Raw genomic sequence first — 56,558 nt, forward strand, 5'->3', positions numbered from 1 at the left:
TTTGCTTTACAAGACGAACATTTCGTTCGTTATAGTGAACGTTGGATGCTTTATGACACAACCTATTAGCGTCATTGCCAGAAGTCTGGTACGCGAACGCCAGCGAACCGGACTGTCGCTGGCGGAGATTGCGCGGCGCGCAGGCATCGCTAAATCTACGCTTTCACAACTGGAAGCAGGGAACGGCAACCCCAGCCTGGAGACGTTATGGTCGCTATGCGTCGCGCTCGACATTCCCTTTGCCAGGCTGCTGGAGCCGCAGGTACAAAAAACGCAGGTGATTCGCCGCGGAGAGGGCACCAAAGTCGTGGCGGAGCAGGCGCATTATCAGGCGATATTACTGGCGGCGTGTCCGCCCGGCGCGCGGCGTGATATCTATCTGCTGTTGACGCAGCCGGGGGCCGACCGGATCTCTCACCCGCATCCGCCGGGGTCGGTGGAACATATTATTGTTACGCAGGGAAAAGCCCTCGTCGGCTTAACCGAGGCGCCGGAAGAGCTGGCGGAGGGCGATTACATTTGTTATCCCGGCGACCAGGCGCATATCTTTAAAGCGCTGGAACCGGATACTCAGGCTATCCTGGTAGCGGAGCAGAATTGAAATTGCCGGATGGCGGCGTAACCGCCTTATCCGGCCTACAAAAAATAAAACCGTAGGCCCGGTAAGCTTGCGCCACCGGGCACACGACTTACTGCAGATAGAACACCTCTTTTAGCTCTGCGCTGACCGGGCTGTTATCCGGATTCGCGGGCATCACGTCACGCATATGTTTCCACCAACGCTGGCAAACGTCGGTGCTGGCAACGGCGTTCCAGCGCTCCTCGGATTCAATCTCAACGGTGGCGAACAGCAGATTGCGCTCCTGATCGAGATAAATCGCGTAGTGATGCGCGCCGTGAGATTTTAATACGGCTTCCAGCTCCGGCCAGATTGGGTTATGACGACGCTGATACTCCTCGTGCGCGTCGGCATTTACCTGCATCACAAAGGCTTTGCGGATCATAACGCCTCCAGGTACAGCTCGCGAACTTCATCGCGGCTGGCGGTGCGCGGGTTACACGGCGCGCACGGGTCGGCGAGGGCTTTATCCAGCCAGCCTTCGATATCTTCTTTTGTGACGCCCAGCTTGCTGAAACCTTCTGGAATGCCGACGCGTTTGCTCAGCGTACGGATAGCGTTAATCGCTTCCTGACTTGCGGCTTCGTCAGACATACCGCGCGTCTCCACGCCCATCGCCTGTGCGATGCGGGCAAAACGCGCGACGGCGTTCGGACGGTTAAAATTCTCGACAATTGGCAGCAGGATAGCGTTGCAGACGCCGTGCGGCAGATTGTGGGTTGCGCCCGGCTGGTGCGCCAGCGCGTGAACCAGCCCCAAACCGGCGCTGTTGAACGCCATACCCGCCAGGTACTGGCCGAATGCCATTTGCTCACGGGCTTCGAGGTTATGGCCATCGTCAACCGCTTTCGGTAGCCACAAATTGATTAAGCGAATCGCTTCCAGCGCGTTAGCGTCGGTGAGCGGATGCGCGCCAACGGAGACATAGGCTTCCACCGCATGGGTCAGGGCATCCATGCCGGTTGCGGCGGTCACAGAAGCGGGGATTTCCAGCATAACGCTGGCGTCATCCACGGCAATATCCGGGATGATATTCGGGTCGATGATCACCTCTTTGACCTTACGGGCAGAGTCGATAATCACCGCGTTGCTGGTCATCTCTGCCGCGGTACCTGCCGTAGTATTAATCGCTACCAGCGGTACGCCGGCGTTTTTCACTTTGCCGACGCCGGAGTAGGCGGTGGAAGGGCCAGGGTTGGCGGTGAGGATTTTCACCGCTTTTGCGGTATCGATCGGGCTGCCGCCGCCGAAGGCGATAATGTAGTCACATTCTGCGCTCTGATACGCCGCAAAACCTTTCTGCACCAGCTCTTCTGTCGGGTTTGGGAACACCTCATCAAACAGGTGGTAAGACATTTGATGTTCATCCAGTGCGCTAAACAGGCTATCCAGCAGGCCCAGCTTTACCAGTTGACCATCGGTAACGATCAGCGCTTTGCCCCATTGCTTATTCGCCACGAGGTTCACCATATCGGCAATCGCTCCAGCGCCATGCAGGCTAATTTTTGGCAGTGCCAACATAAAGCTCATCACTATTCTCCTTAAAAAAATTCCCTGTTGCCCGATGGCGCTACGCTTATCGGGCCTACGGTAAAATGCGCACCGGCCTGTAGGCCGGATAAGGCAAAGCCGCATCCGGCGTTGAGTTGGGAGGTATCAGTACAGCGCTACGGCGCTGGCCAGCGGTGTCACGCCAAAACGTTTGCCGAGTGCGACCAGTTCTTCGCGCGTGATGGTCTGCTTCATACCGCCCATCGAATAGATTTTGACTAATACCTCAGCGGATTTCTCTGCGGTATCTATCAAACCGAAGGTTTCATCCAGCGTAGGTCCGCTTCCGAACACGCCGTGGAACGGCCACAGCACCAGCGAATGTTTCTGCATTTCTTGCGCGGTGGCCTGGCCGATTTCATCGGTGCCTGGCACCATCCACGGCAGAATGCCGACACCGTCCGGGAATACCACCAGACATTCGGTGCTGCCTTCCCACAGTTTGCGGGTGATCAGCGCAGTGTTGTTTTCCAGTACGTAGGTGAGGGCGATCAGGTTAGTCGCATGGCAATGCATAATGACGCGGTCTTTGCCGTGGGTGGCTTTGATGCGTTCGCAGTGGGAGAGGAAATGCGCCGGGAGTTCAGAGGTGGGTACCGCGTCGTGGGTTAAGCCCCACAGAATGTGGTAGCCTGCGCCGTCGCTGTCGATTTTGACCACGCCTAAATTGGCTGCCGGATCGAGCTGCACGTTGCGAAAGAATTTGCCGGAACCGGTAACGATAAACGGCGTATTCGCCAGCAGCGGCATGGGTTGACTTAGCGCGATATAGCGTGGTTTTTCGTGGAAATTAGTCGCAAAAGGCGCGATATCGGCTTCATCCAGACGCAGCGTCAGGTTACCGCCATTACGTTCGTCCCACCCTTTCAGCCACGCATCAGACGTGGCTTTAATCATGCCCTGGACAAACCAGGAATCGGTAATATTTTGCATGTTCGTGTTCCCATTTATTGCCCGAAGGTTATTCGGGTCTTACGTAGGCCGGATAAGCGCAGCGCCATCCGGCAATCGTGTTTCATTTATTGCCGGATGGCGACGCGGGCGTCTTATCCGGCCTACAGATCAGGTGTCGCTGTCAGCTACGTTTGCTCAGGATCTCTTTTTCGTAGGTGCGAACGCTGTCCAGCCACTGGCTGCCAGTCGGCGTGTCGTGACGCTGGCAATACATTTCCCAGACGGCCTGCCACGGCAGAGATTTCTGCTCTTCCAGCAGCGCCAGACGCGCGGTGTAATCGCCGCTGGCCTCAAGCTGACGCAGTTGATCTGTGGGTTCCAGCAGAGCGCGCAGTAACGCTTTTTTCATGTTGCGGGTACCGATAACCCACGCGGCGACACGGTTGATAGAGGCGTCGAAGAAATCCAGACCGATATGCACACGGTCGAACAGGTTATGACGGACGATCTCGCTGGCAATTGCCTGGGTTTCATCGTCCAGGAGCACCACGTGGTCGCTATCCCAGCGTACCGGGCGGCTGACGTGCAGCAGCAGCCGTGGCACGTAGAGCATGGCGGCGGAAATTTTGTCGGAAATCACTTCAGTGGGATGGAAGTGGCCCGCATCCAGGCACAGCGCGGTCTGACGGCTGGTGGCGTAGCCCATGTAGAACTCATTGGAGCCGACGGTGTAGCTTTCCGCGCCGATGCCAAACAGTTTGCTCTCAACGGCGTCGATGTGGTGCGCCGGGTCGAATTTCTCGCTAATGACCTCATCCAGCGCTTCCAGCAGGCGCTGGCGCGGGGTTAAACGGTCGACGGTGATGTCTTTCATGCCGTCCGGGATCCAGATGTTCATCACCGACGGCGTACCGAGCTGCTCACCAAAGTATGCCGAGACGCGGCGGCTGGCTTTGCAGTGATCGATCCAGAACTGGCGAATTTTCGCGTCTGGATGAGAGAGGGTAAAACCGTCAGCGCTCAGTGGATGAGAAAAACAGGTGGGGTTGAAATCCAGCCCCAGCCGGTTCGCTTTCGCCCACTCCACCCAGTTTTTAAAATGCTCCGGTTTGATCTGGTCGCGAGCAACCGGCGTATCCGACTCAAGGTAAATGGCGTGTAGGTTCAGCCGTTTTGGGCCTGGGATCAGACGCAGCGCCTGTTCCAGATCGGCGCGCAGTTCGGTGGCGTTACGCGCTTTGCCCGGATAGTTGCCGGTTGACTGAATTCCGCCCGTCAACGAACCTTCCGGGTTCTCGAATCCGGCAACATCGTCGCCCTGCCAGCAGTGCATGGAAACCGGCAGGCGATCGAGCTGGCGCAGCGCCTCCTCGACATCAATACCTACTGCGGCGAAACGTTGTTTTGCCAGTTCCCAGGCTTGTTCCAGTTGAGTGGTCATGCGCAAAGCTCCTTTGTCTGTCGTTTGGGTTGAAACTGCGCAACGTGGCGGGCAATTTCACTATCAGGATTAGGGATATAGGTTGTCAGGTCGTAGTTAGCGCTGACGACCTGACGGAAGTCATCGACGTTGTTTAATTCGTCGAGGGTCATAAGCTGAATACCAATATTGCCAAGGGTGGAGGCTTCAACCGGCCCGGCCATCACGCGAATGCCACATGCATCGGCGCACAACTGGTTGAGTAGCGCGTTTTGGCATCCGCCGCCGACAATATGCAGTTGGGTAAATTTTTCGCCGCGCAGATTTGCCAGTTCGTGCAGAATGTCGGCATACAACAGCGCCAGACTGTCGAAAATGCAGCGCGCCAGTTCGGCATCGCTGACGGGAACGGGCTGGTCGGTCTCGCGACAGGCGGCCTGGATTTCAGCGCGCATATCGTCAGGATTGATAAAGCGATCGTCATTCGGGTTAATCAGGAAACGGCAGGCCGGCAGCGCTTCTGTTTGGGCGATAAGCGCAGGCAGATCGGTAATGCGCCGTTCTTTCAGCACACGCTGGAGCAGCCACAAACCCATAATGTTTTTCAGTACCCGATAACGCCCTTCCGCGCCGCCTTCGTTGGTGATATTGGCAGCCAGCGCCTCGTCAGTGGTGTAGGGCATTTTGCTTTCAAAACCCATCAACGACCAGGTGCCTGAAGACAGGTAAGCGCTATGTTTATTTGCCAGCGGAGAGGCAATAACGGCGCTGGCGGTATCGTGGCTGGCGACGGCTACCACCGGAATACGGTTGCCCTGCGGGCAAATCCAGTCGCCGATAACATTGCCAGGGTGCGAGGGGCGACCGAACCAGCTCTTTTTCGCGCCGGTCCACGCCAGCAGGGTATCGTCCCAGTCATCGGTATTGATATTGACCAACTGGGTGGTCGTGGCGTTGGTGTATTCCCAGTTCATTTCACCGGTCAGGCGGTAGCTGAAATAATCGGGCATCAGCAGCGCATGAGCGACCTGCGCCGTTAACTCAGGCTGTTGTTTCGTCAGCGCGCGTAGCTGATAGATGGTGTTAAACGGCAGAAACTGAATCCCGCTGCGGCGATAGATTTCGCTTTTGCCGATCTGGACCAGCGCTTGCGGCATGATGCCCGTGGTACGGTTATCGCGGTAGGAGACCGGCAGGCCGACACGCTGACCTTGTTTATCCAGCAGGACATAATCGACGCCCCAGGTGTCGATGCCGATGCTGTCGATAAGAATGCCTTCATTGCAGACTTTCTTCAGACCAAGACGGATATCCTTTTCCAGACTGTCGATGTCCCAGGTGTCAAACCCGTCTGTTTTTTGTAGGCAGTTCACAAAACGGTGAATTTCACGTAGCGTCAGGGTACGGTGTTTGCTGTCGTAACGCGCCAGCATCACGCGCCCGCTGGATGCGCCGAGATCAACCGCGACACAATGGCGAAAAGTCATAATCAGGTCCTTCTTAGAGTCATTGCGCACAGTCTAAAAAAGCCCTCAAAGACCTACCTTCTCGTTACTGACAGGAAAATGAGCCGCTGGCAACAAGGCAAAGATGAACGTGATAGCGTTCACAGTTTCTACTAATAGGCCGGTGTGATGTCGTCCGCATTTCCCGCTTTTTCCCGCCTTTTCTTGAAAAAAAGACCATGTTTGCGCGCTTTAGCGTCAAAAATTTAAGGTGAGGCCGATAACCCTTAATTACTATTCGGACATGTTGAATTCAGGAGGAAGCAACCATGACCGTACTGCATAGCGTGGATTTTTTTCCATCAGGTAAAGCGCCCGTGGCGATTGAACCTCGTCTGCCGCAAGCCGCTTTCCCTGAACATCATCATGATTTTCATGAAATCGTGATTGTGGAACACGGTACGGGCATTCATGTATTCAACGGGCAGCCGTATACCATCAGCGGCGGTACCGTGTGTTTTGTTCGCGATCACGACCGGCATTTATATGAACATACCGACAACCTATGCCTGACGAATGTACTGTGGCGTTCACCGGACGCCTTCCAGTTCCTGGCGGGGTTGGATCAATTGCTGCCGCAGGAGCAGGATGGTTACTATCCTTCTCACTGGCGGGTGAATCAGAGTGTGTTGCAGCAGGTGCGCCAGTTGGTCGGTCTGATGGAGCACGCCGGAGACGGTATGGATGCGCCTGCCGTGGCGAATCGCGAAATTTTGTTTATGCAACTACTGGTGTTGTTACGCCGCAGTAGCCTGATGGAAGGCGCGACCAATAACGACGGCAAACTCAACCAACTGATGGCATGGCTGGAAGACCATTTTGCGGAGGAGGTCTGCTGGGAGGCGGTAGCCGAACAGTTTTCGCTGTCGCTACGCACGCTGCATCGTCAGCTTAAACAGCATACCGGGCTGACGCCGCAACGTTACCTTAATCGCCTGCGTTTGATCAAAGCCCGGCATTTATTACGCCATAGCGATCATAGCGTGACAGAAATCGCGTACCGCTGCGGTTTTGGCGACAGTAACCACTTTTCGACTCTGTTTCGCCGAGAATTTAACTGGTCGCCGCGGGATATCCGTCAGGGACGCGATGCGATAATCCAGTAACGCGAACGCTATCAACGTTTTCGTCGCCAATATGCTGATAATTATACCCTTTAATACCGGATGGCGGCTGCGCCTTACCTGGCCTACGGCGGCGAGCGGTAGACAGAATAAGCGTAGTGCCATCCGGCAAGCATTCAACATGAGGTGCTGCGGTGGCAAATCAGTTAATCCTTTTGAAAAAAGATTTTTTTACTGATGAGCAGCAGGCCGTTACGGTTGCCGATCGCTATCCACAGGATGTTTTTGCGGAACATACGCATGAGTTTTGTGAACTGGTGATGGTCTGGCGGGGCAATGGCCTACACGTTCTTAATGAGCGCCCATACAGAATTACCCGCGGCGATCTGTTTTACATTCGTGCTGAAGACAAACATTCCTATACCTCCGTTAACGATCTGGTGCTGCAAAATATCATTTACTGCCCGGAGCGTTTGAAACTCAATATAAACTGGCAGGCGATGATTCCCGGCTTTCAGGGCGCGCAGTGGCATTCTCACTGGCGGCTGGGCAGTATGGGAATGAATCAGGCGCGGCAGGTCATTAACCAGCTTGAACATGAGAGTAATGGACGCGATCCGCTGGCGAATGAGATGGCGGAATTGCTGTTTGGTCAACTGGTGATGACGTTAAAACGGCATCGCTACGCGACCGACGATCTTCCGGCAACCTCCCGAGAAACCCTGTTGGATAAATTAATTACCGCTTTGGCTAATAGCCTTGAGTGTCCCTTTGCGCTGGATGCGTTTTGCCAGCAGGAACAATGCAGCGAACGGGTGCTGCGGCAGCAGTTTCGCGCCCAAACCGGGATGACGATTAATCAATATTTACGCCAGGTCCGTATTTGCCACGCGCAGTATCTGCTTCAGCATAGCCCGCTGATGATTAGCGAGATTTCGATGCAGTGCGGTTTTGAAGATAGTAATTATTTTTCAGTGGTGTTCACGCGGGAAACCGGGATGACGCCGAGCCAATGGCGTCATCTCAGTAATCAAAGCGATTAACTGGCCATGCCTAAACCGACAATATTCGCCGCGATAATAATTACCACGCAGCCGAGGCTTAATACGGCAACGGGACGGCGGCCAGCATTTTTCCACTCTTTTAGCACCAGACCGACAAGCCCCCCGCACAGCACATAGAAGCTCATGTGCAGCATCCAGCTCATGTAGTCATATTGCGCTGGAATGCGCGCGTGACCCCAGGCATAGAAAAAGAACTGTAAATACCACATCAGACCGCCAAGCGCGGACAGCAGAATATTGCTGATAATCAACGGTCTTGCCAGCGAGAAGTCGGCTTTTATCGACAGATTTTGCACTTTTGCCAGGCGGATAAAACAGAAACCGAGGTTCACCAGCGCGCCGCCGCCCATAATCACCACGTAACTCGGCAGCGCGACATAGAGCGGGTCAACGCCAAGCGCGGCAGCAGCTTCATGCATCGGTTTCGCGGCGTTCATGGCAAAAGACATCCCCGCCGAGAAAATACCGCACATCACTGCCAGCAGAAGCCCTTTCTTCAGATTGAACTCCTCCGCTTTAATGCCCATTTTGCGTTCTTTTAACTGTCCGGCGCGCGTCACAATCCCGACGCCGATCAGCGCGACAAAAACGCCAAGTAGCGTCATGCGTCCCCCTTCGGTATGGATTAACACATCGAAGTTACCGTTGATGATAGGCGTCATCAGCGTGCCGACGATAAGCGTAATGCCGATAGCGATGCCGATACCCATCGACATCCCGAGATAACGCATGGTCAGACCGTAATTAATATTGCCGATGCCCCACATGGCGCCGAACAGAAAAACCGGTAAAAGGGTGGAGAGGTTAAACTGCCCATAATAGGCCCAGAAATCAGGCAGTAACAGAGCGCTAATTGTCCACGGCAGAATAAGCCATGAGACGATGCCGCCCACTGACCACATGGTTTCCCATGACCACTGTTTCACTTGCTTGAACGGGGCATAGAAGCAGGCTGCACTGGCCGCCCCTATCAAATGCCAGAAAATACCCATCGTAATCGCGTTACTCATGACATGTTCCTCATTATTTTTTATGGACGGGATACCCCTTCCGTTTGCATGAGTTTAAAAATTACGCAGCCCGGTAACCTTATAACGATTGCCGCCGTTGGGTGTATTCTGGCAATCAGCACGTTAATGAAGTGATTAACTTCACGTTTTAAAAAAGTCGGAGCGCATCGTGACCGTCTGGATGTTATTTAAATCAGTGGGTAATATTTGTTTTCTAAAATACCTTCATCATAACGACACGAAACGACTTAGCTGGCAACAATGCAAAGAAAACGCTGCGTGAGATCACATAATGGGAATAGTCTGACTTACCGTTTGATAAAAGGGTAGTTATACAGTAATTATTTGGTTGTTTTATTTGTATTTACAATTTAAATATATTGAAATTAACGTTAGGAATCAATGAAATATAAATATAAGGAAATCCCTATATTGGCGTTGTTGATGGTGCTTTGATTTTTATTTTATATGACGAATATGAATTTCATTTATTTTATTTTGCTTTTTGAACATTATCCCAATTTTAAATTAAAGGTCTTTGTCTATATTGTCGCCATTCACATTGCGTATTATGGTTGTAATGGTCTGACATGAAACAATGTTTTAATTTTAAATTAAATGGATTCTGTTATGAGAAAATCTCTTTTCTTACTATTACCTCTTGTTGTAACAAATGCGCATGCAGTATATGTCGATGTTCGTCATGAATATCTTGATGACAGTAAAGCTAACTATGACCGTGCGTATATTTCTCATCGGTTTGCGAATGGTGTTGGTTTTGCGATAGAAGCTATCTCAAAATCAGGCGGGGATGACACCAATAAAGCGTTTAATGACCTGGAAACACAGGGCAACGAATATACGATAAGCTACCAATTTAAAACCGGTGATGTCGCCTGGCAACCGGGTTTCGTGTTGGAAACAGGCAACGGTTACTCTACCTATAAGCCTTACTTCCGCGCGACGTGGACATTAAATGAAAGCTGGTGGGTTGGTACGCGCTATCGTTTTGAATATGTACGCCGTTCTTCTGATATCCGTGATGATGATACCATCAATCGTATGGATGTCTGGGCGGGTTATAAATGGAACAACTTTGACTGGACAATCGAAGGAATTTATAAGAAAGCTGATAAATATGATCTTTACGATGGCGGCAAAGATAACTATGAATATAACTTCAGAACTGCCTATATTATTGATCAATGGTCGCCATTCGTTGAGGTAGGTAATGTTTCCGTCAATAGCAACAGCGATGAAAGACAAACCCGTTTCCGCGTGGGTATAGGCTACACATTCTAATCATTATCCCTGTTTATTATTTATTCCCTTTTCCGGCTACTTTATAGGTAGCCGGTTTTTTTTACCTGGTGATGACCTGCGGATAATTATTATCGTGCGTTGGCCGGATAAGACGCGAATCGCCATCCGGCAACGAGATGTGCAGGAAATTATGCGCTTACATGATGCCCAGTAGACGGGGTAAGAACAGTGTGATTTCCGGAATGTAGGTAATTAATAACAGAACGCCGATAATCGCGCCGTAAAAAGGCAGCAACGGTTTAATCACTTCCTCAACTTTGACCTTACCGACGCTCGCCCCGACATATAAACCACTGCCAACTGGCGGCGTAATGGTGCCAATCGCCAGGTTATAGATCATGATAATGCCGAAATGCACCGGATCGACGCCCAGTTTAGCCATGATCGGCAGCAGAATCGGGGTAAAAATCAGAATGGCCGGACCGATATCCATAAATGCGCCGATAATCAACAAAAAGACGGTAATGACTAACAGGATAACCAGTTTATTGGCGGAAATACCGAGGATCATATCGCTCAGCGCCGCAGGAATATTGGTGATCGACATCGAGAAGGACATCGCCGAAGAGGTTGCCAGCAGGAACATGATGACCCCGGTCATTACCACTGTCTGGAGCAAAATCGAAGGCAAATCCTTAATTTTCAGCGTGCGGTAAAACACCATCGTCAGCAATAACGTATACACCACGGCAATCGCGGAGGCTTCAATGGCGGTGAAAATGCCCTGCACAATGCCGCCGACGATAATCACGATCAGCAGCAGGCTGGGAATGGCCTCAACGGCAACTTTTAGCGCCATGCCTTTTTGGACGGTGAAGAAAACCCGATAATTTCGACGCTTAGCGACCACCAGCGTGACCAGCATACAGCCAACGCCCCACAGCACTCCCGCGACCAGACCGCCGGCGAACAGAGCGGCAATCGATGTTCCCCCGCTTGCCAGCGCATAAAGGATAAAAGCCGTGGTGGGCGGAATTAACATTCCCGTCGGCGCGGAGGCGATATTCACCGCGGCCGCAAAGCCGCGATCGTAACCTTCGCGCGCGCTCATCGGCACCATCACGCCGCCGATAGAGGTTGAGGCGGCAATTGCCGATCCGGAAATTGCACCGAACATCATATTGCCGACGATGTTGGTATAAGAGAGCGAGCCGGGCAGTTTGCCAGTAAACAGTTTGGCAAAATTGACCAGTCGGGCGGCAATTCCCCCGCTATTCATGATCACCCCGGATAAAACGAAGAACGGCACGGCCAGCAAGGCAAAACTGTCCAGGCTGGAGAACATTTTTTGCGCGGTGGCGAACATCGAAATATCGAAAGGCAGTACCAGCATCATGGTGCTAAAAGAGGCGATAACGATGCAGATCCCGATAGGCGCGCCCATGGCCAGTAAAACAACAAAGACGGCAATTAGCGTACAGGACGCAAAAATAGGGTCAATCATGTGATTTCTCCAGAGTGTGCTCAGTGGTATCCGTGGCGGAATGGATAGCTTTCAGGGCGTCAACGATATTCAGCAGCCCATAGAGGATGATCAGTACGCCCGCGCAGGGGAGCGCGTAATAAATTTTTCCCATCGGAATGCCCAGCGCAGGGGAGATTTGCAGCATAGAAATCGCAGAAATCTTTAAGCCGCCGATAATCAATACCCAAATGGAAAACGCGATAAAAATGACCTGCAGAATAATATCCCACCAGCCGCGAATCGTCGGCGACACCTTATCCAGTAAGAGAGTCAGGCTGATATGCTGTTTCTGACCGGCGACAAAAGCCATGCCCAGCATTGATACCCACACCAGGAGAAATCGCAGCATCTCTTCGGTAAGGGTGCTGGGAACGCCCAGAATGTAGCGGCTCACCACCTGCCAGCAGGCGATGCCAACCATTATCGCCAGCACCAGGCAACAGATAGCGCCCAGCAATAAATCAAGTCCTTTTCTGAATGTGTTCATCTTAATTTCCTGATTAGATTAATTTTTTGCTGTCTGGATACGTTGATACAGCCCGTAAAGCCGCGGTTTGTTTTTCAGGCCGTCGTAAATAGGCTGTACTGCCTTCTGGAAGGGTTTTTTGTCGATCTCGTAGAATTCAACGTTGAAATCTTTTACCGCCGCCAGCCTGGTTTTCTCTATTTCCTTGTCCCATGCGGCTTTCTCAAATTCGATCGACGCCTTGATGGCGGCTTCGACGATGCGCTGCTGTTCCGGCGTCAGCTTTTCCAGCGTGAGGGTACTCATTAACAGGATATCGGGAATGCGGGTGTGCATATCGTAGGTGTAATAACGGGCGACTTCGCCGTGGCGGGCGATGGTGAGAGCGAACTCATTGTTTTCCGCGCCGTCGAGAATGCCTTGTTGTAACGAGGTATAGACCTCCGCCTGGCTCATGGCGATGGGCGAAGCGCCCAGCAGTTTGAGAGTTTGGATCGCCGTCTCACTCTGCATGACGCGGATCTTCTTCCCGCGTAAATCCTCAATGCGTTTAACCGGCGCTTTGCTCATATAAAAATTACGCGCGCCGGAATCATACCAGCCTACGCCGACAAACCCCTGTGCGGCGGTGGACTGATAAACAGGCTCCATCACCTGTGGGTTATCCATTACGCGGTAGTATTCCTCGACGGTAGCAAACAGGTAGGGAAGTGAGAACACGCCGTACTCAGGCGAAAAACTCTCCATCAGCCCGGACGACACTTTAGTGATGTCGACGACGCCGACCTGCGTCAACTCCACCAGTTCGCGCTCGCCGCCAAGCTGTCCGTCCGGGAAGTACTGTACTTTGATATCGCCGCCCGTTTTCTCTTCAACTTGCTGCCCCAGGAAGTGCAACGCATCTTTTACCGGCTGGCTATTTTCAGCGTAGGCCAGGCGCAAAATGGTTTCGCCGTGGGAGAAGAAAGAGAGTGTGGAGAGTAAGGCCAACGTAGCCAGACGTATAAAACCAGGTTGCTTCATAATTCCCTCGCAATTGTAATAATTTACCGGGAATGTAATTGCATGGTGAAATTATAACCTTCTTGATTTTGCCACCGCTAACAAAAATTGGCACCAAAAGAAAGATTTTGAAACCCTGTTTCACATTTCATGATTTCCAGGAATTCATCAACAGGCGGTTTCGGTTGGAGGCGTAAAAATCGGTTGTTTTCAGCGGATGCCGTAACGTTTATAACCCTGGAAAAAGTACGGCATTGATAATCATTTTCAATATCATTTAATTAACTATAATGAACCAACTGCTTACGCGGCGTTAACACTGTGCCGCTCGACAATAATGGAGATGATTATGAGTTATACACTGCCATCCCTGCCGTACGCTTATGATGCACTGGAACCGCACTTCGATAAGCAGACGATGGAGATTCACCACACCAAACACCATCAAACCTATGTCAACAACGCTAACGCGGCGCTGGAAAACCTGCCTGAGTTTGCTGACCTGCCGGTTGAAGAACTGATTACTAAACTGGACCAGGTGCCAGCGGACAAAAAAACCGTGCTGCGTAACAACGCCGGCGGCCACGCTAACCACAGCCTGTTCTGGAAAGGGCTGAAAAAAGGCACCACTCTGCAGGGCGATCTGAAAGTGGCTATCGAGCGTGACTTCGGTTCCGTTGACAACTTCAAAGCTGAATTCGAAAAAGCAGCAGCAACCCGTTTCGGCTCCGGCTGGGCGTGGCTGGTGCTGAAAGGTGACAAACTGGCTGTGGTTTCTACCGCAAACCAGGATTCCCCGCTGATGGGTGAAGCCATTTCCGGCGCTTCCGGCTTCCCGATCCTGGGTCTGGACGTGTGGGAACACGCTTACTACCTGAAATTCCAGAACCGCCGCCCGGACTACATCAAAGAGTTCTGGAACGTGGTGAACTGGGACGAAGCAGCAGCGCGTTTCGCCGCTAAAAAATAATTTGCATTGCACGTCTGTAGAAGCGAGTCTGATGACTCGCTTTTTTTGTATCCGCGTAAGGAGCAGCAGATGCATTATCCGGTTGACGTGTTTATTGGCAAAATTCGTGACTATGACGGCAGCCGCCCGAGCGCTATCGCCAAGGTGCAAATCGACGGCGAACTCATGCTGACCGAGCTCGGTCTGGCAGGCGATCAGCAGGCCGAAAAGAAAATCCACGGCGGCCCCGACCGCGCGCTATGCCATTACCCCCGCGAACACTATGCTGATTGGATTCGCCAGTTCCCCGAGCAGGCGACGCTGTTTTGCGCCCCGGCGTTTGGCGAGAATCTGTCGACGGACGGAATGACCGAACACAACGTGTTTATTGGCGACATCTACCGCTGGGGCGAGGCGTTGATCCAGGTCACTCAGCCGCGCTCTCCATGCTTTAAACTTAATTTCCACTTTGCCATCAGCGACATGGCCCTCCTTATGCAGAACAGCGGAAAAACCGGCTGGCTGTATCGGGTCATTGCGCCAGGTAAGGTCTCCAGCGATGCGCCGTTGGAACTGGCGTCGCGTCTGAGCGATGTCTCGGTTCATGAAGCGGGTGTTATCGCCTGGTCTATGCCGTTTGATGACGAACAATATCACCGGCTGCTGAGCGCCGCCGGGCTGTCGGCGAGCTGGAGCCGCACCATGCAGAAGCGTCGTTTGAGCGGCAAAATTGAAGATAGCGCCAGACGACTGTGGGGGGATAAAACTCCGCCAAAATGAAAGGAAGGATTATGACTGAAGCTGAAAATGCGGTGGCGATCGTAAAAGAATTTTTGGTGGCCTCGATGATTCCCGATGCTGAACGCGCCGCAACGTATATGCACCCGGAGGTGAAAATTACCTTCACCGGAGGCCGGGTGATGGCGGGCGCGGCAGATATCGCGCAGTTTAACGGCGCTCGCTACAAGTGGGTGAAGAAGGCGCTGGGCGAGTTTGATGCGGTGCAGCATGATGATTACGTTGTGATTTATTCCAACGGTACGTTGTATGGCGAATGGCCCGACGGTCGCCCGTTTGCCGATAACCGCTTTATCGACCGCTTCGAAGTGCGCGATGGCAAAATTACCCGGATGGACGTGTGGAATGACAGCGCCGAGTGGATTTTAGCGCCGGAAATCTCCCGATAGCGTGGTGCGTAGGCCGGATAAGCGTAGCGCCGTCAGGCTGTCAGTTGTACATTGCCGGATGACGGCGTTTGCCTTATTCCGCTGGTAACCTATTAATTATTCACAAAAGATATGTAAATTATGGACGCACATATTCTCGAGGCTTGTACGGAAGAAGTTAAGCACATCTTATTCGAAGAGTATCACCTCAAATCTATCGAGGAGCTTTGGGAGCGGTCTCTGGATGAGGATTTTTTAGCTGAGTTGTATCAACAGTTTAAGTTCATAACGGAAAAGTATGGCGTGAATGGTGATGAATTGGACAGCATCCTCGATACGCTTTAAATGGTTAAGGCTCGGTAAGAGAAAGTATTACCGAGCCATGAATAACATTAGGTTCGCTTGTACAGCGGTAGCCACAGCGTGAGCCGCAACCCACCCAGCGGGCTATCGTCAGCCTTAACCCAGCCGCGGTGCTGCTGCATGGCGCTTTCGACAATCGCCAGCCCCAGTCCGGTGCCGCCAGACTCGCGGTCGCGCGCCTCGTCGGTGCGATAGAACGGACGGAAGATCTGCTCGCGGTCTTCAGGGCTGACGCCCGGCCCGTCGTCATCGACCGTGATCGTAATACCGTCTTTATCCACCGAGAAGCCGACTTCAATCTTCGTATGTGAATAGCGCAGCGCATTACGAACTATATTTTCCAGCGCGCTTTCCAGCGCGTTTGGGTTGCCATAGAGCGGCCACGGCCCTGGCGGATAATTTACCGTTAACGACTTGCCCATCTGTTCGGCTTCAAAGGCGGCGTTATCCAGCACTTCGCCCCATAGTTGATTGGCTTTCATCGTTTCGCTGACCAGCGCGTTTTTCTGTTGGTTACGCGACATCACCAGCAGGTCATTGATCATGCTGTCCAGACGCTGCGCTTCGGTTTCAATACGCTCCAGCTCTTTGCTTTCGCCGCCACGACGACGCAGCAGCGCGGTACCCAGTTGCAGGCGCGTAAGGGGCGTTCGCAGCTCATGGGAGATGTCTGACAGCAAACGCTGCTGCGAGGTCATCATCCGTTCCAGCGCCGTCACCATCTGGTTAAAACTGGCGCCAGCGGCGAGGAACTCCTGCGGACCCGCCTCCAGCTCCGGATGCTGACGCAGGTTGCCTTGCGCCACTTCATCAGCCGCGTTTTTCAACTTACGCGCCGGTTTCGCCAGACTCCATGCCAGCCATAGCAAGAGCGGCGAACTGACCAGCATCGTGACAATGAGCAACAGAAGCGGGCGGTCAAACAGCAGATTAATAAAATCGGATTGCGAACTGCTGGCCGGCCGAATCAGGTAAAGCTGGTAATTATCCTCTCCGTCGCGAACGGAGAACGGCCCCACCATCTCTACGCGGCCATATTTTTTCTTCTGCGGATGATCGGCGTTATCCGCCTGACCAATGAAGTTACGAATGATCTGCATTTCGCTGCGTTCAGCGCCGATCACGCGTCCTTCAGAGGTCACCAGTAATAACCGCTGTCCAGGCGGCGCCCACTTATCGATCGCGCGGAACAGGCGACGCCACCACATCAGGTCGTTGGGCGGATCGTTCGCAAGTTCAGCTTCTACATGTTGCTCTATCATCAATCCCTGGCGCTGTTCGCTGTCCAGCAGCTCGGTCATCTGGCGTGAATCGAGCTTGGGCAACATCAGTACCAGCATTAGCACCAGCGCCAGCGTCAACCAGAAGATGGCGAAGATGCGCGCGGTTAAACTTCCTATCATGAAGCGGAAACCATCAGATAGCCGCGACCACGCAATGTTTTAAACCACGGGTGACCGTCTTTGCGTTCCGGCAGTTTGCGGCGCAGGTTAGAAATATGCATATCAATGGCGCGATCGAACGGCGTCAGGCGCTTACCCAGCACTTCCTGACTTAAATGTTCACGGGAAACCACCTGGCCGAGGTGTTGCGCCAGCAAATAGAGCAGGGTGAATTCCGTACCGGTCAGCTCCAGCGTTTGGCCATCGAAACTGGCTTCCTGGCGGCCCGGATTAAGGCTTAGCGCATCGACTTCCAGCGTCGGCGAGCCGTTGTCGCTGCTCTGCTGCTGCTCGCTCCAGTGGGAACGGCGCAAAATAGCCCTGATGCGCGCTACCAGCTCGCGGTCGTTAAACGGTTTGGGCAAATAGTCGTCCGCGCCCAGCTCAAGGCCGAGAACGCGATCCAGCTCGCTGCCGCGCGCGGTCAGCATAATGACAGGCGTCTGGTGTGTCTGGCGAAGCGCTTTCAACGTATCGATACCGTTTTTCTTCGGCATCATGACGTCAAGCAAAAGTAAATCGATGCTGTCATCCAAAAGCTCAAGCGCCTGCTCGCCGTCGTGGGCCACCAGGACATTAAAACCTTCCATTTCGAGGAGCTCTTTTAACAGGGAAGTCAGCTCTCGGTCATCATCAACTAACAGGATTTTATTCATTGTTTACGTACCTCCGAGGCAGAAATTACGTCATCAGGCGTCGCTAATCCATGACTTTACGTTGTTTTACACCCCCTGACGCATGTTTGCAGCCCGAATCGTAAACTGTCTCTCGTTGAATCGCGACAGAAAAGATTTTGGGAGCAAGCGATGCGCAAAGTTACCGCTGCTGTTATGGCCTCAACGCTGGCATTCAGTTTTTTAAGCCACGCAGCTGAAGTTGTTACAAGCGATAACTGGCACCCCGGTGACGGGGCCACGCAGCGTAGCGCGCAAAATCATATGTTTGACGGCATAAGTTTAACCGAACATCAGCGTCAGCAGATGCGAGATCTTATGCAACAGGCAAGGCACGAACAGCCTCCTGTTAATGTTAGCGAAATGGAGACAATGCATCGGCTTGTCACCGCAGAAAAATTTGATGAAAGCGCTGTGCGCGCTCAGGCAGAAAAAATGGCGCAAGAGCAGGTTGCCCGCCAGGTCGAAATGGCCCGCGTGCGTAACCAGATGTATCGCCTGTTAACGCCGGAGCAGCAAGCGGTTTTGAATGAAAAGCATCAGCAACGAATGGAGCAACTGCGCGACGTGGCGCAATGGCAAAAAAGTTCATCGTTGAAATTATTGAGTAGTAGCAACTCACGTTCCCAGTAACAACCCTGTTTTCCTTGCCATAGACACCATCCCTGTCTTCCCCCACATGATGTGGGGGTTTTTTTTATCTCCAGTTTGTCATTCTGTTATTAGCTTACTGTTTTAAACCATCCGTTATACTACCGGCAGAAGATAGCGGGAGTATTTATGAATCAAACCTATGGACGGCTGGTTAGCCGGGCGGCTATCGCGGCAACGGCGATGGCATCAGCGTTACTTTTGATCAAAATTTTTGCGTGGTGGTATACGGGATCGGTGAGTATTCTGGCGGCGTTGGTGGACTCGCTGGTGGATATTGCCGCGTCATTGACGAATTTGTTGGTCGTGCGTTATTCGCTGCAACCCGCAGATGATGAACACACGTTTGGGCACGGTAAAGCGGAGTCGCTGGCGGCGCTGGCGCAAAGTATGTTTATTTCCGGTTCGGCGTTGTTTCTGTTTTTGACCAGTATCCAGAATCTGATTAAGCCGACGCCAATGAACGACCCCGGCGTGGGGATTGGCGTTACCGTCATCGCTCTGATATGCACTATTATACTGGTCACGTTTCAGCGCTGGGTGGTACGCAAGACCCAAAGTCAGGCGGTACGGGCGGATATGCTTCATTATCAGTCTGATGTTATGATGAACGGAGCGATTCTTATCGCGCTGGGGTTATCCTGGTACGGTTGGCATCGTGCGGATGCCCTGTTTGCGTTAGGTATCGGCATCTATATTTTGTATAGCGCGTTGCGTATGGGGTATGAGGCGGTGCAGTCATTATTGGATCGCGCGCTGCCCGATGCGGAACGACAGGAAATTATTGATATCGTGACGTCATGGCCGGGAGTCAGCGGCGCGCACGATCTCCGCACGCGGCAGTCAGGGCCGACTCGCTTTATTCAGATTCATTTGGAAATGGAAGATAATCTGCCGCTCGTTCAGGCGCATTTTGTGGCTGACCAGGTAGAGCAGGCGATTTTACGGCGTTTTCCGGGTTCAGATGTCATTATTCATCAGGATCCCTGTTCAGTCGTCCCCAGGGAAGGCAGGAAGTTCGAGCTTGTATAATTGATTGTTAAAAAGTGAGCCAGGCCAGCATTTTGTGTATAAATTACCGCCATTTGGCCTGACCTGAATCAATTCAGCAGGAAGGGATTGTTATACTATCTGTATATTCGTTGGATCGTTTCGAAGTGCGAAATCGGCTTCCGGCAATAGATTTCATTTTGCATTCCAAAGTTCAGAGGTAGTCATGATTAAGAAAATCGGTGTGTTGACAAGCGGCGGTGATGCGCCGGGCATGAACGCGGCAATCCGCGGTGTTGTGCGCGCAGCGTTGACGGAAGGGCTGGAAGTCATGGGCATTTATGACGGCTATCTGGGCCTGTATGAAGATCGTATGGTGCAGCTTGACCGTTACAGCGTATCTGACATGATCAACCGTGGCGGTACTTTCCTCGGTTCCGCCCGTTTCCCGGAATTCCGTGACGAAAATATTCGCGCTGTCGCGATCGAAAACCTGAAAAAACGCGGCATCGATGCGCTGGTAGTTATTGGCGGCGACGGTTCTTATATGGGTGCAAAACGTCTGACTGAAATGGGATTCCCGTGCATCGGTCTGCCAGGCACTATCGATAACGACATCAAAGGCACCGACTACACTATCGGCTACTTCACTGCTCTCGGCACTGTAGTGGAAGCGATTGACCGTCTGCGTGACACCTCCTCTTCTCACCAGCGTATCTCTATCGTTGAGGTGATGGGCCGTTATTGCGGCGACCTGACGTTGGCGGCGGCTATTGCTGGCGGCTGTGAGTTTATCGTGGTGCCGGAAGTTGAATTTAATCGCGAAGATCTGGTGGCCGAAATCAAAGCCGGGATCGCGAAAGGGAAAAAACACGCTATCGTCGCTATCACCGAACATATGTGTGATGTTGACGAGCTGGCGCACTTTATTGAAAAAGAAACGGGCCGTGAAACGCGTGCGACGGTGCTCGGCCACATTCAGCGCGGTGGTTCCCCGGTACCTTACGATCGCATTCTGGCTTCCCGTATGGGCGCGTATGCTATTGACCTGCTGCTGGAAGGCCATGGCGGTCGTTGTGTCGGTATCCAGAACGAGCAGCTTGTTCATCATGACATCATCGATGCAATTGAAAACATGAAGCGTCCGTTCAAAAGCGACTGGATGGAGTGCGCGAAAAAACTGTACTGATTGTTTTTGCGCGCCTGATGGCGCTACGCTTATCAGGCCTACAGGTTGCAGAAACGTGTAGGCCGGATTAGGCGCTAGCCGCCATCCGGCAATCCCTCAGATTTATTCCTCGAAGTTATAGCCAATCTTTTTTTATTCTTTAATGTTTGGATCTCTTTCTGGCACGCTTTGCTCATCACAACACAACATAAGCGAGTCGGGCGATGAAAAAGTGGGGCGTGGGGGTCACATTATTGCTGGCGTCAACCAGCATTCTGGCAAAGGATATTCAGTTACTTAACGTATCGTACGATCCAACGCGTGAGCTGTACGAGCAGTACAACAAAGCGTTTAGCGCGCACTGGAAGCAGGAAACCGGCGACAACGTCGTGATCCGCCAATCGCACGGCGGTTCGGGTAAACAGGCGACTTCCGTTATTAACGGCATTGAAGCCGATGTCGTGACGCTGGCGCTGGCTTACGATGTGGACGCTATTGCGGAACGTGGTCGTATCGATAAAAACTGGATCAAGCGTCTGCCGGATAACTCAGCACCTTACACCTCCACCATCGTTTTCCTGGTCCGTAAAGGCAATCCAAAACAAATTCATGACTGGAACGATCTGATTAAACCCGGTGTGTCGGTGATTACGCCAAACCCGAAAAGCTCCGGCGGCGCCCGCTGGAACTATCTGGCGGCATGGGGCTACGCCCTGCATCACAACAATAACGATCAGGCCAAAGCGCAGGACTTTGTCAAAGCCCTGTTTAAAAACGTTGAAGTGCTGGACTCCGGCGCGCGTGGCTCAACCAATACTTTCGTTGAACGCGGTATCGGTGATGTGCTGATTGCCTGGGAAAACGAAGCGCTACTGGCGACGAATGAACTGGGTAAAGATAAATTCGAGATAGTGACCCCTAGTGAATCTATTCTCGCAGAGCCGACCGTTTCCGTGGTCGACAAAGTGGTGGAAAAGAAAGACACCAAAGCGGTAGCGGAAGCCTACCTGAAGTATCTCTACTCGCCGGAAGGGCAGGAGATAGCAGCGAAAAACTTCTACCGTCCGCGCGATGCTGACGTGGCGAAAAAATACGACGATGCGTTTCCGAAGCTGAAGCTGTTCACCATTGACGAGGTGTTTGGCGGCTGGGCGAAGGCGCAAAAAGATCACTTCGCTAATGGCGGTACGTTCGACCAAATCAGCAAACGCTAAACCGTTTATAAACCCGGTAACGTATTATGTTACCGGGTTTTTTCTTTGCCACAATTTTGCGTTACTCTTCCCCGTCTATGGGTCACAGGGAACGCATATCATGAAAAAAACAGGCTACTTTTTACTGGCGGTGATAGTGATTGTCGCCGCGGCGGGCGTCGGTTACTGGAAATTTTCCGGCAACCCTGATGCATTACGGGAAATCGTGCTTGAACAATGCCTGCCCGATCAGTTACAGCATCAAAACCCAGCGCCTTGCGCGGAAGTCAAACCTCGCGCCGGCTATGTCGTCTTTAAAGATCGTCACGGTCCGTTGCAATATTTATTGATGCCCACCTACCGTATCAACGGTACAGAAAGCCCGCTATTGCTGGAACCCGCTACGCCCAACTTTTTCTGGCTGGCCTGGCAGGCTCGCGGCTATATGAGTAAAAAATACGGGCATGATATTCCGGATAGCGCGGTCTCGCTGGCGATTAATTCGCGGCTTGGTCGTTCACAGGACCATTTGCATATCCATATTTCTTGCATCCGTCCTGACGTTCGGGAGCAACTGGATAACGATCTCACGCGCATCAGCACTCGCTGGCTTCCGCTGCCGGGTGGCCTGATGGGGCATGAATACCTGGCGCGCCGGGTAACCGAGAGCGAACTGGCGCAGCGTAGTCCGTTTATGATGCTGGCGGAAGAGGTGCCGGAAGCGCGCGATCATATGGGACGCTATGCGCTGGCGGTGGTACGCCAAAGCGATGGCTCTTTTGTCCTGCTGGCGACCGAGCGTAATTTACTGACCTTCAATCGCGCATCGGCGGAAGAGATTCAGGATCATAGTTGCGCCATTTTGTCTTCCCGCTGATTTTCGTTACACCCCCTGTTCATTATCTTATTGATTCTTATCCCGGTTTAAAACTGGGGTAAGATCGTGTCTATAAAAATATGTGAAACCGATCAAAAGATATAAAGGTATACCTTTATATCTTTTGATGGTTAGTTACACTCTCTTCATAGCCTCCATAGATTGTCTGGTGGATGGCTTATATAAAAACGTTTTTATTTCATGTAGTGACATCATTAATTGTTCACCAGATTTGCGCTGTTAAGCGTAAAGGAATATCAACATGAAACTTTCTATCGTGGAAAAAATCGGCTTCGGCGCGGGAGATATGGCGATAAACGTTGTGATTATCGCCATGCAGCTGCTCCTCGCCTATTTCTATACCGATATCTACGGCCTGAGCGCCGCTGATGTTGGCGTACTGTTTGTGGTTGTGCGGATGATTGATGCCATTATCGATCCGGCCATGGGGATTCTGACCGATAAACTGAACACGCGCTGGGGGCGTTACCGCCCGTGGCTGCTGTGGTTTGCCATTCCTTTTGGTTTCGCCGTGTATTTGATGTTTATTACGCCTGACATGGCTTATATGGCCAAGCTGGCATGGGCCTATGGCACCTATATTCTTATGACCCTGGTCTATACCGCGATCACCATTCCCTATATTTCGATGATTGGCGTCATTACCAGCGACCCCGTCGAACGGTTAAGCGCCAACGGCTATCGTTTTGTGATGACCAAGATTGCCGCTTTTCTGGTGACTATCGTCGTACCGATGCTTGCCGTCTGGCTGGGGCAGGGCAACAAGGCGCTGGGTTACCAGTTTTCCATGGGGCTGATGGGGGCAATGGGTGCGCTGCTGTTTATCTTCTGTTTTCTTACCACGCGTGAACGCAGTGAGCCGGAAATTACGTCGTTATCGGTGGGGAAACAGTTTAAATATCTGTTACGCAACGATCAGTGGATTATTCTCGGCGTTGTTATTCTACTGCTGATGTGCGGTTATGTTATTCGTGGTTCCGTTGCCGCTTATTACGCCAAGTATTATCTGAACGGCGGAGATAGCCTGATTTCACCCTTCCTGACTACCGGCGTCGTTGCCTCTATTTTAGCGATGATCGCTACCACCTGGATAACCAAGTTCTGGGACAAAATTAAGATGTTTCGCTACACCCAGATTATTACCTTTATCCTGAGCGCGCTGATGTATTTCTCCGTTGGGCGTGAAAATCTTATCCTGGCGTTTGCGTTCTATTTTCTTATTAATTTCTTCTGCGATATGCAAATGCCGGTGTTCTGGTCCTCTATCGCCGAAGCGGTGGATTACGGAGAAAAGAAAACCGGTCTGCGCGTTTCCGGGTTGGCGTTTGGCGGCATCCTCTTCTTCCAGAAGTTTGGGATGGGGATCGCGGGCGGGATACTCGGATTCCTGCTGAGCCACTTTGGCTATCAGGCCGATGTTGAACAGAGCGCACGTTCGCTCACCGGTATTGCGCTGATGATGACGCTCATTCCGGCTCTGTTTCACCTTGCGGTTGGGCTGCTTATGAAAAAGTATCTGATTAACAACGAATATTATCGTGATATTCAGCTCGCCCTGGCGCAGAAACAGGCATAAGGAGGCGCAAATGAAGGCCATGAATAAGGTTTGGGTTATCGGCGATGCCTCCGTTGATCTGGTGCCGGAAAAACAGAACAGCTATCTGAAATGCCCCGGCGGAGCGTCGGCGAACGTGGGGGTATGCGTTGCCAGGCTGGGCGGAGAGTGCGGTTTTATTGGCTGTCTTGGCGACGATGACGCCGGTCGCTTCCTGCGCCAGGTTTTCCAGGATAACGCTGTGGATGTCACGTTTCTAAGGCTGGATGCGGCCCTGACCAGCGCGGTGCTGATCGTTAACCTGACGGCTGATGGGGAGCGTAGTTTTACCTATCTGGTGCATCCAGGTGCCGATACCTACGTTTCGCCGCAGGATTTGCCGCCGTTCAGGCAGCACGAATGGTTTTACTTCAGCTCAATTGGCCTCACCGACAGGCCCGCTCGCGAGGCGTGCCTTGAGGGAGCGAGAAGAATGCGTGAAGCGGGTGGTTACGTACTGTTTGACGTCAATCTGCGCAGCAAAATGTGGGGGAATACTGATGAAATCCCTGAACTGATCGCCCGGTCCGCCGCGCTGGCTTCTATCTGCAAAGTCTCGGCAGATGAGCTGTGCCAGCTCAGCGGCGCCAGCCACTGGCAGGATGCGCGTTATTACCTGCGCGATCTGGGCTGCGACACTACCATCATTTCGCTGGGGGCCGATGGCGCGCTGTTGATTACCGCCGAGGGGGAGTTCCATTTTCCCGCACCACGCGTCGATGTCGTCGATACCACCGGGGCAGGCGATGCTTTTGTCGGCGGCCTGCTGTTCACCCTTTCCCGCGCAAATTGCTGGGATCATGCCCTGCTGGCGGAAGCCATCAGCAATGCCAACGCCTGCGGCGCTATGGCGGTGACGGCAAAAGGCGCAATGACCGCTCTGCCGTTTCCTGAGCAGCTAAACACTTTTCTTTCCAGCCATTCGCTGGCACAAGCCATGACCGTGAAATAAGGAGTCATCATGCACGTTGATCAAAACAAAATACTGGGATGCCTGGTGGGCGCCGCCGCCGCGGACGCGATGGGAGCCGCGACGGAAGTACGCACCCAGCAGCAAATAAAAGACTATTTTGGCGGCTGGGTGACGACCTTTCAAAAACCGCCAGCAGACACGTTTGGCCGCTGCAACGAAGCGGGGATGTGCACGGATGATTTTATTCAGGCGAAGTACATCATGGATGCGCTGCTGCGCCATCAATGCCAGGTCAGCGACGAGGCGATGCGCGAGGCTTTTCAGCAGTGGCTGGATTACCCGTACTACGCCAACTTTACCGGCCCGACGACGCGTGCGGCAATGAAAGCGATATTTAATGATAATCGCGCCTCTTTGCAGGGCGAGCTGGAAGGCGAAAAACAATCGGTACAGATTATTAATAAGGGTAACGCGGAGGCAACGAACGGCGCGGCTATGAAGATTTGGCCAGCGGCGGTGCTGCATCCGGGTGATATTGACGCGGCGATTGACTGCGCGCTACAGATTTGCCGCTTTACCCATAATAACGTGCTGGCGATGTCCGGCGCAGCGGCGATGGCGGCGGCAACCAGCGAGGCGTTAAGAGCGCAGACCAATGCAGACAGCATTATTGCTGCCGGTATTTACGGCGCGCAAAGAGGCTATCTGCTGGCGCAGGAGCAAGGGGCGATGATGGTGGCAGGTCCTTCCGTTGCCCGACGCATTGAGCTGGCCGTGGATATCGGTAAACGTCATCGCCATTGGGAAACGGCGGTGGTGGAACTTGCTGATATTATTGGCTCCGGACTGCACGTGAGTGAAGCGGTGCCGGCGGCCTTTGGCCTGTTCGCGTGTTGTCCGAATTCTGCCGTAGATGCTATTATCTCCGGCGTTAATATCGGCAATGATACTGATACTGTCGCCACCATGGTTGGGGCGATTTCCGGCGCATTCCATGGCGTGGAGGCTTTTCCCGCCGATTATTTAACGACTTTGGATCGTATGAATCATTTCGATTTGGCAGAACTGGCCAGGCAAATCGCAGGGTAGCGACTTCACCCTGCCGGGGACGGTAAAACGTCCCCTGCTGGCGAAGACGTGAGGTGCGCAGCTTGCAGGTTGATAAAACGAGCTTTACTCCGCTTTATAAGCAACTATTTTTTATCATCTGTCAGCAGATCCAGAACGGGTCTTTGCCTTTGGGTAGCCAACTACCGACGCAAAAAGAGATCGCCAGAGCCTACAACGTCTCGCTGATTGTGGTTAAACAGGCCTGGAGCGAATTAATCAATGCGGGCATTATTTCCTCCCAGCGCGGGAGTGGTTCGGTGGTGTGCTCGGTGCCGGAAGGCGTGAGCTACGGGCACACGTTTCGCGGTATTACCCGCGATCTCCAGGACGCCAGCGTGGCGATTGAGAACCGTATTCTGGAAATCGCGCCGCGCCGCGCGCGCGACGCTCAGGCAGACGGCTTGAGCCTGCCCGCACAGCATCACTATCTCTATATTTCGCGTATTCGTTGCCTGAATAACCGTCCATTTAACCATGAGAAAATTTATCTCGATCTTAGCTTCTTTCCCGATCTGCAACTCACACCGCAGGCGCTGGAGCATACGTCGCTTTATTCGTTATTAAACGTCACAAGCGACTCGGCGATAGAAAAAGTTGAGGCGATTTTACCTTCCGCTGACCTGTGCGAAAAATTGCAAATCGCCGCCAATAAACCGCTGTTATCCGTCGCCAGACAGACGTTTCAGGCCGGGAAGGACAGCCCTTTTGAGTATTGCCGCTATTACGTGCTGTCTGAATACTTTGGTGAAATTCATTATCACTGATCTGTCCGCTTAATCCTGCGATAACCCCACTATATCTGGCGTTTACCTGCCTGACTGTCCGTCGTATTCTTGCTGAAAAAATCGTCAGGAGACAGGTATGTCGCTCTGGTTGTCCCATCCTCTGTTCCTTCCTTCTATCATCGTTGGCATCACCATTTTGCTCTGGGCGACCTCGCTGCTGCCGGAGTTTATGACCGCACTGCTATTTTTTGCTGCTGTGGTGGCGATGGGACCAGGGAAAGTTCCTGCGCGGGCGGGGATGCTGTGATGTATCGCGCTGGCGGTGATACGCCAAAGCGATGGCTCTTTTGTCTTGCTGGCGACCGAGCGTAATTTACTGATCTTCAATCGCGCTTCTGCCGAGGAAATTCAGGATCATCAGTGTGATATCTTGAACCAACAGGTCATCAAATGACAGCTTGATATTGCATTAACGAATACCGTTTGGAGGCCGGACAAGGCTCTCGTGGCGCTATCCGGCAAAATCTGGCGATGGCGCGGGCGTTACCAGGCCGGTGGATCTGCGGGGTGGCTGTCATTTTCCAGATGCGGCGATTTAATAAACACGCCTTTCCAGGGTTTATCGCCGTTATTAATGAGATAATGCGCCTCCCCAGGTTCGCACTGTAAAACATCTCCAGTTTGCAGGATATGAGGTGTTCCTTCCAGATACAGGCACACTTCACCGCTTAGGGTATAAAAAACCTCACAAGCGGTATTATGGCGATGGTTAGGGAATGACTGCCCTGGTTGTAGTATGACGACGCCCATATCGCAGCCCGGCCCACGGATTAAGTATTTAGGGCCATTATCGCCAAAGCGGTATTCATGATTCTTCTCATTCGTTTTTTGCATGCTTATTCTCCTGTTACAGGCCTGGCGCTTTCCAGAGGGATGTCGTTAAGCCACCATCGACCAGCGCGCGTTGATCCTGATAAACGGCCTGCCATTTTTCTCTGGCCTGCTGATAGACAGCGAAATTTTCAGGATTAGGTTTATGCTCCCGATCCCAGCGCACTAGCTTTTCTCCCGTTTCCGCCAGCGATGGCCAGATACCCACGCCAACGCCTGCGGCAATAGCGCACCCTAGCGCGGTAGCTTCTTTGACGACAGGTACGTGAACGGTGAGTCCCGTAACGTCGGCAAGGATTTGGCTCCATAATTTGCCTTTAGATCCTCCGCCGGCAAAAACCAGCGAGTCGGCCTGTACGCCGGAAAACGCGGCAATTTGCTGTAAATTGCAGGCGGAAACAATGGCGGCATTCTCTTCCAGCGCGCGAAATAGGGTCGCTTTATTACACTTTTCAGGATCGATAGACAGATTGATAAACGACGGCGCGGCATGGTACCAGCGTTTAAAACGCATAACGTCAGAGAAGATGGGCATCACACCGTGCGCGCCGGGAGGCACCCGGCTGGCCATATCTTCCAGCAGGGAATACGCATCAATACCTAACCTTTCAGCGATTAGTTTTTCCTCGGCGCAAAAGGCGTCGCGGAACCAACGCATCGTTAACCCAGTAAAAAAGCTAATAGACTCGGTTTGTACCATACCGGGGATCACATGAGGATTGATGCGAACGTTCATGTTTGGGTCGGTGACCGGCGCGGGAAGATTGACGACCTGTTGCCAGAAGGTTCCGCCCAGCACGGCCGTTTGCGCCGGGCGTACGACGCCCAGCCCCAGACAGCCTAACTGCACATCGCCGCCGCCAACGATGACCGGCGTACCCGCTTGCAGGTTGCACTGTTCAGCCGCTTTCTGTGAAATGTGACCGAGCAGCGTCCCGGTTTCTTTTACCGGCGAGAGAATGTCAGAACGCAGGCCCGCCATCTGTAACAGACTACGTTTCCAGTTGCGGGTCACCAGATCCAATAACCCCGTCGTGCCTGCGTTGGAGGGATCGACCGCCAGTTCACCACTGAGCATAAAGGCCATCCAGTCGCTGATCATAGTGACGGTTGACGCGCGATGATAAATATCCGGACGATGGTGGGCAAGCCAGAGCAGACGCGGAATAGCGCTGAGCGCCAGCGTTTGCCCGGAGCAACGATAAACTTCCTCCTCAAAGGTGTTATCGTGCAGCTCTTTTAATTCACTGACTTCGTGCGCCGCGCGGGCGTCAACATTAGCGCAGGCCCAAATTGGTTCGCCGTTACTGTCATAAATAACAATGCCTTCACGCATCGAGCAGGCCGATACGGCAGCGATAGCCGTTGCAGGGATGGCGGCTTTCTGTAGTGCCTGACGGATACACTGGCAAGCCAGTTGCCAGTTTTTGGCAAGATCAAACTCCATCGAACCAGGCACATCCGGCACGGCCAGATGCTGCCATTCCGCTTGACCGACAGCTATTTGCTTTCCTTGTAGATCAAAAATTACTGCTCTGACGCTACCGGTACCGGCGTCAAGAGCCATCAGGTAATGTCCTGATTCAGTATGGGTACAGAGTCGAGCCATTTTTTTATCCTCGGCTATTTTTACATCGTTACATAAAATCCTGTCAGTTATTGTTTATTGAATTGAGGTAAGTGTTATTTTATTTTTTATTTTTCAATAAGTTGAATTATTTTTCCTGCGGTTTTCTGATCGGTAACCAGCGCATTGATATAGTTACCGCGCATAGCGGCAATAATAGCTTCTGCTTTTTGTTCGCCGCCGGCGACGCCAATCACGGTTGGGATCGTGGAAAGTGAATTTAACTTCAGGCCAATTAATTCGTTATGGATTTTGATGTCTGGAATAATTTCGCCATGAGCATCAAAAAAATAGCCCAGAATATCGCCTACTGCGCCTTTGCGGCCAATCATGAGTTGTTCACCCTGAGTGATATAACCGGATTTTAAGATACTGGCTTGATCTTTCTGGTTAATTGCCCCAATCCCCACGATGGCGGCATCGGCAGCTTGCGCTGTGAGCATCACATCCCGCACGCTATTTTCATTGCGCAGCGTGCAGGCAATTTCCTGCGATGATGCGCGCAGCGGCGCGGGCATAATACTTACGCTACAAGCGGCATCAAGCTGGCCTATTCCGGTCATATACGGCCCCACGCCGCCGGATAACGTGACCAGTCGGATTTGTTGCGCCGAGATAAATCCGCTGAGGCGTTTTAATGTGGTCATCGTGGCTTCGCCAAAGCCGACGGCCAGCAGTTGCTGTGGCCGCAGTGACTCCATCAACATATGGGCGGCGCCGATTCCTAAGCGCAGACCAATATCGGCATCGGGTAATGCCGGCAGCACGCGGATATTCTGCAATGCGAAGTGGTTGCGCAAGGCATTTTCATACTCAAGACACCCTTCGAAGCGGGAGTTGATTTGTACGCGAATAATACCGGACTGATGCCCTTTCTCCAGCAGACGAGAAACCTTCAGCCGGGTTAGCCCCAGACGCTCGCTGATTTCACTCTGCGTCAATCCATCGTGATAGTAGAACCAGGCAATACGCGCCACCTGCTCTTCTTCGCACATTCCATAATCAGATACCAACGTATTATCGCTCATTGTCATAACCTGGCTTTACTTTGAACATTTCTAAATCATTAACACAATTGTTCAGTTATCACTCCGAAATAACCGTGATTAACGCCACAAAAACGCGTCAAATCTGAACATTTATCATCTAAAAATTCATTTATTCAGAAAACGTGATCTGGATGAGAGTTTTTTGACCAAATAACTACTACCGTTTTGAACAATTTCTTTTTCAAAAAACATTTGTTCAGTCCCGTCAGTCAACATTGAGGGAGCGGAGGCAACATGCAAATCAGTCACAATACTGCATCCCCTCTGATTTGTGTGCAGAACATTTATAAAAGTTATTCCGGCGTCGAAGTACTAAAGGGAATTGACTTTACTCTGCATGCGGGAGAGGTGCACGCATTGCTTGGCGGCAATGGTGCGGGTAAATCAACATTAATGAAGATTATTGCCGGTATAGTCCCGCCAGATGGAGGGACTATCGATATTGCTGGTGTGCGTTGCAGTCATTTAACGCCTCTGAAGGCGCACCAGTATGGCATTTACCTGGTTCCCCAGGAGCCTCTGTTATTTCCGAGTTTATCTGTGCGGGAAAATATCTTGTTTGGCTTGCAGGGACGTCAGGCCTCCACGGAAAAAATGCAGCAGCTATTAAAGGCGATGGGATGCCAACTCGATCCGGCGAGCGCTGCGGGTACGCTTGATGTTGCAGACCGCCAGATCGTTGAAATTATGCGCGGCTTGATGCGCGACTCGCGAATCTTAATTCTTGATGAGCCCACGGCGTCGTTAACGCCAGCCGAAACTGACCGGTTATTTACGCGTCTGCAAGAGTTGCTGAAAAAGGGTGTCGGAATTGTATTTATTTCTCATAAGCTGCCAGAAATTAGACAGTTAGCTCACTGCGTTAGCGTGATGCGTGACGGTAAAATCGCATTATTCGGAAAAACGCATGACCTTTCTACCGACGAGATTATTCAAGCTATCACCCCGGCAACGCAGGGCGTCAGTCTTTCCGCGAGTCAAAAGTTGTGGCTGGAATTGCCTGGCAGCCGCCCGCAGAACGAACGCGGCGCGACGGTATTAGCGCTGGAGTCACTGACGGGCGAAGGTTTTATGAATATCAACCTTGAGGTGCGGGCAGGCGAAATCCTTGGTCTGGCCGGGTTGGTCGGCGCGGGACGCACAGAATTGGCTGAAACGCTGTACGGTATTAGACCGGTCAATGCGGGGCGGATGCTGTTCAATGGTGAAGAAATTAACGCCCTGACAACCCAACAGCGGTTGCAGCTCGGCCTGGTCTATTTGCCGGAAGATCGGCAGTCATCCGGGCTGTATCTTGACGCTTCCCTGGCATGGAATGTCTGTTCGCTGACCCACAACCAAAAAGGATTTTGGATAAAGCCCCAGCGGGATAACGCCACCCTTGAACGTTACCACCGCGCGTTAAATATCAAACTCAATAATGCCGAACAGGCGGCGCGTACTTTATCCGGCGGTAACCAGCAAAAAGTATTGATTGCCAAATGCCTGGAAGCCTCTCCGCAATTACTGATTGTCGATGAACCGACCCGCGGTGTCGATGTCTCCGCCCGCAGCGATATTTATCAGCTGTTGCGCAGTATCGCGCAACAAAATGTCGCGGTGCTGTTTATTTCCTCCGATCTGGAAGAGATAGAGCAGATGGCCGATCGCGTATATGTCATGCACCAGGGGGAACTGGGGGGGCCTGCGTTATGCGGCGAGGAAATTAACGTTGATACCATCATGCACGTTGCGTTTGGCGAACATGGTGCGTCGGAGGCAACATGTTGAAATTCATCCAAAATAACCGGGAAGCGACGGCACTGCTGGCAATAGTCTGTTTATTCGTGTTTCCTGGCGCGCTGGATAGCCAGTATTTGAGCGTGCAAACGCTGACAATGGTTTTCAGTAGCGCGCAAATTTTGATGCTGTTGGCGATTGGCGCGACGATGGTAATGCTCACCCGCAATATTGATGTATCGGTGGGCTCGACGACAGGCATGTGCGCGGTATTGCTGGGAGTGATGTTAAACGCCGGCTATAGCCTGCCGGTCGCCTGCCTGGCCACACTAATATTAGGAATTGTCGCCGGATTTTTTAATGGCGTACTGGTTGCCTGGTTGAAGATACCCGCCATTGTCGCCACGCTGGGAACGCTGGGCTTGTATCGTGGGATCATGCTGCTATGGACAGGGGGGAAATGGATTGAAGGATTACCCGCAGGCTTAAAGCAACTCTCTGCTCCGGTGTTTCTGGGAATTTCCGCAATCGGCTGGTTTACCCTGGTGTTAGCGCTGCTTATGGCCTGGCTCCTGGCGAAAACCGCCTTTGGCCGCAATTTTTACGCCACCGGCGATAACCTGCAGGGCGCCCGGCAATTGGGTGTCCGTACCGAGATGGTACGCATCATGGCATTTTCACTTAATGGCGGTATGGCGGCATTGGCTGGAATCGTGTTTGCCTCGCAGATTGGCTTCATTCCCAATCAAACCGGCACGGGGCTGGAAATGAAAGCCATCGCGGCCTGCGTATTGGGGGGAATTAGCCTGTTAGGCGGGTCAGGCACGGTCATCGGCGCTATTCTCGGCGCTTATTTTCTTACGCAAATCGATAGTGTGTTAGTGCTGCTGCGTATCCCCGCCTGGTGGAACGATTTTATTGCCGGCCTGGTATTGTTGGGCGTACTGGTATTCGATGGGCGGCTGCGTTGCGCATTACAACGCAATCTGCGCCGCCAGAAATATGCCCGTTTTATATCACCACCCACTCCACTACAGGCGGAAGCAAAAACGCACGCACAACAGAATAAAAACAAAGAGGTGGCATGATGAATCCATGGCGACGCTATAGCTGGGAAATTGCGCTGGCAGCCTTATTGATCTTTGAAATTCTGGCTTTCGGTCTGATTAATCCACGTTTATTAGATATTAATGTCTTACTTTTTAGCACTAGCGATTTTATTTGTATCGGTATTGTCGCTTTGCCGCTAACAATGGTTATTGTCAGCGGTGGTATGGATATTTCATTTGGTTCTACAATCGGGCTATGCGCGATTACCCTGGGTGTGCTGTTTCAGCTCGGTATGCCGCTACCTTTAGCGATTATTATTACCCTACTACTCGGCGCAATATGTGGGCTGATAAATGCCGGACTTATTATTTATACCGGCGTAAACCCGTTGGTGATTACCCTGGGAACCATGTATTTATTTGGTGGTAGCGCATTATTGTTATCTGGTATGGCTGGCGCCACGGGTTATGAAGGTATTGGTGGATTTCCCACAGCGTTCACTGACTTTGCCAATATTTCATTTCTTGGTATTCCCATGCCGCTTATTTTTTTTCTTGTGTGCTGTCTGTTTTTCTGGCTGCTCATGCATCGCACGCATATGGGACGCAACGTTTTCCTGATTGGCCAGAGCGCCCGTGTCGCGCAGTACAGCGCGATCCCGGTGAATCGCACGTTGTATACCGTGTATGCCATGACCGGATGCGCCTCCGCTATCGCCGCCGTATTACTGGTTTCTTACTTTGGCTCCGCACGTTCGGATCTGGGCGCCTCTTTCCTGATGCCGGCCATTACGGCGGTTGTGCTGGGAGGCGCCAATATTTATGGCGGCTCCGGGTCGATTATGGGGTCCGCGTTGGCGGCGCTGCTGGTGGGATTTTTACAGCAGGGGCTACAGATGGCCGGAGTGCCGAATCAAATTTCCAGCGCATTGTCCGGTGCGCTTCTCATTGTTGTTGTCGTTGGTCGTTCCGTCAGTTTGCATCGTCACCAAATCCTTGAATGGTACTCACGCCGTCGCAATGCGCATCAGGCATGATTTCCTTTTGAAATTTATGGAGAAAAAAATGGCAAGACACAGCATTAAAATGATCGCCTTACTCACTGCGTTTGGTCTGGCATCTGCGGCAATGACCGTGCAGGCGGCAGAGCGGATTGCTTTTATTCCCAAACTGGTTGGCGTGGGCTTTTTTACCAGCGGCGGCAATGGCGCGCAGGAAGCGGGAAAAGCGCTGGGCATTGACGTAACTTACGATGGCCCTACAGAGCCCAGCGTCTCAGGCCAGGTTCAACTGGTGAATAACTTTGTCAATCAGGGGTATGACGCCATTATCGTTTCTGCCGTTTCGCCTGATGGCCTGTGCCCGGCGTTGAAGCGGGCAATGCAAAGAGGCGTGAAAATATTAACCTGGGATTCCGATACCAAGCCGGAGTGCCGTTCTTACTATATCAATCAAGGGACGCCAAAACAGCTCGGCAGCATGCTGGTAGAGATGGCCGCTCATCAGGTGGACAAAGAGAAAGCGAAAGTCGCTTTCTTCTATTCCAGCCCAACGGTGACCGACCAGAACCAGTGGGTGAAAGAAGCTAAAGCCAAAATTAGCCAGGAACATCCGGGGTGGGAGATAGTCACTACCCAGTTTGGCTATAACGATGCCACGAAATCGCTCCAGACGGCGGAAGGTATCATCAAAGCGTATCCCGATCTGGATGCCATCATCGCGCCTGACGCTAACGCTTTACCTGCTGCGGCACAGGCGGCGGAGAACCTTAAACGCAATAATCTCGCGATTGTTGGTTTTAGTACGCCGAATGTAATGCGCCCTTATGTTCAGCGCGGCACTGTTAAAGAGTTTGGCCTGTGGGATGTCGTCCAACAGGGAAAAATTTCCGTATATGTCGCCAACGCGTTGCTGAAAAATATGCCAATGAATGTCGGTGACTCACTGGATATTCCCGGCATCGGCAAAGTCACCGTTTCACCTAATAGTGAGCAGGGATATCACTATGAGGCAAAAGGTAACGGCATTGTGTTATTGCCGGAGCGTGTCATTTTCAACAAAGACAATATCGACAAATATGATTTCTGATAACTGTTATGTATCGACGGAGTAAAGAATGGCTGATTTAGATGATATTAAAGATGGCAAAGATTTTCACACCGATAAACCACAAACTAACACTTTGTTCGCATTAAAAGGCTGTGGCGCGCTGGATTGGGGAATGCAGTCCAGACTGGCGAGGATTTTTAATCCCAGGACCAGAAAAACGGTCATGCTGGCCTTTGACCATGGATATTTCCAGGGGCCGACAACCGGACTTGAGCGTATTGATATCAATATTGCGCCGCTCTTTGAATATGCTGATGTCTTAATGTGTACTCGCGGCATATTACGCAGTGTGGTACCTCCGGCAATCAATAAACCAGTCGTTTTACGTGCGTCCGGAGCGAATTCTATTCTCACTGAATTAAGCAATGAGGCGGTTGCGGTGGCGATGGATGACGCTGTGCGGTTGAATAGCTGTGCTGCTGCCGCACAGGTTTATATTGGTAGTGAGCATGAACATCAGTCGATTAAAAATATTATTCAACTGATTGATGCCGGGTTACGCGTCGGGATGCCAATAATGGCAGTGACCGGAGTGGGTAAAGATATGGCTCGCGACCAGCGTTATTTTTCACTGGCAACGCGTATCGCTGCGGAAATGGGGGCGCAAATTATCAAAACGTATTATGTCGATAAAGGTTTTGAGCGTATTGCGGCAGGGTGTCCGGTACCGATTGTCATCGCCGGCGGTAAAAAACTGCCTGAACGTGAAGCATTGGAAATGTGCTATCAGGCGATTGACCAGGGGGCTTCTGGCGTAGATATGGGGCGTAATATATTCCAGTCAGAAGATCCGGTAGCCATGATTAAAGCGGTACATGCTGTCGTTCATCATAACGAAACAGCAGAGCGTGCTTATGAGCTGTTTTTGAGTGAGAAAGGTTAAATGAGATCGCTTCCCCATCTTTTACCGATGCGAGGAGATGGGGATGACTGTTATTTTATTTGGAATAATCAGGGGGTTAATGATGCACGTTACGCTGGTTGAAATTAACGTTCATGATGACAAGGTTGAACAATTTATCGATGTTTTTCGGCAGAATCATCTGGGCTCAATTAAAGAGCCGGGTAACTTGCGTTTTGATGTTCTGCAGGATCCGCAGGTGCCTACGCGATTTTATATTTATGAAGCCTACGTTGATGAACAGGCCGTCGCTTTTCACAAGACAACGCCACACTACAAAACTTGCGTGGAGCAGCTTGAACCGTTGATGACCGGTCCGCGGACAAAAAAAGTTTTTATGGGTTTGATGCCTTAAGGAGCGCTCATGAACAGCCAGTTTGCCGGATTAACGCGCGAAGCATGTGTGGCATTGTTAGCGTCATATCCGCTTAGTGTGGGTATTCTGGCAGGGCAGTGGATTGCGTTGCATCGCTATCTGCAACAGTTGGAAGCGTTAAACCAGCCGCTGTTGCATTTGGATTTGATGGATGGTCAATTTTGCCCGCAGTTTACCGTTGGGCCATGGGCAGTTGGGCAATTGCCGCAAACCTTTATCAAAGATGTTCATTTGATGGTAGCGGATCAATGGACGGCGGCGCAAGCCTGCGTGAAGGCGGGCGCACACTGCATCACGCTTCAGGCTGAAGGCGATATTCATCTGCATCATACGCTAAGCTGGCTTGGTCAGCAGACCGTGCCCGTTATTGGCGGTGAAATGCCGGTGATTCGGGGGATTAGTTTATGCCCGGCAACGCCTCTGGATGTCATTATCCCTATTCTGAGCGACGTTGAGGTTATTCAACTACTGGCAGTGAACCCTGGATACGGCAGTAAAATGCGCTCCAGTGATTTGCACGAGCGCGTGGCGCAGCTTCTCTGTCTACTTGGTGATAAACGCGAAGGTAAAATTATCGTTATTGATGGGTCGTTAACGCAGGATCAATTGCCTTCGTTGATTGCACAGGGCATCGATCGTGTTGTTTCTGGTAGTGCGTTATTTCGTGATGATCGGCTGGCTGAGAATACGCGGAGCTGGAGGGCGATGTTTAAGGTTGCCGGGGATACTACTTTCTTACCCTCCACAGCATAAATGCCGGATGGCGGCTTTACCTTATCAGGCCTACATAAGCACTCGGCTGGTAGGCCTGATAAGCGCAGCGCCATCAGACATTGATTGGCAATTAAGCCTGTTTAGCAGCTTCTGCTGCTTTCACGATCACGGCGAAGGCGTCAGCTTTCAGAGAAGCGCCGCCTACCAGTGCGCCGTCGATGTCCGGCTGCGCGAACAGTTCGGCTGCGTTGGAGGCATTAACAGAACCGCCGTACTGGATAATAACCTGTTCAGCGATTTTCGCGTCAGCTTTAGCAATGTGGTCACGGATGAATTTGTGCACTGCCTGCGCCTGCGCAGGAGTTGCAGATTTACCGGTACCGATCGCCCATACGGGTTCATAAGCGATAACCGCGCCTTCAAAGGCTGCCGCGCCCTGCGTTTTCAGTACCGCGTCGATTTGGCGTGCGCACACTTCTTCTGTTTTGCCCGCTTCGTTTTCCGCTTCGGTTTCACCGATGCACAGCACCGGCGTCAGACCTTGTTCTTTCAGTACGGCGAATTTTTTGGCGATCAGCTCGTCAGATTCTTTGTGATAAGTACGACGCTCGGAGTGGCCGATAATAATGTACTGCGCGCCGATATCCTTCAGCATTTCAGCCGAAGTTTCACCGGTGAATGCGCCAGACAGATTCAGATCAACGTTCTGCGCGCCCAGCATGATGTGGCTGCCGGCAGCAGCGCGTTTCGCCAGATCGATATACATTTCCGGCGGAGCGATTGCCACGTCGCAGCCTGCTACGCCCGTCAGTTCTTTACGCAGGTTAGCCACCAGTTCGTTTACCATGTGGCGGCTGCCGTTCAGTTTCCAGTTACCCATCACTAAAGGATGTCGCATTTCATTTCTCCACGCTTAGTCAGCGAATTAAGGAAGATGGCCGCTCGTCAGAGCAGCATGGTCTGTGAAACAGTATAGAGATTCATCCCCGGAAAGGCTTTGCTTTTTGTCATCAATTCGCCCCTTCCAGATTTTCAGATAACGCCAGCTTAATCGGTTCAACCGCGAAGGTCAGCCCCTTTTCGCCGTTATCTGCGACAACATAACGTACCGCGCCTTCGGTCTCGGCGTAATAGTGTTTACCTTTACCGGCGATAAGCATCTTTTGCAGTTTTTTCTGGCTTTGCTCTTTTGTCAGCAACGGGGCGACAGTGCGAATAATGGCGGCCATATATTCCAGCGCTTTCGCTTTCGCCGCTTTCTGTTCCGGCCCCTGAATGGGCAGCCAGGTAATCTGCATACTTTTCACTTTGAGCGTACCGCGCTCCAGCGCCGTGGAGGCATACAGATTTTCGTTAATCTTACTGGCGGCGCGGGTCAGATTCGCCTTATCGCGGCTATTCTCAATGGCGCGAAATTCATTGAGCGGCAGATCGGGATTCTGGCGGTTAAAGTTCTCACGAAACTGGCTAATAGAAAGATCAAAGGTTGGCGAGCCCGCCAGCAAATAGGGCGCTGTCGTGGTCGATGAAGAGAGCTGCGCGTGCGCCGTTATGCTGGCGGTGAGAGCAGAAAACAACAGTAAAAACAGAGTACATCCTGGCTTCATCAATCTTACCTTTCGTTAGGACTGCTCACGATTAAAACGATAACTGTCGGGCTTGTCAAAAGGGTAAACTGTAGCGGAAGGCAAAATATAAGGAACTTACATGACCATACAGCAATGGTTATTCTCATTTAAAGGGCGTATCGGACGCCGTGATTTCTGGATTTGGATCGGCCTCTGGTTTGCCGGGATGCTGGCGCTATTTTCGCTGGCGGGGAAAAACCTGCTTGATATCCAAACGGCGGCATTTTGCCTGGTGTGCCTGCTGTGGCCGACCGCCGCCGTCATGGTCAAACGTCTGCATGACCGGGGGCGATCCGGCGCGTGGGCGTTGCTGATGATTCTGGCGTGGATGCTGCTGGCCGGAAACTGGGTGATGCTGCCGGGGATGTGGCAGTGGGTCGTCGGGCGATTTATTCCGACGCTGATCCTGGTGATGATGCTTATTGATCTGGGCGCGTTTGTCGGTGTTCAGGGGGAAAATAAGTTTGGGAAAGCGACACAGGACGTGAAGTTTAAAGCAGAACCGTAAACGGGCGGTAAACCGTAATTTGCCCGGTGGCGCAGACGCTTACCGGGCCCACAGATTGGTGATGATTTGCAGGCCGGATAAGCCCCAGCCGCCATTCGGTAAAACATCACCAGTAATGTTCAGCCGTCATCTGCCCCGGTCGGCGGCGCAGATGTTTAGTCATCTGTCGGGTCTCTTTCAGCAGTTGCTGCGTATCGCGCACCATCTGCGGGTTCCCGCACAGCATGACGTGGCTGGTCTCTTTATCCATCGGCAATCCAACGGCTTTTTCCAGCTCGCCGTTTTCAATGAGCGCTGGCACGCGTCCGGTAAGCGAGCCTGGCACGCTCTCCCGGCTGACCACCGTTTGGATGCGCAGCTTGCCTTCATAACGCTGTTGCAGTTCCAGCATTAGCGGCAGATAGCTTAAATCGGCGGCGAAGCGTGCGGCGTGGACTAAGACCAGATTTTTAAAGCGCGCGACATCCTGGCCATATTGCAGAATAGACAAATACGGGCCAATAGCGGTTCCGGTCGCCAGCATCCATAGCGTCTCGCAGTCAGGCACTTCATCCAGTACAAAGAAACCCGACGCGTCGCTGACCACTTGCACCTCATCGCCAGGTTTTAGCGCCGCCAGCCGCGGGCTGAGCTTTCCTTGCGGCACCGTCACCAGATAAAACTCTAAATTCGGATTGTCAGGCGCATTGACATAGGAATACGCGCGCTGAACGCGCTCGCCATCGATCTCCAGTCCGAGTTTGGTAAATTGGCCTGCAGTAAAAGGATTAATGGGGGCGTGAACGGTCAGGCTGAACAGTGCGTCAGTCCAGTTTTGCACCTTAGTGACTTTACCTGTTACCCAATCGGCCATGGTTTTCTCCTGTTCTGAATCGCTAACCTTATCTTCGTTCGTCAGGAGAAAGATTTCCAGCCCCGCGAGGCTGGAAGGCTCTAACTAACAAATGCGCTAGAGGATATGCGCCTGCACATCCGGATCTTTACGATCAAGATAGTGGATAGACTGAATGCGGCGGATGGTGCGTGATTTGCCGCGGATCAGCAGCGTTTCCGTCGTGGCAATATGGCCTTTCCGGCTAATTCCTTCCAGCAGATCGCCTTTCGTGATGCCGGTCGCGGAGAAAATAACGTTATCGCTACGCGCCATATCGCCCAGGCATAACGCCTTGCCCGCTTCAATGCCCATTGCTTTGCAGCGCGCCAGTTCCTGTTCGCCAATGCGGCGGTTTTCTTCGCTGTCGCCTTTCACATCATGGCGCGCCAGCAGACGCCCCTGCATATCGCCGTCCAGCGCGCGGATCACCGCTGCGGATACCACGCCTTCTGGTGCGCCGCCAATCCCGTACAGCACGTCGACTTCGCTATCCGGCATACAGGTCAGAATTGAGGCCGCGACGTCGCCGTCAGGAATGGCAAACACGCGTACGCCCAGTTTGGCCATCTCTGCGATGACCTCGTCATGACGCGGTTTTGCCAGAATGGTCACGGTCAGATCGCCAAGCGGTTTACCCAGCGCATCCGCGATGTTGCGCAGGTTATCCGCCAGCGGCAGATTGAGATCGATCGCCCCTTTGGCGCCCGGACCGACAATCAGTTTTTCCATATACATATCGGGCGCATTCAGGAAGCAGCCTTTATCGCCGACCGCCAGCACCGCCAGCGCGTTCGCCTGACCCATCGCCGTCATGCGCGTGCCCTCAATCGGATCGACGGCGATATCTACCGCATCGCCGTGGCCGGTACCGACTTTCTCGCCGATATAGAGCATCGGGGCCTCGTCGATTTCGCCTTCGCCAATCACGATGGTGCCGTCAATGTTGACCTGGTTGAGCATGATACGCATGGCGTTGACCGCCGCGCCGTCCGCGGTATTTTTATCGCCGCGTCCCAGCCATTTGTAGCCAGCCAGCGCCGCCGCTTCGGTCACACGGGAAAATTCGATGGCAAGTTCTCGTCTCATAACAAACTCGTAGCAAAAAGGAGTGGCGCGCAGTGTAGCACAGGGGAAGGAGGGAATAATTGATGTGTGTGCGGAGTTGCCCCCGCACAAAGATTTTGCCGGATGGCGACCTTACTTGTCGTGATCTTCCCACGCCATTGCGCGTTTAACCGCTTTCTTCCAGCCGCTATAACGGTAGTTACGCTCGGTGGTTTCAATGCCGGGGCGGAATTCTCGCTCAATGACGGCTTTTTCCTGCAGCTCGTCCAGGTTCTGCCAGTAACCGACGGCCAGACCAGCCAGATAGGCGGCGCCCAGCGCGGTCACTTCGCGCACTTCCGGGCGTTCCACCCGCGTGCCGAGAATATCTGACTGGAACTGCATCAGGAAGTTGTTGGCCACTGCGCCGCCGTCCACACGCAGAGCGTGCAGGCGGATACCGGAGTCGGCCTGCATTGCTTCCAGTACGTCGCGGGTCTGGTAAGCGATGGATTCGAGCGTCGCGCGGATAATATGATTAGAGTTCACGCCGCGGGTCAGGCCAAAAATGGCGCCGCGGGCATACGGATCCCAGTACGGCGCGCCCAGACCGGTGAAGGCCGGAACCACGTAGACACCGTTGGTATCTTTCACTTTCGTGGCGAAATATTCGGAGTCGAACGCGTCGCTGATGAGCTTCATTTCATCACGCAGCCATTGAATGGACGCTCCCGCCATAAACACCGCACCTTCCAGCGCATAGTTGACTTCGCCGCTTGGGCCGCAGGCGATGGTGGTCAGCAGGCCGTTTTCCGATTTTACCGCTTTCTCGCCGGTGTTCATCAGCATAAAGCAGCCGGTGCCGTAGGTATTCTTTGCCATTCCTTCCTTTACGCACAGTTGACCGAATAGCGCGGCCTGCTGATCCCCGGCAATCCCGGCGATAGGAATACGTGTACCGCCTTTACCGCCAATATTGGTCTGGCCGTAGACTTCGGAGGACTTACGTACCTGGGGCAGCATCGCGCGTGGGATATCCAGCACGTCCAGCATCTTATCGTCCCAGTCCAAATCATGGATGTTGAACAGCATGGTTCGTGAGGCGTTGGTGTAATCCGTAACGTGGACGCGGCCCTGCGTCATCTTCCAGATAAGCCAGGTATCCACCGTACCGAACAGCAGCTCGCCACGCTTCGCGCGTTCGCGCGAACCTTCCACATGGTCAAGGATCCATTTCACTTTAGTGCCAGAGAAGTACGGGTCGACGACCAGACCGGTATTGTCGCGGATGTAATCTTCCAGGCCGTCGCGTTTAAGCTGTTCGCAAATATCGGCGGTACGACGACACTGCCAGACAATAGCGTTGTATATCGGTTTGCCGGTTTCACGTTCCCAGACGATCGCGGTTTCACGTTGGTTGGTGATACCGATAGCGGCAATCTGATCGGAACTGATATCGGCCTTAGCCAGCACTTCTACCAGCGTTGAGCTTTGGGACGCCCAAATTTCCATCGGGTCGTGTTCTACCCAGCCTGGCTTAGGATAAATTTGCTCAAATTCACGCTGTGATACGCTGACGATATTCGCGTCATGATCCATAACGACCGCGCGGGAGCTGGTGGTACCCTGGTCGAGCGCAACGATATATTTTTTTTCAGTCATAATTTTGTCCCGTAATCAGATTACAGCGAAGCATTTTGTTGTGTGGTCGCGGTGGAGTCCTTCTCTTCCACGACGCAGGTATCGCACGGCAAATGACGGCCAATAAATTTGCGATAAGCAAACGCGCCCAGAATGGCGCCGACGATGGGGCCAAACAGCGGCACCAGGAAGTAAGGAATGTCTCTACCGCCGGTAAACGCAATTTCACCCCAGCCGGCAAGCCCGGCGAACATTTTGGGGCCAAAGTCACGCGCCGGATTCATCGCAAACCCGGTCAACGGCCCCATAGAGGCACCGATAACGGCGATCAGTAAACCAATGAGCAGTGGCGCAAGCGGACCGCGAGGTACGCCGTTACCGTCGTCTGTCAGCGCCAGAATCAGCCCCATCAGAATAGCGGTAATCACCATTTCAACCGCGAAGGCCTGCACAAAATTGATATGAGGATTCGGGTAAGTTGAGAAAATGCCTGCGAGATCGAGACTTTCAACGCTGCCACGGACGATATGGTGGGTTTGTTCGAAGTCCACAAAAAGATTGTAATAAAGCCCGTAAACTAACGCCGCTGCGCAAAAGGCGCCGGCAACTTGAGAAATAATAAAAGGAACAACTTTACGTTTGTCGAAACAGGCAAATAGCCAGAGTGCGATGGTCACTGCCGGGTTCAGGTGTGCGCCAGAAACACCTGCCGTCAGGTAGATAGCCATCGCTACCCCCAGACCCCAGATGACGCTGATTTCCCACTGTCCAAAAGTAGCTCCGGCAACTTTAAGCGCAGCGACACAACCCACACCGAAAAAAATCAACAACCCGGTACCGAGGAATTCAGCAATGCACTGGCCTTTTAAGGTTGATGTTTGACTCATAATCGGATCCTGAAGAGTATGTAATGATTATTGGTATGCGAGGAGGTCATGGACATCCACGATGCCCTGTAGGCACACTGTTAATTTATCGTTAACGAGCAAAAACGAGAAATATCGAAATCAAAATGTGTGTACTGCGTCAATAAAATGAGCGTTATCGCGCCATGAGGCGCATTTTGAGACAGCAGAAGAGAGTGAATTGAATCATTTCATTAACCAATATGTTAACACTTTTAAGTTATTGAATGAATGTTACCAGGAGATGGATGAAAATTGCTGCAAACCGCGATCTACGCGGTATGTCGCTGGACAGCGAGAGCGGGGCTTCATACAATCGACACTATATATTGTGCGCGTTTACGTGAAGCGTCGCCTTGCAATTCAGGAGAGGTAAGATCATGTCTTTAGAAGTGTTTGAGAAACTGGAAGCAAAAGTACAGCAGGCGATTGACACCATCACCCTGTTACAGATGGAAATTGAAGAGCTGAAAGAAAAGAACAACAGCCTGACGCAGGAAGTGCAGTCTGCACAGCATCAACGTGAAGAACTCGAGCGTGAAAATAATTCTCTGAAGGAACAGCAGAGCGGCTGGCAGGAACGTTTGCAGGCGCTGCTTGGTCGTATGGAAGAAGTCTAATCCTCGTCATATTTCACGTTATGGCGGCGTTGGCTGCGTGCGTTCACCCCAGTCACATAGTGGCCTATGCTCCTGGGGATTCACTTACTTGCCGCCTTGCCCTGACGCGAAATCTATAGAGGATTTAGAATGCGGACACCGGTGGGCCGAATAAGGCGTAAGCTGCCATCCGGCAATCAGCGACAACGCATAAAAAAGGCGCCTTACGGCGCCTTTTTTGATCACTCGATATCAAGCGGGTCTTCGGAAAGGATAATCCCGGTGTTGTCGGCATAGAGATGATCGCCGGAGAAGAACGTCACGCCGCCGAAATTGACGCGCACATCGCTTTCCCCAATGCCTTCACCTGCGGCGCCAACCGGAATGGCGGCGATCGCCTGAATGCCGATATCCAGCTCTTCCAGATCGTCCACCTGACGCACCGCGCCATAGATAACCAGCCCTTCCCATTCATTTTGCGTGGCCAGACGCGCCAGCTCCGCATCGACTAATGCACGGCGGACAGAACCGCCGCCATCGACCAGCAGAACCCGACCACGGCCATTTTGTTCGAGCAGATCGTACAGCAACCCGTTGTCCTCGAAACATTTTACCGTGATGATTTGTCCGCCAAACGACGACCGCCCTCCAAAATTAGAGAACAGCGGTTCCACGACGTTGACATCTTCCTGATAGATGTCACAAAGCTCGGAAGTATCGTATTTCATAGGCTTAACGTTCAGTTGCTGCGAGAATTTTTAGTATATCGCGCTAAGTATACTGTTGGCAAAATCATCAATTGTTAATTGATATTTGTCAGTTAAACGGCCCACTGACTTAAGAGTATCCCAATCACAAATAACAGGTTGGTTAACAACGCGCCTTTAACGGTACGTTCAAGCATCGGGCGCATTGCCGCAGGCTCCCTTTCGCGCATTACGTAGCGCGCTTGTTTAATGAGCAAGGGCGCGGCCAGAATAAACAACCATCCCCACGGACTGTGTAGCGAGAGCAGATTAAACAGCGCCAGACAGAGCAGCGCGCCTAGCAACAGGCAGGCGTGATAACGACGCGCGTTGACATCGCCCAGTCGTACCACAAGGGTGTTTTTGCCGTTCTCTCTGTCGCTATTAATATCGCGCAGGTTATTAATATTCAGCACCGCCGTCGCCAGTAAACCGCAGGCGGTGGCCGGGAGAATCAGCGCCGGAATCAGCGTATGCGCCTGGAGATACCAGCTCCCCATGACACTTAGCCAGCCAAAGAATACCAGAACAGAGATATCACCCAGCCCGATATAGCCGTAGGGCCGATTACCCACGGTGTAGGTGATGGCGGCGATAATCGACAGTCCGCCCAAAATCAGGAAGCCGACAAAATCGGTTAACGTATGGCACGCGACCGCCACCAGCGCCAGTCCGGAGATACAGATCAGCACGACGGTAATGATTAACGCCCGCTTCATCTCCTGCCGGGTGATGACGCCTTTTTGCATCCCCCGCAGCGGCCCGATGCGATCCGGTTTATCGCTGCCTTTGACAGCGTCGCCGTAATCGTTGGCGAGGTTGGATAAAATTTGCAGCAGCCCGGCGGTGATAAGGGCCAGCAGTGCGACCAGAGGATCGAAATAGCCTTGCCACCATGCCAGGGCCGTACCGACGATAATCGCCGCGAAGGCGAGGGGTAAGGTTTTGGGTCGTAAGCTTTCCAGCCAGGCTTGGGTGCGGCTAATTTGTTGTTGTTCAGTCATATTTAGCGCCAATAAAAATGGGGCTTTTCAGCCCCATCAACAGTGATGAAAATGCATTGGACGCGATTATAAGATAAAACGGCTTAGATCTTCATCTGCGACCAGCGCATCCAGATGTTTGCTCACATATTCCGCATCAATTGTGATGTTTTGGCCGTGCAGATCGCTGGCGTTATAGGAAATCTCTTCCATCAGACGCTCCAGTACGGTATGCAGACGGCGCGCGCCGATGTTTTCGGTGGTTTCGTTAACCTGCCAGGCGGCTTCGGCAATACGTTTAATGCCGGAATCGGTGAACTCGATATTGACGCCTTCAGTTGCCATCAGCGCTTTATACTGCACGGTGACGGAGGCGTTTGGCTCGGTCAAAATGCGTTCGAAATCGCTGGTGGTCAGCGCCTGAAGTTCAACGCGAATCGGCAGGCGGCCCTGCAGTTCCGGGATCAGATCAGACGGCTTCGCCACCTGGAACGCGCCAGAGGCGATAAACAGAATATGATCCGTTTTGACCATCCCGTGTTTGGTCGAAACCGTGCAGCCTTCTACCAGCGGCAGTAAGTCGCGCTGTACGCCTTCGCGTGAAACATCCGGGCCGGAGGTTTCGCCACGCTTACAAATTTTGTCAATTTCATCGATAAACACGATGCCGTGCTGTTCAACCGCGTCGATAGCGTCCTGTTTCAGCTCTTCCGGGTTGACCAGCTTAGCAGCTTCTTCTTCAACCAACAGTTTCATCGCGTCTTTAATTTTCAGCTTACGCGGTTTCTGTTTCTGACCGCCCAGGTTCTGGAACATAGACTGCAACTGGCTGGTCATCTCTTCCATGCCCGGAGGCGCCATAATCTCTACGCCCATCGGCGCGGCGGCGAGGTTAATCTCGATCTCTTTATCGTCGAGCTGGCCTTCGCGCAGTTTTTTGCGGAACGTTTGACGGGCGGCAGAAGGCTCCTGCTGCTGTTCGGCCTGGCCCCAGTTATTTTTTGCGGGTGGGATCAGCACGTCGAGAATACGTTCTTCCGCCAACTCTTCCGCACGATAGCGATTTTTCTCGATAGCCTGTACGCGAACCATTTTCACCGCGGCATCGGTCAGATCGCGGATGATAGAGTCCACTTCTTTCCCGACATAGCCCACTTCGGTGAATTTGGTGGCTTCGACTTTAATGAACGGCGCGTTGGCGAGTTTTGCCAGACGACGGGCGATTTCGGTTTTACCGACGCCGGTCGGGCCAATCATCAGAATATTTTTCGGCGTTACTTCGTGGCGCAGCTCTTCATCAAGCTGCATACGACGCCAGCGGTTACGCAATGCAATTGCCACGGAACGCTTTGCGTTATCCTGGCCGATAATGTGTTTGTTCAGTTCGCTGACAATTTCGCGTGGGGTCATTTCAGACATGAGAGGTCCTTACGCTTTGGCGGTCAATTCTTCAATGGTGTGGAAATGGTTGGTGTAAATGCAGATATCGCCTGCAATATCCAACGCCTTTTCAGCAATTTCGCGCGCGCCGAGCTCGGTATTTTCCAACAGAGCGCGAGCGGCAGCCTGGGCATAAGGACCGCCGGAGCCGATAGCAATTAAATCGTTTTCAGGTTGCACGACATCGCCGTTACCCGTGATGATGAGCGAGGCGGTTTCATCCGCGACGGCCAGCAACGCTTCCAGTTTGCGTAGCATACGGTCGGTACGCCAGTCTTTCGCCAGTTCAACGGCGGCTTTGACCAGGTGCCCCTGATGCATTTCCAGTTTACGTTCAAACAGCTCGAACAGCGTGAATGCATCCGCAGTACCGCCCGCAAAGCCCGCAATGACCTTGTCGTTGTAGAGGCGGCGGACTTTCTTCACGTTGCCTTTCATTACTGTGTTACCCAGTGTGGCCTGACCATCACCGGCGATTACCACGTGGCCGTTACGGCGTACGCTTACTATTGTTGTCACGAGCAGACCCCTTGGTTACTAATGCTGAATTGCGGCCCCGTACGGCGTACGGGGCATAATGCAAGTATAGATGGGGGAGATTTTGAGGGTTTCAACCCCCAGTGGCGAGTCGAATGCAGTTTGTATGGCCCGCCATCTTCAGACGGTTAATGGTGCTGTCGGCATTTTCTTTACCTTTCACCGGCCCGATAACCACGCGATTCCAGCCGTTATTGGTGGTAATTTTGGAGTCAAAGCCTTCAAACGCCAGCTGAGCGCGGACGCTTTCTGCCTGCTCGGCGCCTTTGAATGAACCACATTGCACCATCCAGCGACGTTCATCTTTTTTCTCTGCTGTCGCCTTCGGCGCTTCAGGCGCGCGCGTAATGGGCGCGGCTTTTGGCGCTGCCGCGCTGGTATGCGCCGGCGTTTGCAGCAAATCCTGATAAGGTTGCTGCGAGGCCGTCTGCTTCGGCGGCTGACTTTGGCGCGCGGGTTGCGCCGGGGCGGACTGTACCGTGCGCGTTTGCGGCTGTTCGTTTACCCGCGGCTGCGTACGTGGTTGCTGAACAGGCTGCGTTTGAGCCCACTGCTGCTGCTGCTGCGCCTGACGCTGGCGCTGTAGCGTTTGCTGGCGTTGTTCTGGCGTCTGCTCGTTCCACGGCACTTCGTTAAGTTGCGTTGGCTGCTGACGCATATCCGCCTGCATCTGCTCCAGGAGTTGACGCTGTTCGCTGGTGAGCTGATTCGGATTCATGACTTCGCCGCCGGCGGACGGTTCCGTTGGCGTACGCACGCCCGGCTGGCGACTTTCCAGCTCTTTGATGTAACGCCAGCGCTCTTCCGGTTTTGGCGGAAGCCCATTGCCGGTGACTTTCTGGTTTTGTAGCGTTTCGGACTCTTCTTTCTTATGGTGAGTAATGAAGTACAGACCGCCGATAAAGGTCACAAGGACGGCTGCCGCAATCGCGACCATTGCCGGCGAGACGGCAGGCATGTTGCTTTGCTTCTTCCGTGAGTTCCGTGAGGTGCTCTTTTTGCGCCGCGAAGGAGCCGGTTGGCCGCGACGTACATAATCTCGTTGTGCCACTATCGTTTCGCTGTATTTATTCGTTCGTCAGCCCGTCATGTTACTGAAGCGGCGGGCCTTTGACCAGACAGGTGAGTCTTAAAGCTATTTACTTTAGGGTAAAGCGCGCGTAGAACCGCGAATAATCAGCTCGCAATCCATTAAACGCGAGCCGCTGCTCACATTTTGCCCCTGCATCTGATCGAGCAACAGCAGCATCGCCTCGCGACCAATGTCAAAACGCGGCTGCGCCACGGTTGTCAACGGAGGGTCGCAAAACTCGGCCAGCGCGATATTGTCAAAGCCGATAATCGACAGATCGTCAGGCACTTTCAGACCCTGGCGCTTGGCCCAGGAGAGGGCGCCCAGCGCCATTACGTCGCTATGACAAAAGACGGCGGTAGGCGGCAACGGTTGCTCAAGCAACTGCTTTAATGCGTTTGCCCCGGCTTCAAAGGTAAAGTCGCCACGGGCGATGTAATGCGGATCGACCACAATGCCACTGCGTCTTAATGCCTGTACGTAACCTTGTAAGCGATAGTGACAGAGCGGCATATCTTCCGGCCCCGCAATACAACCAATCCGCTTGTGGCCCAAATCCAACAGGTAGTTCATGGCATTGAACGCGGCGGTCAGGTTATCGATATGTACCGTCGGCAGTTCAAGCTCCGGCGCGAACTCATTCGACATCACCATCGGAGGCAAATTGCGCTGCTCCTCAACGCTGGCGTCAAAGGGCAGTCGGGAACTGAGAAGTACCATGCCGTCGATCTGTTTGGTGATGATGAGATTAAGAAAGGTTTTTTCTTTCTGGTTTTGATGGGCGCAATCGCCAATCAGCACCAGATACCCCTGTTCTGCCGCGGTCACTTCGATACCGCGGATAATTTCACTGAAGAAGGGATCGCAAATATCCGGGACAATCACCAAAATCGTACGGGATTCATTGCGTTTTACATTTCGCCCCATCGACTGCGGGAAATAACCCACTTCAAGCGCGGCCTGTTCAACCCGGCTACGGGTCGACTGGGAGACTTTATCGGGGTTCATTAACGCGCGGGATACGGTTGCCGTAGAGACTTTCGCCTTCAACGCAACATCCTTCATCGTAGCGGCAGTAACCTGCTTGTTCGATTTCACTCTTTCTCCTCGCCTGGGAACTGCTGGCGCAGATCTATCCCTGGTAACACTCATCGAAAACATTTTTATCAGATAGTGCGTGGAAGCGGTTACAGAATTTTCATAAAAAGTGTGATGGATCTTTAATTTTACGATCCGCCTCGCATCGTGAGGACTATCCTTCAATCGGATCGACGTCCAGAACCCATTTAACTTTCCGCGCTTCAGGGAGCGTATTGATCAACGCCAGCGTGCCGCTGATGATGTGTTGCAGGCGAATCCGTGAAGGATGCTGAAGTAAAATTTGCCAGCGATAGCGGCCGCCGCGTTTTGGCGCGAGGGCCGGAACCGGACCTAAGATCCACAGCTTATCGTCTGATAGCGGGCTGGCCTGAATCAGATTACGCAACTGCTGGAGAAAGACGGGCGCCTGCTGATTGTTGTGATCCTCTGCGCGAATAATGACGTGGCTGGTCCACGGCGGAAGCTGGAGCGTTTGCCGTTCCGCCAGCGCCTGCTCCGCAAACGCATCATAGCCTTTATACAGTAACGTTTGCAGCAGGGGATGCTCAGGATGGTGCGTTTGGAGCACCACTTCGCCCTGTTTGCCCGCGCGCCCGGCGCGGCCGGAAACCTGAGTGTAGAGCTGGGCGAAGCGTTCCGCCGAACGAAAATCTGCGGAAAAAAGCGCGCCATCGACGTCCAGCAACGCCACCAGCGTGACGTCCGGAAAGTGATGGCCTTTCGCCAGCATTTGTGTGCCTATCAGAATGCGCGCTCCGCCGCGGTGAACTTCCGCCAGATGCTGCTCCAGCGCGCCTTTACGACTGGTGGTATCACGGTCGATTCGTGAGATCGGCACGCCGGGGAAGAAGGGCACCAGCACCTGCTCCAGCTGTTCCGTCCCTAACCCAACCGGTAGCATATGTGTGGAGCCGCAGGAGGGGCACTGACGCGGTACCGGACGTTGGCTGTCGCAGTGATGACAGCGTAAATGATGCTGCGCCTGGTGCAGCGTGTAGTAGTGATCGCAACGCGGGCACTCCGCAATCCAGCCGCAGTCGTGGCAAAGCAGCGCGGGCGCGAATCCCCGGCGGTTAAGAAATAAAATTACCTGATTGTCGGCCTGGAGATGTTGGCGCATACGGGCGATAAGGGCGGGCGCCAGTCCCGCCTGAAGACGCTGGCCTTTTAAATCCAGCACATGCTGCAGGGCTGGGCGGGCGTTGCCTGCGCGCCGCGTCAGACGCAGCATCCGGTATTTTTTCTGCCGCACGTTGCATAGCGTTTCCAGGGCTGGGGTGGCGGAGCCGAGAATAATCGGGATCTGCTCGCTATGGGCGCGATACACAGCCAAATCGCGGGCATGGTAGCGCCACCCTTCCTGCTGTTTATAAGAGCTGTCGTGCTCTTCGTCGATGACAATTACGCCAAGATTTTTAAACGGCGTAAACAGCGAGGAGCGCGTGCCGATGACAATCGCCGCTTCGCCGTTTTTCGCTTTCAGCCATGCCGAAAGACGCTCGCTGTCGTTTAGCCCGGAATGCAGCACTTCCACCGGCGCGTTAAAACGTTCGCGAAAACGGGCGATCGTTTGCGGCGTCAGGCCGATTTCCGGCACCATCACCAGCGCCTGTTTGCCCTGGGCGAGGACGTTTTCCAGCACGCTCAGATACACTTCGGTCTTGCCGGAACCGGTTACGCCTGCCAGCAACCAGGCGGAGAAACCGTCCGACGCGCTGTGAATCGCGCCGACTGCTGTCGCCTGTTCGGTATTCAGCCGCAGGCGCTCTCCTGCGACGGCGTAATGCTCCCGCCAGTCGGTAAACGCGGGCGTTTCACTGGCAAGCTCACAAAGCCCCTTACGCCGCAGCGTTTGCAGCGTGGCGTCAGTAAAATCAAGCTCGGCTACCTGATAGCGCCAGATCTTTCCTTGCCGCAGCGCCGCCAGCGCCTGTTGTTGTTTGGCGGAGCGTTTCAGGCTGTTGATGTCGACGGCTTGCCCCTCTTCGGTGGCGAACCAATACCATAGGGGCGCGTTGCTGGCTGGTTTTCCCTGACGCAGTAAAACCGGCAGAGCGTGAAACAGAACGTCGCCGAGGGGATGGTGGTAGTAATCCGCCGCCCAGAGGAGTAAGCGCCAGATGGAGGGAGAAAAGATTGGCTCGTTATCCAGGATTTCAATGACCGATTTTAATTCATCGAGCGGCAATTCGCTGTGGTCGCTAACCGAGACGACAATGCCCACGCGCTCTTGCTGCTTGCCGAACGGCACGCGCACGCGGCACCCGGCTTTGGCGACCCCGCCTTCCGGCAGCAGGTAATCAAAGGTTCGGGGAAGCGGAACGGGCAAGGCAACGTGCGCGACGGACATAGCATCTTCCTGACTTGAAATTTCGTCGGGTAGTATACACATTACGATAAGGGAGCGCGGATCAGTTTGCATACGGTGGTCAAATTCTGTATGATTCGCCGCCTTTGGTGCGTGTTGTGAGCATCAAACCCTTTACTATTAACTTCGCGTGGTGTCTGGCGTTAGGGCTGGAAGAGCGACGCGGCCTTACACTGAGGTTCCCCATGAAAAAAGGTATTCACCCGAATTACGTAGAAATTACTGCAACCTGTTCTTGCGGTAATGTTATCAAAACCCACTCTACCGTGGGTCACGACCTGAACCTGGACGTGTGCGGCAAATGCCACCCGTTCTTCACTGGTAAGCAGCGTGTTGTTGATACCGGTGGTCGTGTTGAGCGCTTCAACAAGCGCTTCAGCATCCCTGGCAGCAAATAAGTTACCGCCAGAAAAAAAAGCGCCGCAGGGCGCTTTTTTGTTTTCTAGGGATAACAGTATTTGTTCAGACACATTCTGTGATCCGTAATCGCTTTCATTACGCTTCCTGCCGTGAGTTTTAACGAAGGATTTATAGTCAGTCCCGCGCTTTCCAGCCCCTTCGCTGTCCATTTATTGCAGGTATTGAGTATGCCGTAGCGGCCATTCGCGGCGTAAAACTGGCTATCGCCGTAAATTCCTTGTTTTAACGGAATCAGATTACCCTCTGCGTCACGCGCAAAGCTGCGGCCCAGATAACGCATCAGACTGTTACGCTGGTTTGTGTGCAGGAGCAGTGATTTTATCTCGCTACCGGCGAAATAGCGTTCTGGTTTACCGGAAAAGGCGACGATGTGCATAACCGCGCCGGATGACCAGAACATGGCCTGGAGCGTAAGCGCGGTGGTGATTTCTTGTGACTGATAAAAGCCCTTATCGCCCCAGCCGATTTCATACCACTGCGTCTCCTGAGCGAACCGTTTTTTAAGCTGTGGCAGAACGGTATTAACATCATGGGCCGGCGCAATAATTCCCGTGTGCCAGCCATGACTGACGATATAGATTTCCGTCGGGGAGGGATGTCCGCCTGTCGTAGGTTTTACGGCTTGTGGAAAGGTTGTGCAGCCATATAGCAATAAACTTAACCAGGCGATAAAGAGATTTTTCATGACATATCACCAGCAAAGGCGCGGTATGTTGTGGCGTTTGTCTAATGACGCTGCGCTTATCGGGTCGGTGCCGGATTGGTAATTCATTGATATTTTTGCATTCCTCTTCGAGGGTAATAAAGCGAATGTCATAACTACAATACGTTTTAACCATTCAGGCGGAAGTTAGCTTCCGCCTGTTTTACTTTTACTATCTCGCTTTATTTTTTAAACATCTGCTCTGGATCGATAATCAGCGCCCGATAACCCAGCATACCGGCACGGTTACTGTGTACTTTTAGCTCCAGCATCACATCCTGAGTACCGTCTTTGACTTCATCCAGAACGGAAACGATCGGTTTTGTACCGCTCATTCCCGCTGTAGCCGAGTACATGAACATCGTTTTGGTTTCCGGGCGATATTCCGTGACGGAAGTAATAGCGCTGTACCAGTCAAAACCGCGCTCTTTACCATATTCCCACATTTGGGAAACCGTCATATTTTTTTCGTCAATCTGATATTCCACGCCGCGGGAATATTTCATTGACGGCATGGCCGGTTGTTCCATGCCGCGCGCATCGCCGTTATCAAAGGCGGTCACGACGGTTTTACCTCCGGTGCTTTTGGATGGCACTAACCAACCGGTATGTTGTGTCCATGTCCAGTCAAATCCACCGTCGCAGTGGTGCGCTTCGCAGGTTAGTGGTTTACCGTTGCTGTCTACGGGTTTCAGCACTTTTTTCGCCAGTTCGCCTTTCCAGCCGGATGGATCGGAAAGTATCCATTTCACTTTTTTATCGCGACCAATTTTGATGATGGCAGACTGGTGGCGCGAGCTAATGATAATGCTGTCGTCGCGAGGATCGTAGCTGACGGAGTTAACATGCGCCCAGTTGCGGCCCGGGCCGGAGCCCGCGATATCGCCGAAGGGTTGTTTTGCAAGCTGCTCTTTGGTCATGACCTGACCGGAATGTTCGGCATCGACGCTCAAACATACCGCTCCCTGATCCATCGCCAGAATAACGTCGTCACGATAGGGGTCGAGGATTTTTGGCAGATCCCAGTAATCGACGGTATCGCCGTTCTGGTCAACTTCAAGAATATGATCACGCACCGTATTGATGGTGTATTTACCATTTAATGGATAATTTTCTTTTGCGACACGCAGCAGGTAGGTGCCTTTCGGCGTTTCGGTAATGGCGTGCGAAAAATCAATAAATCCTTTTGGTAGTCGTTTATCGGAAATAACGCGGCCTAAGAAATCATATTTAAAGTAACGTTGACCCTGGCCAAAAATAAGATTGCCATCGTTAACCTGATGGAAGCTCATCATGGAACCAAAGCGCGTTATATCATCCTGGTTACGGAATTTATCAATATTCATATAGCCGCGAACATCGCCATTCGTATCGCTAATCCAGTTGATACCGGTATAATCCCAGTTCGCCGCGCCGCCTGCGACATGCATAATGTGGCCGGCTCTTGGCATCCCTGTTATATGGTTAAAAAGATATAAGCGATTTTTAAGCGAGCTATCGACTTTAACCGGTTCTACCGTAGGAAGAACGGCAGTTTGCCCGGTAGTAGAGGGTAATGATACCGGTGCGGCGTAAATGGACCACGTATAAGTTTGTTTTTTACCTTCTTCAGTCCAGTCAACTTTAACTTTATTGACATAATCTGGATACAAGCCAAATACAGGTATGCCGTCATGGGTATTTATAGCCTGCGGGCCGACATCATAACTGATCGGGATACCTTTTTCCCCTTTCCCTAAAACGGTAACCTTCACGTTCTGTACATTATGATTGGCTTTATTAATGATTGCTGTTAATGGGAAAACGCCGCCGTAGGGGGCGACATCGACCATACCTAATGGCCCCTCATGGACTGGAATGACATCTGCTGATGCGACCATTGGCCTGTTTGGGTCTAAAACACCTGAGGCCAAAACGCTGCCGCTCAAACACAGGCAGCATAATACAGGTAAGACTTTCCTTGTAAATAACATATTTATTTCCCCATTCGATATTATCGATAAAATGAATGTATATTAACCTTCTTATTTATCGGAGATGAAAAAACATTTAAAAAAGTAAAACAATCCGCGGAGGGGAATAATGATGTTGGTCACAAATATGAGGTGTCCATGGTCTTTTTAACAATACTTATCGTTATACTATTTGTTCAGTAAATATATGGCGGTGTATTATTATTCATGTACGCTTTGCTACGTGAAACATTAAATAAATATTGGAAGTTTAAATATAATAAAATTATATCGGTTATGGCATGTCGGGAATTTTTTTTCAGGAAAGTAACGAAGAGAAACTTATCATGTCTGACAAATTTATCCACCGAGGGCTATTCGGG

Annotated in this window: 56 protein-coding genes and 2 pseudogenes; 29 read left to right on the top strand and 29 right to left on the bottom strand. The window is 52.4% G+C overall.

From position 1 onward, the window contains the following. Positions 1 to 52: 52 nt before the first annotated feature. Positions 53 to 601 (top strand): helix-turn-helix domain-containing protein, encoded by a 549-nt coding sequence (locus tag ABVN36_RS18610; RefSeq protein WP_001517951.1) that lies wholly within the window; start codon positions 53 to 55, stop codon positions 599 to 601. Positions 602 to 689: 88 nt separating this feature from the next. Here the strand turns inward: ABVN36_RS18610 and rhaM are convergent, their stop codons facing one another. The 5 genes from rhaM to rhaB all read right to left on the bottom strand — a co-directional run bounded on the left by rhaM (position 690) and on the right by rhaB (position 5,971). Further along, positions 690 to 1,004 (bottom strand): L-rhamnose mutarotase, encoded by a 315-nt coding sequence (gene rhaM / locus ABVN36_RS18615; RefSeq protein WP_000619478.1) that lies wholly within the window; start codon positions 1,002 to 1,004, stop codon positions 690 to 692. Next, positions 1,001 to 2,149 carry a lactaldehyde reductase gene (gene fucO, locus ABVN36_RS18620; protein ID WP_000009248.1) on the bottom strand — a complete coding sequence of 383 codons (1,149 nt, stop codon included), beginning with the start codon at positions 2,147 to 2,149 and terminating at the stop codon, positions 1,001 to 1,003. Before fucO ends, rhaM begins: the two co-directional genes overlap by 4 nt. A gap of 126 nt (positions 2,150 to 2,275) precedes the next feature. Next, complete coding sequence (gene rhaD, locus ABVN36_RS18625) at positions 2,276 to 3,103, bottom strand: rhamnulose-1-phosphate aldolase (RefSeq protein ID WP_001179690.1); 828 nt, start codon at positions 3,101 to 3,103, stop codon at positions 2,276 to 2,278. A 142-nt stretch (positions 3,104 to 3,245) separates the two neighbouring features. Next, positions 3,246 to 4,505, bottom strand: a complete 1,260-nt coding sequence (gene rhaA / locus ABVN36_RS18630) for an L-rhamnose isomerase (RefSeq protein WP_023138880.1) — start codon at positions 4,503 to 4,505, stop codon at positions 3,246 to 3,248. After that, a complete protein-coding gene (rhaB, locus tag ABVN36_RS18635) occupies positions 4,502 to 5,971 on the bottom strand; it encodes a rhamnulokinase (protein WP_000143965.1) in 1,470 nt (489 codons plus the stop codon). Before rhaB ends, rhaA begins: the two co-directional genes overlap by 4 nt. A gap of 287 nt (positions 5,972 to 6,258) precedes the next feature. Here rhaB and rhaS point away from each other — a divergent pair, with 287 nt between their 5' ends. Together rhaS and rhaR are read left to right on the top strand one after the other, a co-directional pair. After that, entirely contained in the window at positions 6,259 to 7,095 is an 837-nt protein-coding gene (rhaS, locus tag ABVN36_RS18640) for an HTH-type transcriptional activator RhaS (RefSeq protein ID WP_023138881.1), read from the top strand. Positions 7,096 to 7,247: 152 nt separating this feature from the next. Continuing rightward, complete coding sequence (rhaR, locus tag ABVN36_RS18645) at positions 7,248 to 8,096, top strand: HTH-type transcriptional activator RhaR (RefSeq protein ID WP_023138882.1); 849 nt, start codon at positions 7,248 to 7,250, stop codon at positions 8,094 to 8,096. Here rhaR and rhaT read toward each other — a convergent pair. Beyond that, positions 8,093 to 9,127 carry an L-rhamnose/proton symporter RhaT gene (rhaT, locus tag ABVN36_RS18650; RefSeq protein ID WP_000063541.1) on the bottom strand — a complete coding sequence of 345 codons (1,035 nt, stop codon included), beginning with the start codon at positions 9,125 to 9,127 and terminating at the stop codon, positions 8,093 to 8,095. The two genes, rhaR and rhaT, sit on opposite strands and share 4 nt — an antisense overlap. Before the next feature lie 618 nt (positions 9,128 to 9,745). Between rhaT and ABVN36_RS18655 the strand changes: the two genes are divergently transcribed. Next, positions 9,746 to 10,429: an oligogalacturonate-specific porin KdgM family protein gene (locus ABVN36_RS18655; protein WP_075321931.1), complete on the top strand. Its 684-nt coding sequence runs from the start codon at positions 9,746 to 9,748 to the stop codon at positions 10,427 to 10,429. 157 nt (positions 10,430 to 10,586) lie between these two features. Here the strand turns inward: ABVN36_RS18655 and ABVN36_RS18660 are convergent, their stop codons facing one another. Genes ABVN36_RS18660 through ABVN36_RS18670 form a run of 3 tightly spaced genes read right to left on the bottom strand, consistent with a single transcriptional unit; the run spans position 10,587 to position 13,404 of the window. Further along, on the bottom strand, positions 10,587 to 11,894 hold the full coding sequence (locus ABVN36_RS18660; RefSeq protein ID WP_000566800.1) for a TRAP transporter large permease: 1,308 nt from the start codon (positions 11,892 to 11,894) through the stop codon (positions 10,587 to 10,589). Beyond that, positions 11,887 to 12,402, bottom strand: a complete 516-nt coding sequence (locus ABVN36_RS18665) for a TRAP transporter small permease (protein ID WP_001091413.1) — start codon at positions 12,400 to 12,402, stop codon at positions 11,887 to 11,889. The genes ABVN36_RS18660 and ABVN36_RS18665 overlap by 8 nt, the downstream gene beginning before the upstream one ends. A gap of 18 nt (positions 12,403 to 12,420) precedes the next feature. Next, positions 12,421 to 13,404, bottom strand: coding sequence for a TRAP transporter substrate-binding protein (locus ABVN36_RS18670; RefSeq protein ID WP_000812822.1), 984 nt, complete (start codon positions 13,402 to 13,404; stop codon positions 12,421 to 12,423). A gap of 328 nt (positions 13,405 to 13,732) precedes the next feature. Between ABVN36_RS18670 and sodA the strand changes: the two genes are divergently transcribed. The 4 genes from sodA (at position 13,733) to ABVN36_RS18690 (ending at position 15,843) form a co-directional block, all read left to right on the top strand. Continuing rightward, positions 13,733 to 14,353, top strand: coding sequence for a superoxide dismutase [Mn] (gene sodA / locus ABVN36_RS18675; RefSeq protein ID WP_023138884.1), 621 nt, complete (start codon positions 13,733 to 13,735; stop codon positions 14,351 to 14,353). A 69-nt stretch (positions 14,354 to 14,422) separates the two neighbouring features. After that, positions 14,423 to 15,112 carry a 6-hydroxyaminopurine reductase gene (yiiM, locus tag ABVN36_RS18680; RefSeq protein ID WP_000559225.1) on the top strand — a complete coding sequence of 230 codons (690 nt, stop codon included), beginning with the start codon at positions 14,423 to 14,425 and terminating at the stop codon, positions 15,110 to 15,112. A gap of 11 nt (positions 15,113 to 15,123) precedes the next feature. Continuing rightward, positions 15,124 to 15,519 (top strand): nuclear transport factor 2 family protein, encoded by a 396-nt coding sequence (locus tag ABVN36_RS18685; RefSeq protein WP_000133447.1) that lies wholly within the window; start codon positions 15,124 to 15,126, stop codon positions 15,517 to 15,519. Positions 15,520 to 15,639: 120 nt separating this feature from the next. After that, positions 15,640 to 15,843, top strand: a complete 204-nt coding sequence (locus ABVN36_RS18690; protein ID WP_000338671.1) for a hypothetical protein — start codon at positions 15,640 to 15,642, stop codon at positions 15,841 to 15,843. A gap of 47 nt (positions 15,844 to 15,890) precedes the next feature. Here the strand turns inward: ABVN36_RS18690 and cpxA are convergent, their stop codons facing one another. Next, positions 15,891 to 17,264, bottom strand: a complete 1,374-nt coding sequence (gene cpxA, locus ABVN36_RS18695; protein ID WP_000580402.1) for an envelope stress sensor histidine kinase CpxA — start codon at positions 17,262 to 17,264, stop codon at positions 15,891 to 15,893. Then, complete coding sequence (gene cpxR / locus ABVN36_RS18700; RefSeq protein ID WP_001033731.1) at positions 17,261 to 17,959, bottom strand: envelope stress response regulator transcription factor CpxR; 699 nt, start codon at positions 17,957 to 17,959, stop codon at positions 17,261 to 17,263. Before cpxR ends, cpxA begins: the two co-directional genes overlap by 4 nt. Positions 17,960 to 18,109: 150 nt before the next feature. On the opposite strand from cpxR, the gene cpxP reads away from it, so the two are divergent. The 11 genes and pseudogenes from cpxP to ABVN36_RS18755 all read left to right on the top strand — a co-directional run. After that, positions 18,110 to 18,610, top strand: coding sequence for a cell-envelope stress modulator CpxP (gene cpxP, locus ABVN36_RS18705; protein WP_001233463.1), 501 nt, complete (start codon positions 18,110 to 18,112; stop codon positions 18,608 to 18,610). Positions 18,611 to 18,757: 147 nt separating this feature from the next. Next, complete coding sequence (gene fieF, locus ABVN36_RS18710) at positions 18,758 to 19,660, top strand: CDF family cation-efflux transporter FieF (protein WP_001077321.1); 903 nt, start codon at positions 18,758 to 18,760, stop codon at positions 19,658 to 19,660. A gap of 184 nt (positions 19,661 to 19,844) precedes the next feature. Further along, on the top strand, positions 19,845 to 20,807 hold the full coding sequence (pfkA, locus tag ABVN36_RS18715; RefSeq protein ID WP_000591793.1) for a 6-phosphofructokinase: 963 nt from the start codon (positions 19,845 to 19,847) through the stop codon (positions 20,805 to 20,807). Positions 20,808 to 21,010: 203 nt separating this feature from the next. Further along, positions 21,011 to 22,000 (top strand): sulfate ABC transporter substrate-binding protein, encoded by a 990-nt coding sequence (locus tag ABVN36_RS18720; RefSeq protein WP_023138066.1) that lies wholly within the window; start codon positions 21,011 to 21,013, stop codon positions 21,998 to 22,000. A 100-nt stretch (positions 22,001 to 22,100) separates the two neighbouring features. Further along, positions 22,101 to 22,856, top strand: a complete 756-nt coding sequence (locus ABVN36_RS18725) for a CDP-diacylglycerol diphosphatase (protein WP_001727096.1) — start codon at positions 22,101 to 22,103, stop codon at positions 22,854 to 22,856. A 262-nt stretch (positions 22,857 to 23,118) separates the two neighbouring features. After that, positions 23,119 to 24,453: an MFS transporter gene (locus ABVN36_RS18730; RefSeq protein WP_023138067.1), complete on the top strand. Its 1,335-nt coding sequence runs from the start codon at positions 23,119 to 23,121 to the stop codon at positions 24,451 to 24,453. A gap of 10 nt (positions 24,454 to 24,463) precedes the next feature. Next, entirely contained in the window at positions 24,464 to 25,423 is a 960-nt protein-coding gene (locus tag ABVN36_RS18735) for an aminoimidazole riboside kinase (protein ID WP_023138068.1), read from the top strand. A gap of 9 nt (positions 25,424 to 25,432) precedes the next feature. Beyond that, positions 25,433 to 26,473: an ADP-ribosylglycohydrolase family protein gene (locus ABVN36_RS18740; RefSeq protein ID WP_023138069.1), complete on the top strand. Its 1,041-nt coding sequence runs from the start codon at positions 25,433 to 25,435 to the stop codon at positions 26,471 to 26,473. 62 nt (positions 26,474 to 26,535) lie between these two features. Continuing rightward, entirely contained in the window at positions 26,536 to 27,258 is a 723-nt protein-coding gene (locus ABVN36_RS18745) for a GntR family transcriptional regulator (RefSeq protein ID WP_001535809.1), read from the top strand. Between the two features lie 97 nt (positions 27,259 to 27,355). Beyond that, positions 27,356 to 27,481 (top strand): annotated as a pseudogene (locus ABVN36_RS18750) (hypothetical protein); the annotation flags it as partial. A gap of 51 nt (positions 27,482 to 27,532) precedes the next feature. Continuing rightward, positions 27,533 to 27,673, top strand: a pseudogene (locus ABVN36_RS18755) (CDP-diacylglycerol diphosphatase); the annotation flags it as partial. 89 nt (positions 27,674 to 27,762) lie between these two features. On the opposite strand, the gene ABVN36_RS18760 reads toward ABVN36_RS18755, so the two are convergent. The 3 genes from ABVN36_RS18760 to lsrR form a co-directional block, all read right to left on the bottom strand. Next, entirely contained in the window at positions 27,763 to 28,113 is a 351-nt protein-coding gene (locus tag ABVN36_RS18760) for a cupin domain-containing protein (protein ID WP_001173083.1), read from the bottom strand. Between the two features lie 13 nt (positions 28,114 to 28,126). After that, positions 28,127 to 29,719 (bottom strand): autoinducer-2 kinase, encoded by a 1,593-nt coding sequence (gene lsrK / locus ABVN36_RS18765; RefSeq protein WP_033903575.1) that lies wholly within the window; start codon positions 29,717 to 29,719, stop codon positions 28,127 to 28,129. A gap of 86 nt (positions 29,720 to 29,805) precedes the next feature. Beyond that, a complete protein-coding gene (lsrR, locus tag ABVN36_RS18770) occupies positions 29,806 to 30,765 on the bottom strand; it encodes a transcriptional regulator LsrR (protein ID WP_001283049.1) in 960 nt (319 codons plus the stop codon). A 255-nt stretch (positions 30,766 to 31,020) separates the two neighbouring features. On the opposite strand from lsrR, the gene lsrA reads away from it, so the two are divergent. The 7 genes from lsrA to ABVN36_RS18805 all read left to right on the top strand — a co-directional run bounded on the left by lsrA (position 31,021) and on the right by ABVN36_RS18805 (position 37,693). Then, the gene (gene lsrA / locus ABVN36_RS18775; protein WP_001167251.1) at positions 31,021 to 32,556 is read left to right on the top strand and encodes an autoinducer 2 ABC transporter ATP-binding protein LsrA; all 1,536 of its coding nucleotides are present in this window, start codon (positions 31,021 to 31,023) and stop codon (positions 32,554 to 32,556) included. Further along, positions 32,550 to 33,593 (top strand): autoinducer 2 ABC transporter permease LsrC, encoded by a 1,044-nt coding sequence (gene lsrC / locus ABVN36_RS18780; protein WP_000911133.1) that lies wholly within the window; start codon positions 32,550 to 32,552, stop codon positions 33,591 to 33,593. The genes lsrA and lsrC overlap by 7 nt, the downstream gene beginning before the upstream one ends. Next, complete coding sequence (gene lsrD / locus ABVN36_RS18785; RefSeq protein ID WP_000981826.1) at positions 33,590 to 34,591, top strand: autoinducer 2 ABC transporter permease LsrD; 1,002 nt, start codon at positions 33,590 to 33,592, stop codon at positions 34,589 to 34,591. Before lsrC ends, lsrD begins: the two co-directional genes overlap by 4 nt. A 28-nt stretch (positions 34,592 to 34,619) precedes the next feature. Beyond that, positions 34,620 to 35,642 carry an autoinducer 2 ABC transporter substrate-binding protein LsrB gene (gene lsrB / locus ABVN36_RS18790; protein WP_000090737.1) on the top strand — a complete coding sequence of 341 codons (1,023 nt, stop codon included), beginning with the start codon at positions 34,620 to 34,622 and terminating at the stop codon, positions 35,640 to 35,642. Positions 35,643 to 35,670: 28 nt separating this feature from the next. After that, complete coding sequence (lsrF, locus tag ABVN36_RS18795; RefSeq protein WP_000774150.1) at positions 35,671 to 36,546, top strand: 3-hydroxy-5-phosphonooxypentane-2,4-dione thiolase; 876 nt, start codon at positions 35,671 to 35,673, stop codon at positions 36,544 to 36,546. An 82-nt stretch (positions 36,547 to 36,628) separates the two neighbouring features. Next, positions 36,629 to 36,919 carry a (4S)-4-hydroxy-5-phosphonooxypentane-2,3-dione isomerase gene (lsrG, locus tag ABVN36_RS18800; RefSeq protein WP_001543603.1) on the top strand — a complete coding sequence of 97 codons (291 nt, stop codon included), beginning with the start codon at positions 36,629 to 36,631 and terminating at the stop codon, positions 36,917 to 36,919. 9 nt (positions 36,920 to 36,928) lie between these two features. After that, the gene (locus ABVN36_RS18805) at positions 36,929 to 37,693 is read left to right on the top strand and encodes an epimerase (RefSeq protein WP_001088047.1); all 765 of its coding nucleotides are present in this window, start codon (positions 36,929 to 36,931) and stop codon (positions 37,691 to 37,693) included. A gap of 91 nt (positions 37,694 to 37,784) precedes the next feature. On the opposite strand, the gene tpiA is transcribed toward ABVN36_RS18805, so the two are convergent. Both tpiA and ABVN36_RS18815 read right to left on the bottom strand, forming a co-directional pair. Then, on the bottom strand, positions 37,785 to 38,552 hold the full coding sequence (gene tpiA / locus ABVN36_RS18810; protein ID WP_001216339.1) for a triose-phosphate isomerase: 768 nt from the start codon (positions 38,550 to 38,552) through the stop codon (positions 37,785 to 37,787). Between the two features lie 112 nt (positions 38,553 to 38,664). Further along, the gene (locus ABVN36_RS18815; protein ID WP_000802241.1) at positions 38,665 to 39,261 is read right to left on the bottom strand and encodes a YiiQ family protein; all 597 of its coding nucleotides are present in this window, start codon (positions 39,259 to 39,261) and stop codon (positions 38,665 to 38,667) included. 100 nt (positions 39,262 to 39,361) lie between these two features. Between ABVN36_RS18815 and ABVN36_RS18820 the strand changes: the two genes are divergently transcribed. Further along, the gene (locus tag ABVN36_RS18820) at positions 39,362 to 39,790 is read left to right on the top strand and encodes a DUF805 domain-containing protein (RefSeq protein ID WP_000155237.1); all 429 of its coding nucleotides are present in this window, start codon (positions 39,362 to 39,364) and stop codon (positions 39,788 to 39,790) included. A gap of 106 nt (positions 39,791 to 39,896) precedes the next feature. Here the strand turns inward: ABVN36_RS18820 and fpr are convergent, their stop codons facing one another. From fpr to ABVN36_RS18840, 4 genes are all read right to left on the bottom strand, one after another. Next, positions 39,897 to 40,643: a ferredoxin--NADP(+) reductase gene (fpr, locus tag ABVN36_RS18825; protein ID WP_000796304.1), complete on the bottom strand. Its 747-nt coding sequence runs from the start codon at positions 40,641 to 40,643 to the stop codon at positions 39,897 to 39,899. Between the two features lie 96 nt (positions 40,644 to 40,739). Beyond that, the gene (gene glpX, locus ABVN36_RS18830; protein ID WP_001250624.1) at positions 40,740 to 41,750 is read right to left on the bottom strand and encodes a class II fructose-bisphosphatase; all 1,011 of its coding nucleotides are present in this window, start codon (positions 41,748 to 41,750) and stop codon (positions 40,740 to 40,742) included. 111 nt (positions 41,751 to 41,861) lie between these two features. After that, positions 41,862 to 43,370, bottom strand: a complete 1,509-nt coding sequence (gene glpK / locus ABVN36_RS18835; RefSeq protein ID WP_000136808.1) for a glycerol kinase GlpK — start codon at positions 43,368 to 43,370, stop codon at positions 41,862 to 41,864. Between the two features lie 20 nt (positions 43,371 to 43,390). Beyond that, positions 43,391 to 44,236, bottom strand: coding sequence for an MIP/aquaporin family protein (locus ABVN36_RS18840; protein WP_000084285.1), 846 nt, complete (start codon positions 44,234 to 44,236; stop codon positions 43,391 to 43,393). Positions 44,237 to 44,634: 398 nt separating this feature from the next. Between ABVN36_RS18840 and zapB the strand changes: the two genes are divergently transcribed. After that, a complete protein-coding gene (gene zapB, locus ABVN36_RS18845) occupies positions 44,635 to 44,874 on the top strand; it encodes a septal ring assembly protein ZapB (protein ID WP_000051370.1) in 240 nt (79 codons plus the stop codon). Between the two features lie 221 nt (positions 44,875 to 45,095). Here zapB and rraA read toward each other — a convergent pair whose 3' ends face one another. The 7 genes from rraA to priA form a co-directional block, all read right to left on the bottom strand. Then, positions 45,096 to 45,581: a ribonuclease E activity regulator RraA gene (rraA, locus tag ABVN36_RS18850; protein ID WP_000872918.1), complete on the bottom strand. Its 486-nt coding sequence runs from the start codon at positions 45,579 to 45,581 to the stop codon at positions 45,096 to 45,098. A gap of 92 nt (positions 45,582 to 45,673) precedes the next feature. Further along, positions 45,674 to 46,603: a 1,4-dihydroxy-2-naphthoate polyprenyltransferase gene (gene menA, locus ABVN36_RS18855; RefSeq protein ID WP_000139639.1), complete on the bottom strand. Its 930-nt coding sequence runs from the start codon at positions 46,601 to 46,603 to the stop codon at positions 45,674 to 45,676. Between the two features lie 66 nt (positions 46,604 to 46,669). Further along, a complete protein-coding gene (hslU, locus tag ABVN36_RS18860; RefSeq protein ID WP_001293360.1) occupies positions 46,670 to 48,001 on the bottom strand; it encodes an HslU--HslV peptidase ATPase subunit in 1,332 nt (443 codons plus the stop codon). A gap of 9 nt (positions 48,002 to 48,010) precedes the next feature. Beyond that, positions 48,011 to 48,541 (bottom strand): ATP-dependent protease subunit HslV, encoded by a 531-nt coding sequence (gene hslV, locus ABVN36_RS18865; protein WP_000208240.1) that lies wholly within the window; start codon positions 48,539 to 48,541, stop codon positions 48,011 to 48,013. Between the two features lie 91 nt (positions 48,542 to 48,632). Then, positions 48,633 to 49,610, bottom strand: a complete 978-nt coding sequence (gene ftsN / locus ABVN36_RS18870) for a cell division protein FtsN (protein ID WP_000068809.1) — start codon at positions 49,608 to 49,610, stop codon at positions 48,633 to 48,635. A 93-nt stretch (positions 49,611 to 49,703) separates the two neighbouring features. Then, positions 49,704 to 50,729: a DNA-binding transcriptional regulator CytR gene (cytR, locus tag ABVN36_RS18875; RefSeq protein WP_000841337.1), complete on the bottom strand. Its 1,026-nt coding sequence runs from the start codon at positions 50,727 to 50,729 to the stop codon at positions 49,704 to 49,706. A 154-nt stretch (positions 50,730 to 50,883) separates the two neighbouring features. Beyond that, entirely contained in the window at positions 50,884 to 53,082 is a 2,199-nt protein-coding gene (priA, locus tag ABVN36_RS18880) for a primosomal protein N' (RefSeq protein WP_023138072.1), read from the bottom strand. 203 nt (positions 53,083 to 53,285) lie between these two features. Here priA and rpmE point away from each other — a divergent pair, with 203 nt between their 5' ends. Continuing rightward, the gene (gene rpmE, locus ABVN36_RS18885) at positions 53,286 to 53,498 is read left to right on the top strand and encodes a 50S ribosomal protein L31 (protein ID WP_000715284.1); all 213 of its coding nucleotides are present in this window, start codon (positions 53,286 to 53,288) and stop codon (positions 53,496 to 53,498) included. Positions 53,499 to 53,542: 44 nt separating this feature from the next. Here the strand turns inward: rpmE and ABVN36_RS18890 are convergent, their stop codons facing one another. Next, entirely contained in the window at positions 53,543 to 54,205 is a 663-nt protein-coding gene (locus ABVN36_RS18890) for a TIGR02117 family protein (RefSeq protein WP_000792791.1), read from the bottom strand. Between the two features lie 200 nt (positions 54,206 to 54,405). After that, positions 54,406 to 56,196: an aryl-sulfate sulfotransferase gene (locus ABVN36_RS18895; RefSeq protein WP_000899644.1), complete on the bottom strand. Its 1,791-nt coding sequence runs from the start codon at positions 56,194 to 56,196 to the stop codon at positions 54,406 to 54,408. Positions 56,197 to 56,558: the final 362 nt, after the last annotated feature.

The organism is Salmonella sp. SJTUF15581, from assembly GCF_043356775.1.
GTDB lineage: Bacteria > Pseudomonadota > Gammaproteobacteria > Enterobacterales > Enterobacteriaceae > Salmonella > Salmonella enterica.

Excerpts from the sequence above, each read along its gene's own strand:
- ABVN36_RS18610 (WP_001517951.1), top strand. The coding sequence starts at position 53 with ATGACACAACCTATTAGCGTCATTGCCAGAAGTCTGGTACGCGAACGC.
- rhaM (WP_000619478.1), bottom strand. The coding sequence starts at position 1,004 with ATGATCCGCAAAGCCTTTGTGATGCAGGTAAATGCCGACGCGCACGAG.
- fucO (WP_000009248.1), bottom strand. The coding sequence starts at position 2,149 with ATGAGCTTTATGTTGGCACTGCCAAAAATTAGCCTGCATGGCGCTGGA.
- rhaD (WP_001179690.1), bottom strand. The coding sequence starts at position 3,103 with ATGCAAAATATTACCGATTCCTGGTTTGTCCAGGGCATGATTAAAGCC.
- rhaA (WP_023138880.1), bottom strand. The coding sequence starts at position 4,505 with ATGACCACTCAACTGGAACAAGCCTGGGAACTGGCAAAACAACGTTTC.
- rhaB (WP_000143965.1), bottom strand. The coding sequence starts at position 5,971 with ATGACTTTTCGCCATTGTGTCGCGGTTGATCTCGGCGCATCCAGCGGG.
- rhaS (WP_023138881.1), top strand. The coding sequence starts at position 6,259 with ATGACCGTACTGCATAGCGTGGATTTTTTTCCATCAGGTAAAGCGCCC.
- rhaT (WP_000063541.1), bottom strand. The coding sequence starts at position 9,127 with ATGAGTAACGCGATTACGATGGGTATTTTCTGGCATTTGATAGGGGCG.
- ABVN36_RS18655 (WP_075321931.1), top strand. The coding sequence starts at position 9,746 with ATGGATTCTGTTATGAGAAAATCTCTTTTCTTACTATTACCTCTTGTT.
- ABVN36_RS18660 (WP_000566800.1), bottom strand. The coding sequence starts at position 11,894 with ATGATTGACCCTATTTTTGCGTCCTGTACGCTAATTGCCGTCTTTGTT.
- ABVN36_RS18665 (WP_001091413.1), bottom strand. The coding sequence starts at position 12,402 with ATGAACACATTCAGAAAAGGACTTGATTTATTGCTGGGCGCTATCTGT.
- ABVN36_RS18670 (WP_000812822.1), bottom strand. The coding sequence starts at position 13,404 with ATGAAGCAACCTGGTTTTATACGTCTGGCTACGTTGGCCTTACTCTCC.
- sodA (WP_023138884.1), top strand. The coding sequence starts at position 13,733 with ATGAGTTATACACTGCCATCCCTGCCGTACGCTTATGATGCACTGGAA.
- yiiM (WP_000559225.1), top strand. The coding sequence starts at position 14,423 with ATGCATTATCCGGTTGACGTGTTTATTGGCAAAATTCGTGACTATGAC.
- ABVN36_RS18685 (WP_000133447.1), top strand. The coding sequence starts at position 15,124 with ATGACTGAAGCTGAAAATGCGGTGGCGATCGTAAAAGAATTTTTGGTG.
- ABVN36_RS18690 (WP_000338671.1), top strand. The coding sequence starts at position 15,640 with ATGGACGCACATATTCTCGAGGCTTGTACGGAAGAAGTTAAGCACATC.
- cpxA (WP_000580402.1), bottom strand. The coding sequence starts at position 17,264 with ATGATAGGAAGTTTAACCGCGCGCATCTTCGCCATCTTCTGGTTGACG.
- cpxR (WP_001033731.1), bottom strand. The coding sequence starts at position 17,959 with ATGAATAAAATCCTGTTAGTTGATGATGACCGAGAGCTGACTTCCCTG.
- cpxP (WP_001233463.1), top strand. The coding sequence starts at position 18,110 with ATGCGCAAAGTTACCGCTGCTGTTATGGCCTCAACGCTGGCATTCAGT.
- fieF (WP_001077321.1), top strand. The coding sequence starts at position 18,758 with ATGAATCAAACCTATGGACGGCTGGTTAGCCGGGCGGCTATCGCGGCA.
- pfkA (WP_000591793.1), top strand. The coding sequence starts at position 19,845 with ATGATTAAGAAAATCGGTGTGTTGACAAGCGGCGGTGATGCGCCGGGC.
- ABVN36_RS18720 (WP_023138066.1), top strand. The coding sequence starts at position 21,011 with ATGAAAAAGTGGGGCGTGGGGGTCACATTATTGCTGGCGTCAACCAGC.
- ABVN36_RS18725 (WP_001727096.1), top strand. The coding sequence starts at position 22,101 with ATGAAAAAAACAGGCTACTTTTTACTGGCGGTGATAGTGATTGTCGCC.
- ABVN36_RS18730 (WP_023138067.1), top strand. The coding sequence starts at position 23,119 with ATGAAACTTTCTATCGTGGAAAAAATCGGCTTCGGCGCGGGAGATATG.
- ABVN36_RS18735 (WP_023138068.1), top strand. The coding sequence starts at position 24,464 with ATGAAGGCCATGAATAAGGTTTGGGTTATCGGCGATGCCTCCGTTGAT.
- ABVN36_RS18740 (WP_023138069.1), top strand. The coding sequence starts at position 25,433 with ATGCACGTTGATCAAAACAAAATACTGGGATGCCTGGTGGGCGCCGCC.
- ABVN36_RS18760 (WP_001173083.1), bottom strand. The coding sequence starts at position 28,113 with ATGCAAAAAACGAATGAGAAGAATCATGAATACCGCTTTGGCGATAAT.
- lsrK (WP_033903575.1), bottom strand. The coding sequence starts at position 29,719 with ATGGCTCGACTCTGTACCCATACTGAATCAGGACATTACCTGATGGCT.
- lsrR (WP_001283049.1), bottom strand. The coding sequence starts at position 30,765 with ATGAGCGATAATACGTTGGTATCTGATTATGGAATGTGCGAAGAAGAG.
- lsrA (WP_001167251.1), top strand. The coding sequence starts at position 31,021 with ATGCAAATCAGTCACAATACTGCATCCCCTCTGATTTGTGTGCAGAAC.
- lsrC (WP_000911133.1), top strand. The coding sequence starts at position 32,550 with ATGTTGAAATTCATCCAAAATAACCGGGAAGCGACGGCACTGCTGGCA.
- lsrD (WP_000981826.1), top strand. The coding sequence starts at position 33,590 with ATGATGAATCCATGGCGACGCTATAGCTGGGAAATTGCGCTGGCAGCC.
- lsrB (WP_000090737.1), top strand. The coding sequence starts at position 34,620 with ATGGCAAGACACAGCATTAAAATGATCGCCTTACTCACTGCGTTTGGT.
- lsrF (WP_000774150.1), top strand. The coding sequence starts at position 35,671 with ATGGCTGATTTAGATGATATTAAAGATGGCAAAGATTTTCACACCGAT.
- lsrG (WP_001543603.1), top strand. The coding sequence starts at position 36,629 with ATGCACGTTACGCTGGTTGAAATTAACGTTCATGATGACAAGGTTGAA.
- ABVN36_RS18805 (WP_001088047.1), top strand. The coding sequence starts at position 36,929 with ATGAACAGCCAGTTTGCCGGATTAACGCGCGAAGCATGTGTGGCATTG.
- tpiA (WP_001216339.1), bottom strand. The coding sequence starts at position 38,552 with ATGCGACATCCTTTAGTGATGGGTAACTGGAAACTGAACGGCAGCCGC.
- ABVN36_RS18815 (WP_000802241.1), bottom strand. The coding sequence starts at position 39,261 with ATGAAGCCAGGATGTACTCTGTTTTTACTGTTGTTTTCTGCTCTCACC.
- ABVN36_RS18820 (WP_000155237.1), top strand. The coding sequence starts at position 39,362 with ATGACCATACAGCAATGGTTATTCTCATTTAAAGGGCGTATCGGACGC.
- fpr (WP_000796304.1), bottom strand. The coding sequence starts at position 40,643 with ATGGCCGATTGGGTAACAGGTAAAGTCACTAAGGTGCAAAACTGGACT.
- glpX (WP_001250624.1), bottom strand. The coding sequence starts at position 41,750 with ATGAGACGAGAACTTGCCATCGAATTTTCCCGTGTGACCGAAGCGGCG.
- glpK (WP_000136808.1), bottom strand. The coding sequence starts at position 43,370 with ATGACTGAAAAAAAATATATCGTTGCGCTCGACCAGGGTACCACCAGC.
- ABVN36_RS18840 (WP_000084285.1), bottom strand. The coding sequence starts at position 44,236 with ATGAGTCAAACATCAACCTTAAAAGGCCAGTGCATTGCTGAATTCCTC.
- zapB (WP_000051370.1), top strand. The coding sequence starts at position 44,635 with ATGTCTTTAGAAGTGTTTGAGAAACTGGAAGCAAAAGTACAGCAGGCG.
- rraA (WP_000872918.1), bottom strand. The coding sequence starts at position 45,581 with ATGAAATACGATACTTCCGAGCTTTGTGACATCTATCAGGAAGATGTC.
- menA (WP_000139639.1), bottom strand. The coding sequence starts at position 46,603 with ATGACTGAACAACAACAAATTAGCCGCACCCAAGCCTGGCTGGAAAGC.
- hslU (WP_001293360.1), bottom strand. The coding sequence starts at position 48,001 with ATGTCTGAAATGACCCCACGCGAAATTGTCAGCGAACTGAACAAACAC.
- priA (WP_023138072.1), bottom strand. The coding sequence starts at position 53,082 with ATGTCCGTCGCGCACGTTGCCTTGCCCGTTCCGCTTCCCCGAACCTTT.
- rpmE (WP_000715284.1), top strand. The coding sequence starts at position 53,286 with ATGAAAAAAGGTATTCACCCGAATTACGTAGAAATTACTGCAACCTGT.
- ABVN36_RS18890 (WP_000792791.1), bottom strand. The coding sequence starts at position 54,205 with ATGAAAAATCTCTTTATCGCCTGGTTAAGTTTATTGCTATATGGCTGC.
- ABVN36_RS18895 (WP_000899644.1), bottom strand. The coding sequence starts at position 56,196 with ATGTTATTTACAAGGAAAGTCTTACCTGTATTATGCTGCCTGTGTTTG.